This window comes from Mangrovimonas futianensis (assembly GCF_021245805.1).
Classification (GTDB): Bacteria; Bacteroidota; Bacteroidia; order Flavobacteriales; family Flavobacteriaceae; genus Mangrovimonas; species Mangrovimonas futianensis.
Genome location: NZ_JAJJNF010000001.1, coordinates 519043 through 576713 on the forward strand (window position 1 = coordinate 519043; position 57671 = coordinate 576713).

45 protein-coding genes and 1 tRNA gene (2 of these 46 only partly in view) are annotated in these 57671 nt (G+C 36.9%); 12 read left to right on the forward strand and 34 right to left on the reverse strand.

Features of this window, described 5'->3' with window-relative positions; translation table 11 throughout:
• From LOK78_RS02280 to LOK78_RS02385, 22 genes are all read right to left on the reverse strand, one after another.
• Nucleotides 1-495, reverse strand: partial view of an endo-1,4-beta-xylanase gene (locus tag LOK78_RS02280; protein ID WP_232633372.1) — the start only. The gene continues 1263 nt to the left of window position 1, outside the view; 495 of the gene's 1758 nt are visible here — the first part of the coding sequence; it begins with the start codon at nt 493-495; its stop codon lies off the left edge, out of view.
• Between the two features lie 39 nt (nt 496-534).
• Nucleotides 535-1965, reverse strand: coding sequence for a sulfatase-like hydrolase/transferase (locus LOK78_RS02285; RefSeq protein ID WP_232633373.1), 1431 nt, complete (start codon nt 1963-1965; stop codon nt 535-537).
• The gene (locus LOK78_RS02290) at nt 1958-3754 is read right to left on the reverse strand and encodes an alpha-L-fucosidase (protein WP_232633374.1); all 1797 of its coding nucleotides are present in this window, start codon (nt 3752-3754) and stop codon (nt 1958-1960) included. Before LOK78_RS02290 ends, LOK78_RS02285 begins: the two co-directional genes overlap by 8 nt.
• A gap of 31 nt (nt 3755-3785) precedes the next feature.
• Entirely contained in the window at nt 3786-4628 is an 843-nt protein-coding gene (locus LOK78_RS02295; protein WP_232633375.1) for an alpha/beta hydrolase, read from the reverse strand.
• 12 nt (nt 4629-4640) lie between these two features.
• Complete coding sequence (locus LOK78_RS02300; RefSeq protein WP_232633376.1) at nt 4641-6071, reverse strand: sulfatase; 1431 nt, start codon at nt 6069-6071, stop codon at nt 4641-4643.
• A 12-nt stretch (nt 6072-6083) separates the two neighbouring features.
• Nucleotides 6084-7871, reverse strand: a complete 1788-nt coding sequence (locus LOK78_RS02305) for a T9SS type A sorting domain-containing protein (RefSeq protein WP_232633377.1) — start codon at nt 7869-7871, stop codon at nt 6084-6086.
• A gap of 20 nt (nt 7872-7891) precedes the next feature.
• On the reverse strand, nt 7892-9037 hold the full coding sequence (locus LOK78_RS02310) for an endo-1,4-beta-xylanase (RefSeq protein WP_232633378.1): 1146 nt from the start codon (nt 9035-9037) through the stop codon (nt 7892-7894).
• Entirely contained in the window at nt 8977-10350 is a 1374-nt protein-coding gene (locus tag LOK78_RS02315; RefSeq protein WP_232633379.1) for a sulfatase, read from the reverse strand. Before LOK78_RS02315 ends, LOK78_RS02310 begins: the two co-directional genes overlap by 61 nt.
• A 121-nt stretch (nt 10351-10471) precedes the next feature.
• Nucleotides 10472-12058 (reverse strand): sulfatase, encoded by a 1587-nt coding sequence (locus tag LOK78_RS02320; protein WP_232633380.1) that lies wholly within the window; start codon nt 12056-12058, stop codon nt 10472-10474.
• Nucleotides 12059-12071: 13 nt separating this feature from the next.
• Nucleotides 12072-13685, reverse strand: a complete 1614-nt coding sequence (locus LOK78_RS02325) for a sulfatase family protein (RefSeq protein ID WP_232633381.1) — start codon at nt 13683-13685, stop codon at nt 12072-12074.
• 40 nt (nt 13686-13725) lie between these two features.
• Nucleotides 13726-16086, reverse strand: coding sequence for a glycoside hydrolase family 3 N-terminal domain-containing protein (locus tag LOK78_RS02330; protein WP_232633382.1), 2361 nt, complete (start codon nt 16084-16086; stop codon nt 13726-13728).
• Nucleotides 16087-16100: 14 nt separating this feature from the next.
• Nucleotides 16101-17639, reverse strand: coding sequence for a RagB/SusD family nutrient uptake outer membrane protein (locus tag LOK78_RS02335; protein WP_232633383.1), 1539 nt, complete (start codon nt 17637-17639; stop codon nt 16101-16103).
• Between the two features lie 13 nt (nt 17640-17652).
• Nucleotides 17653-20838, reverse strand: coding sequence for a SusC/RagA family TonB-linked outer membrane protein (locus LOK78_RS02340; RefSeq protein ID WP_232633384.1), 3186 nt, complete (start codon nt 20836-20838; stop codon nt 17653-17655).
• 195 nt (nt 20839-21033) lie between these two features.
• Nucleotides 21034-24942, reverse strand: a complete 3909-nt coding sequence (locus LOK78_RS02345) for a hybrid sensor histidine kinase/response regulator transcription factor (protein WP_232633385.1) — start codon at nt 24940-24942, stop codon at nt 21034-21036.
• 474 nt (nt 24943-25416) lie between these two features.
• Nucleotides 25417-25490: transfer RNA gene (locus tag LOK78_RS02350), tRNA-Asp, on the reverse strand.
• A gap of 66 nt (nt 25491-25556) precedes the next feature.
• Nucleotides 25557-26486, reverse strand: a complete 930-nt coding sequence (locus LOK78_RS02355) for a DUF58 domain-containing protein (protein WP_232633386.1) — start codon at nt 26484-26486, stop codon at nt 25557-25559.
• Nucleotides 26487-26490: 4 nt separating this feature from the next.
• On the reverse strand, nt 26491-27033 hold the full coding sequence (locus LOK78_RS02360; RefSeq protein ID WP_232633387.1) for a ClpP family protease: 543 nt from the start codon (nt 27031-27033) through the stop codon (nt 26491-26493).
• A 77-nt stretch (nt 27034-27110) separates the two neighbouring features.
• A complete protein-coding gene (trxA, locus tag LOK78_RS02365) occupies nt 27111-27428 on the reverse strand; it encodes a thioredoxin (RefSeq protein ID WP_053971131.1) in 318 nt (105 codons plus the stop codon).
• A 148-nt stretch (nt 27429-27576) separates the two neighbouring features.
• The gene (locus LOK78_RS02370) at nt 27577-28878 is read right to left on the reverse strand and encodes a DUF2254 domain-containing protein (RefSeq protein WP_232633388.1); all 1302 of its coding nucleotides are present in this window, start codon (nt 28876-28878) and stop codon (nt 27577-27579) included.
• A gap of 18 nt (nt 28879-28896) precedes the next feature.
• On the reverse strand, nt 28897-33273 hold the full coding sequence (gene dnaE, locus LOK78_RS02375) for a DNA polymerase III subunit alpha (RefSeq protein WP_232633389.1): 4377 nt from the start codon (nt 33271-33273) through the stop codon (nt 28897-28899).
• Between the two features lie 160 nt (nt 33274-33433).
• Entirely contained in the window at nt 33434-33883 is a 450-nt protein-coding gene (locus LOK78_RS02380) for a ferritin-like domain-containing protein (RefSeq protein WP_232633390.1), read from the reverse strand.
• A gap of 188 nt (nt 33884-34071) precedes the next feature.
• Entirely contained in the window at nt 34072-35100 is a 1029-nt protein-coding gene (locus tag LOK78_RS02385; protein WP_232633391.1) for a DUF6252 domain-containing protein, read from the reverse strand.
• Between the two features lie 155 nt (nt 35101-35255).
• Between LOK78_RS02385 and LOK78_RS02390 the strand changes: the two genes are divergently transcribed.
• The 7 genes from LOK78_RS02390 (at nt 35256) to LOK78_RS02420 (ending at nt 43786) form a co-directional block, all read left to right on the forward strand.
• The gene (locus tag LOK78_RS02390) at nt 35256-35765 is read left to right on the forward strand and encodes a 30S ribosomal protein S16 (RefSeq protein WP_232633392.1); all 510 of its coding nucleotides are present in this window, start codon (nt 35256-35258) and stop codon (nt 35763-35765) included.
• Nucleotides 35766-35828: 63 nt separating this feature from the next.
• On the forward strand, nt 35829-36356 hold the full coding sequence (rimM, locus tag LOK78_RS02395) for a ribosome maturation factor RimM (protein ID WP_232633393.1): 528 nt from the start codon (nt 35829-35831) through the stop codon (nt 36354-36356).
• On the forward strand, nt 36353-37072 hold the full coding sequence (locus tag LOK78_RS02400; RefSeq protein WP_232633394.1) for a tRNA1(Val) (adenine(37)-N6)-methyltransferase: 720 nt from the start codon (nt 36353-36355) through the stop codon (nt 37070-37072). The genes rimM and LOK78_RS02400 overlap by 4 nt, the downstream gene beginning before the upstream one ends.
• A gap of 61 nt (nt 37073-37133) precedes the next feature.
• Nucleotides 37134-39425, forward strand: a complete 2292-nt coding sequence (locus LOK78_RS02405; protein ID WP_232633395.1) for a GH92 family glycosyl hydrolase — start codon at nt 37134-37136, stop codon at nt 39423-39425.
• A 2-nt stretch (nt 39426-39427) separates the two neighbouring features.
• The gene (locus LOK78_RS02410; RefSeq protein ID WP_232633396.1) at nt 39428-41740 is read left to right on the forward strand and encodes a GH92 family glycosyl hydrolase; all 2313 of its coding nucleotides are present in this window, start codon (nt 39428-39430) and stop codon (nt 41738-41740) included.
• Between the two features lie 76 nt (nt 41741-41816).
• The gene (locus LOK78_RS02415; RefSeq protein ID WP_232633397.1) at nt 41817-42995 is read left to right on the forward strand and encodes an acyl-CoA dehydrogenase family protein; all 1179 of its coding nucleotides are present in this window, start codon (nt 41817-41819) and stop codon (nt 42993-42995) included.
• Nucleotides 42996-43045: 50 nt separating this feature from the next.
• A complete protein-coding gene (locus tag LOK78_RS02420; protein ID WP_232633398.1) occupies nt 43046-43786 on the forward strand; it encodes an SGNH/GDSL hydrolase family protein in 741 nt (246 codons plus the stop codon).
• An 8-nt stretch (nt 43787-43794) separates the two neighbouring features.
• On the opposite strand, the gene LOK78_RS02425 is transcribed toward LOK78_RS02420, so the two are convergent.
• The 7 genes from LOK78_RS02425 to trmB all read right to left on the reverse strand — a co-directional run bounded on the left by LOK78_RS02425 (nt 43795) and on the right by trmB (nt 48462).
• On the reverse strand, nt 43795-44130 hold the full coding sequence (locus tag LOK78_RS02425) for a 2Fe-2S iron-sulfur cluster-binding family protein (RefSeq protein ID WP_166958006.1): 336 nt from the start codon (nt 44128-44130) through the stop codon (nt 43795-43797).
• A 3-nt stretch (nt 44131-44133) separates the two neighbouring features.
• A complete protein-coding gene (locus tag LOK78_RS02430) occupies nt 44134-45201 on the reverse strand; it encodes an NAD(P)/FAD-dependent oxidoreductase (protein ID WP_166958008.1) in 1068 nt (355 codons plus the stop codon).
• Between the two features lie 69 nt (nt 45202-45270).
• Complete coding sequence (locus LOK78_RS02435; protein WP_166958009.1) at nt 45271-45513, reverse strand: NifU family protein; 243 nt, start codon at nt 45511-45513, stop codon at nt 45271-45273.
• A 3-nt stretch (nt 45514-45516) separates the two neighbouring features.
• Nucleotides 45517-46650 (reverse strand): Mrp/NBP35 family ATP-binding protein, encoded by a 1134-nt coding sequence (locus LOK78_RS02440; protein ID WP_053971116.1) that lies wholly within the window; start codon nt 46648-46650, stop codon nt 45517-45519.
• Between the two features lie 173 nt (nt 46651-46823).
• Nucleotides 46824-47156: an MGMT family protein gene (locus LOK78_RS02445; protein WP_232633399.1), complete on the reverse strand. Its 333-nt coding sequence runs from the start codon at nt 47154-47156 to the stop codon at nt 46824-46826.
• The gene (locus LOK78_RS02450) at nt 47156-47731 is read right to left on the reverse strand and encodes a LysE family transporter (RefSeq protein ID WP_232633400.1); all 576 of its coding nucleotides are present in this window, start codon (nt 47729-47731) and stop codon (nt 47156-47158) included. Before LOK78_RS02450 ends, LOK78_RS02445 begins: the two co-directional genes overlap by 1 nt.
• A 56-nt stretch (nt 47732-47787) precedes the next feature.
• The gene (gene trmB / locus LOK78_RS02455; RefSeq protein ID WP_232633401.1) at nt 47788-48462 is read right to left on the reverse strand and encodes a tRNA (guanosine(46)-N7)-methyltransferase TrmB; all 675 of its coding nucleotides are present in this window, start codon (nt 48460-48462) and stop codon (nt 47788-47790) included.
• Between the two features lie 61 nt (nt 48463-48523).
• On the opposite strand from trmB, the gene LOK78_RS02460 reads away from it, so the two are divergent.
• Complete coding sequence (locus tag LOK78_RS02460; RefSeq protein ID WP_232633402.1) at nt 48524-49573, forward strand: glycosyltransferase; 1050 nt, start codon at nt 48524-48526, stop codon at nt 49571-49573.
• Here LOK78_RS02460 and LOK78_RS02465 read toward each other — a convergent pair.
• Together LOK78_RS02465 and LOK78_RS02470 are read right to left on the reverse strand one after the other, a co-directional pair.
• Nucleotides 49556-50593 carry a sensor histidine kinase gene (locus LOK78_RS02465; protein ID WP_232633403.1) on the reverse strand — a complete coding sequence of 346 codons (1038 nt, stop codon included), beginning with the start codon at nt 50591-50593 and terminating at the stop codon, nt 49556-49558. The genes LOK78_RS02460 and LOK78_RS02465 overlap by 18 nt on opposite strands.
• A complete protein-coding gene (locus tag LOK78_RS02470; protein WP_232633404.1) occupies nt 50593-51276 on the reverse strand; it encodes a response regulator transcription factor in 684 nt (227 codons plus the stop codon). The genes LOK78_RS02465 and LOK78_RS02470 overlap by 1 nt, the downstream gene beginning before the upstream one ends.
• A gap of 197 nt (nt 51277-51473) precedes the next feature.
• Here LOK78_RS02470 and LOK78_RS02475 point away from each other — a divergent pair, with 197 nt between their 5' ends.
• The 3 genes from LOK78_RS02475 to LOK78_RS02485 all read left to right on the forward strand — a co-directional run bounded on the left by LOK78_RS02475 (nt 51474) and on the right by LOK78_RS02485 (nt 54632).
• Nucleotides 51474-51809, forward strand: coding sequence for a T9SS type A sorting domain-containing protein (locus LOK78_RS02475; RefSeq protein WP_232633405.1), 336 nt, complete (start codon nt 51474-51476; stop codon nt 51807-51809).
• A 108-nt stretch (nt 51810-51917) separates the two neighbouring features.
• Nucleotides 51918-53582, forward strand: a complete 1665-nt coding sequence (locus LOK78_RS02480) for a T9SS type A sorting domain-containing protein (protein WP_232633406.1) — start codon at nt 51918-51920, stop codon at nt 53580-53582.
• Between the two features lie 72 nt (nt 53583-53654).
• Nucleotides 53655-54632, forward strand: a complete 978-nt coding sequence (locus LOK78_RS02485) for a LuxE/PaaK family acyltransferase (RefSeq protein ID WP_232633407.1) — start codon at nt 53655-53657, stop codon at nt 54630-54632.
• 128 nt (nt 54633-54760) lie between these two features.
• Here the strand turns inward: LOK78_RS02485 and tyrS are convergent, their stop codons facing one another.
• A complete protein-coding gene (tyrS, locus tag LOK78_RS02490) occupies nt 54761-56068 on the reverse strand; it encodes a tyrosine--tRNA ligase (protein ID WP_053971106.1) in 1308 nt (435 codons plus the stop codon).
• On the opposite strand from tyrS, the gene LOK78_RS02495 reads away from it, so the two are divergent.
• Nucleotides 56067-57164, forward strand: coding sequence for an NAD-dependent epimerase/dehydratase family protein (locus LOK78_RS02495; protein ID WP_336246326.1), 1098 nt, complete (start codon nt 56067-56069; stop codon nt 57162-57164). The two genes, tyrS and LOK78_RS02495, sit on opposite strands and share 2 nt — an antisense overlap.
• Here the strand turns inward: LOK78_RS02495 and LOK78_RS02500 are convergent.
• Both LOK78_RS02500 and LOK78_RS02505 read right to left on the reverse strand, forming a co-directional pair.
• Nucleotides 57150-57656 carry a DUF4296 domain-containing protein gene (locus LOK78_RS02500; RefSeq protein ID WP_232633408.1) on the reverse strand — a complete coding sequence of 169 codons (507 nt, stop codon included), beginning with the start codon at nt 57654-57656 and terminating at the stop codon, nt 57150-57152. The genes LOK78_RS02495 and LOK78_RS02500 overlap by 15 nt on opposite strands.
• Nucleotides 57653-57671 carry the end of a dihydroorotase gene (locus LOK78_RS02505; protein ID WP_232394191.1) on the reverse strand. The gene runs 1328 nt beyond the window's last position, so 19 of the gene's 1347 nt are visible here — the last part of the coding sequence; the start codon falls outside the window, past its right edge; the stop codon is at nt 57653-57655. Before LOK78_RS02505 ends, LOK78_RS02500 begins: the two co-directional genes overlap by 4 nt.

A 57671-nucleotide genomic window follows, 5' to 3' on the forward strand; every position in this document is an offset into this window, starting at 1 on the left:
TTGAGGTTTGAACCCATATTGAAGAACCAATCTAAAATCATCTTTTGATATATCCCTTGTCGCCTGAAATGGAATAAAATATTCCTGCCAATCTGAAGAGATACTCAGAGTGCTCGTGAGATTATCTTGATAAGATTCTGATTGTCTAAAGAGCCAAAGCATTTTTGCCTCCCCCGTTTCAAGCGAAGAAAAAACTGTTTTGGCCTGAAATGAAAGCAAGAATACCTGGCCCTTACTGAAATCGGTATGCTTCGTTGGTATTTTATTGGCTAGTTGATAGATAAATTGAGGTTGATCACTGGTTGTAACCGTAAAAATTTGCTCATCATCCACTTGGTTCATCGTTATCTTCCCGCTATCCTTGTCACTGGTTAAAAACCTCATTTTTGATGCATCAATGATATTGTGACCATTTATTATAGTCTGAGCTTTTACAAATCCGGTCATCAAAAAAAACAGGATAAGAAATTGCTTTCCTCTTTTAAAATTTTTCATGTTCAATAAATTTTTTCTCCTAATTGGCGTTTAAATCTCTCAATCCTTTTTTGGACTTAATTTATAATTTGGATTTGGTCTTGGATCTTGATAGCTCGTTTCGTTTTTCCATTGTTCTAATTGTATCTTTAGTTTTTTGGACAATTCAGGAAAATCTTGATAGACATCCTTAGTTTCATATGGGTCCGTTGTTAAATGATACATATAATAAGAATGATTCTCAACCACTTCTGTTAACTTATACCCATCCATTTGAATTACATTCACCCATTGGCTCCTGAATTCACGAGTTTTAGGATTATACCCAGCATAATTGGTATATTCCCAAATTAAGGCCTTCCTTTTTGTCTTGTTTAGAGATCCTAATAGGATAGGGGATAAATCTTCACCATCCAATTGATAGTTTTCTGGTTTTTGAGAGTTAGTTAAACCTAGGATAGTTGGGTAAAGGTCTATATGGATTATTGGCTCTTTGCTTAAAGTATTAAAAGCAATGTGGTTTGGCCATTTGAAAATATACGGAACGCGTATACCTCCTTCAAAAGTTTCTCCTTTCACGCCTTTATATGGCTGATTAAAGATATTGCTTTCGGTTTTGTAATGACCATTGTCACTAGTAAATATAACAATTGTATCATCTTCCAATCCTAATTCATTTAGTTTAGATAATAACTGACCTACACTATCATCTAAGCTCTTTATCATGGCTAAAACTTTAATTTCGTCAGGGCCTACCGAATCATTTCCTTGGAGTTTATTTTTAAAATGGTCAAGGTACTTTTTTTTAGGTTCTAGAGGTTTGTGAACCAAATAGTAGGGAACATATGCAAAGAAAGGATTTTTAGAAGCTTTGGCTTTTTTTATAAAATCAATAGTTTTTTCAGTTATATAATCGGCTGAATATAAAGACGCGTCTATGTTGTTTTGTTTAGGATAGGTTTTAAAGTTATAATGTCCAGTGATTTCAAAACCTTCATCAAAACCTTGATTTTGAATTTGAAGTTCGTTATGACCCAAATGCCATTTCCCATAAGCGGATGTCATGTAGCCATTAGCTTTTAAAGCTTCAGCTATTGTGATCTTATTTAAGGTTAGACCCACCCCAGAACCTTCTAAGTGGTAGTTGTCTGGAGGGAGATATTTCATTCCATTTAGTGTTTTTTCATCTTTTTTAAACCGGTCTGCAACCCGATACACTTGATGTCTCGGAACGTACTGGCCAGACATAATTGAAGCTCTGGAGGGCGCGCAAGTTGGATCGTTAGAATAACCATTAGTAAAATGCATCCCTTCGGAAAACAACTTATCAATATTTGGAGATTCCACAAGATGGTTACCATAACAGTTTAAGGCGTTAATACCTAGGTCATCTGCTAAAATAAATAAGATGTTAGGCTTATTTACAGTCTTGTTCTGAGCTTGCCCAATGTAAAGTATTAGGCAAAAAAGGAGAATTAAAAATTTATTCATAAACATTGAATGCGGTTATTTGAGTTGTATAAACACTTTCTAGAACATTAAATCGAATCGCTGTGATAGGAGCTCCATTCATCTTGACACGTAACCCCTCGCCAATAGTTTGTCCCGTAACTACTTTTTTCCAATAACCATAAATGTCTTTAGTCTCAATGCTGAATTTTCTTAGTGAATGCGAACGCATGTTTTCACTTAACAATATGGTCTTTATATTTTTAGGGGTTTTAAAATCTAATTGTAACCAAGGAGTTTTATCATTTTTTTCAGGTTCCCACCATGATTTCAGGTGAATCCCTTCACTAAACACATTGCCTTTGGTTTCATAAATAACTTCAGGGGTATTTTTTTCTTTAATATAGGAAGATGAAGATACCTCAAACTCCAATTTGCTAACTGGTTTTGCTTTCCAGGTTTCAATTCTCTCAAAGTGTTTAGGATTTTCTTTTAACTCAAGCGCTACAATATTATTTAGATGATTGTTATACTTGTTTTTATCAAATTTAACGATAAGCCTATCGTCTTTAATTTCATAGCCTTCAAAACCATCAGTGATTCCTACAGCAGCAACTATTTCAGTAGGCAACTTGGGCAACTCAAAAATAGCCTGATTGTCATCAGATACTTTTTCTATAAAATGAAGGTATAATATATTGTCTTTTTGTGTTGAGGCTCCCCAGTCGCCTCCCATTAAAAATCCTCTTCGTGTGTTGTAAAGGGTATGACCATATTTTTTTAAAAAGGCTCCTACTCTATAACCTTCCTCTGCTTCTTCTTTAACAAATTCACCTTTTCCATTCGGGCCAAAATTAAGAAGTAAATTACCGCCATTACCTATAACTTGAATTAGCATTCCAATGATGGTTTCAGCAGGTTTTATCGGACCGTTTTTATGATATAGCCATTTATCTGTCATGGTTAAGTTCGCCTCCCAATATCTGGGATGATTGACAGGACCTAGGCTTTGTTCCGGATTATCATAATCCCCTCTTAAGTTATCATCAGGCCACCCAAAACCAACACGAGAATTAGACAACAGTCCCGGTTGTTTTTTTTTCATTTGTTTTAGAACATGATAGGAGTCCCATTGCCAGTACTTAGTTGCCAAATGATCCCAAAACACACCGTCAATTCGACCATAATCAGTGAATAACGTATTGATATGTTCTTTCATATAAGGAAGGTAATTTTCATAGTGATTCTCTCTTAAACAATCGGGGTGATGCCAATCAGGTTGTGAGTAATACCAAAACAATTTAATACCTGTCTTATGAGCTGCATCAGCTAATTGTTTACAGATATCCCTATCATATGGTGTATTCATAATATCGAAGTCGGTATTCTTAGCGTCAAAAAAACAGAACCCGTCATGATGTTTGGCTGTAAATACCAAATAGCTGGCACCAAATTCCTTTACTTGCTGCATCCATTTATCGGCATCAAAATTTACTGGGTTGAATTGTTTGTATAAGGTATCATACACCTCAGGTTTTACACCTTTTAAAGCCGGTTTTCCTGCACCTGGCCTTTCTCCAAATCGCCCCCAACTCAAAACGTCAGTTGCTAAAAGAGCTGGACCCCAATGCACGAAGATTCCTAATTTGGCATCTTTAAACCACTTCATATCCTCTTCGGTGGCAAGTAACTCTTTTTGTTGATCCAAGTTCACTTTCATGGATGTATCTTTTGGTTCAAATTGCCATTTTGCCTTGTAGGACATTTTCTTTTGAGCAAATGAGAATCCTCCACAAAGAATGATTAAGACTAGTGTTAGATTTTTCATCATAAATTTTTTAGGTTTTATTTTCTTAATCCAATTAAATGGTTGGCTCACCATCAAGATATCCCAACGATTTTAAAAAAAGATCTGTTTTCCTCAAGGTATCTATAAAATAATTTCCTTTGTTGAAGAATGAATGTGTTGCACCTTCGTATAAAAATAAATCACACCTACTACCGATGGCTTTCATCTTCTTTTCATATAGTTTAGATGATTCCAATGGTGTAGTCTTGTCTTTAGTTCCAAAAAAGATAATGGTTGGAGGAGCTCCTTTGGTAATATTGTGCAAGGGAGATATTTCTAAATACCTGCCATTCATTCTGTTATACCCAAATCCCTTTTTACTGTTATCGTATACAGGATTAAACAGAACTAAAGCATTAGGTTTTGAACTAATACTTAAATCCTCTTTAGGTCCTTCCAAGCCTTCTATGTTACCACATGCTGCTGCCAAATGACCGCCTGCCGATCCACCACCAGCGGCTATCTTATTAGGGTTTATACATAACTCTTTGGCATGTTTTCTAATATATCTAATGGCTGATTTGGCGTCTTCAACAGCATCAAACGGTGTTGTACCATGTACTGTTTTAATTCTATAATCTACCGAAATGGCAACCATTCCTCTTGATGCTAAATAACTAGACTGTCTTTTAAAGGCTTTATAGTTTCCCGTATTCCAACCTCCCCCATGAAAAAATACAATGCTGTTGTATGCTTTATTTTTATTGAAATTTTGAGGTTTATAAATATGTAAATAGAGTTTAACTGTATCTACCAATTTGTATTGAATGGTTTCGGGTTGTATCTCAGGAATGGAAGACTGCCCCTGAATTGTGTAACCCAAAATATTTAGCCAAATTAGTAAAAATGCTCTCATAACATATGGTTATTAAAACTTGGCTTTCCAATTATTTAATGCAGTTAATAAACTATTTGCGAGTTCAGGCATTTCTTCAGAAAGATTGTGAGACTCTGATGGATCTTCAACTATGTTGTACAATTCTGTTCTTCCTTCTTCATACCAATTAATTAATTTGTAATTTCCCATTCTAATGGCAGAAGATTTTGTGTCTCCAGTATTTACAGGTCTTGCTTTTGAAGAGTGCCAAAAGACCGTTCTATTACTCCACTTTTCTTTATTATGAAGAATGGGCAGAAAACTCTTTCCTTCAGTCTCTAGTGATTTTTTAGTTGTAATATCCAACAAGGTTGGAAAAACATCCATGAGCACCACAAGAGATTCTTCATCTGTCCTAGCAGCAAATTGGCCCTTCCACTTTACAAAAAGAGGCACTTTAATTCCGCCTTCATATAACCAACCTTTTCCAGCCCGGAGCGGAAAATTTGTAGTAGCCAAATCTCTTTCTTTGATTCCGTCATTGGAAAGTCCTCCATGATCTGAGGAAAAAACAACGATGGTGTTGTCTTCAATTTGCAAATCTATAAGCAGTTGCAATAACTTACCCACATTTTCATCCATGGTTTCTACCATGGCCGCATACTTAGGATGATCTTGACGCATTTTGGTGCGCCCTGTTCCTTCTTTGATATATTCAGGTTGATTTCCAAAATCAAAATTTCGGATTTCTTCCTGATTCCTTTCAATATCTTTTTCCTTTGCTTCTAGGGGTTGATGGACTGCATAAAAAGAGAACATGGCCATAAAAGGTTTGTTTTTGTCTCTAGTTTTAATGTATGACATGACATTTTCTGTCATAACATCCATCAAATAGTCTCCATCTTTACTTACTTCATCTACATCTGGAATTGGCGTTTTCTTTGATTTACCATTGCCCCACTTTTGTTGGTTGAACGGATATAAAAAACTGATGGGAGAACCTGCATGACCAGCGGCAAAACTAAATTCATAACCAAATTCTTTTAAGCTCATCTCATCTCCCAAATGCCATTTTCCAAAATAAGCTGTTTGGTATCCTGCTTTTTTAATGTTCTTTACAAAATTTTTATTTTCTGGAACATGGTCCATTTTAAATCCATCATCTGGAACATCCCCATTTTGAATAGGGTAATCTCCAGTCATCATGGCATATCTAGATGGGACACAACGCGGGTAATTGGCATAAGCGTTATTCAATACAACTGACTCTGAAGCCAATTTATCTATATTGGGAGTTTGGTATATTTGGCTTCCATTGCAGCTTAAATCATGAAACCCCAAATCATCCACATGGATAATGAGTATGTTCGGTTTTTTGTCCAGAACTTGTGTTTCCTCCTCTGCGACAGTTGTAGTAGAATTGCATGAATTCAACACCAAACCTATAATCCCTATAAAAATTAAAAACCTATAACCGTTCATACCTCCTATTTCCTATTTCTTTATAATTTTTAAAAATTGTACTCCATTTTCAGTTTCAACTTTTAAAACATACATGCCCTTTAATAGTTGGGATACATTTACCGTGTCTTCAAAAAAATGATCATTGGAATAAATTTTTGCCCCGGTCATGTCGTAAATATGCAAGGACTTAATTGGGTTTGGGCATTTCAAATTCAACTGGTCGTTTACTGGATTTGGATAAACAGACAACTCGGATATCAAGGACTCTTTTACTCCTAAAGTATTTTGAACTTCAATTAAAGAAATAGAAAACTGACCTGCCATAAATGAAGCTCCTACCGTAGAAGTACTAGTCAAAATATTTGAATCCCCATCTGCCACACCCGAAATGTAAGGTTGTAAGGATTGATATTGGGTTAAATTACGCACCCCAGAGTAGGTTAGGAGATTGTCTAAATCAACTTCATCAAAATCGATATTATTGATATTGATAATTAGAAGGGTTTCTTTTTCAGCATTTTTAAATTTTAAGCCAAACAATGATTCAATACCATTTACGGATATAGGATTGGTTTCAAAATTAATTTTTTGCATCTCGTCCATGTCCACCGTGGCATCAGCAATTAGTTTTTGGGCCATTCCTACTGGAGCCAACTTCATGGGTGAGGCAGCGTTAACCACATTATTATCTGAAATATAATGCCAATATAGCTGCTCTACTTTTTCACCCAAATTCAACCAACTGTAAATCAATGCTGCATAACGAACTGCCGAAGCCCATGTTTCTTCAGCTATTTCTTTAACCTCTCCGTATTCTGTATACCAAATCTTATAATTATCTGGCACTAGATTATAATCTGATTGTTTATCAATGGGGTATTGTATACCTTCTGCAATGGCTACTTTGGCACTTGCTACATTGGTCACCTCATCTTGAACCCCATAATTAGCATTTAAATAATGATGTTGGGTTACTGCATCAATTTCTGCAGCCAAGGTCATAAATTCAATATTATTTTCAAGGTTATTGAAAATTGTATTATTCCATCTATCCCTCGCAGGGGTTCCACCTTTGGTAGTTGTCAAGGCTATTTTCATCTCTGGATATTCTGTCTTGATGGCAGTTACAATAGCCTTACAATGTTCCAAATAAAATAAAGCTGAAATTTCCGTTGCATCTGCTTTGGTTGCGGATTCAAAGGGCGTATTTGTTTCAAAATCCCACCCAGAATAAAACTGTCCATTTTCCTGAACTATTTGATAAATGCCACTTTCAATATTTCCAAAGTAATATTCGTTTCCCAACTCAACAGCAAAAGGCAATTTCCCATTGGCTTCAAATTCACTTAAAGCATTAAGCATATCTTCAATTTTCAAAGCTAAAGTCGTGTCACTTTTTAGTATCTGCTCACTGGCATTTACATCGACACCCGTTACAGGTGTGGGTCTTGCCATATTAAGTACATAGATGGCTTTAGTCCTTGTTGGAAGTGCATTTAAAAACGTTGAAATGGTGACAATTTCTTTGTTCCCCCATACCTTATCGGTATTGGGAATAAATTGACCTGTACTCCAATCCCAATAATTGGCTTGTGTACCAGCGGGATATCTAACTACATCGGGATTCATGTCCTCAACAAGGTCCAAAAAGGAATTATCTGTCCACCAGGTTCCATTATCAGATCTTCTATTGAATCCTATATGAAGCTCACTTACGTCTCTAACTTCTGTTTCCAGACTTGTTACCACCTGAGCCTCTATTCCATTGGAAAAACCGACTGCAACTATAAGACAAAGTGAAAAAAATGGTTTTATCATAGCTGGAATTAGACATTAAATTATTTTCGACCTGCTTTAATGGCTTGCTGAACACTATAATAAGCAGGAGTTGGTTTAAAATCCTCATCATAGACAGATTGGAATTCTCCCGTACCTTTCTTCACACGTGTAGCTACATCCCACAAATTCAAAGTCACCTCACCTTGTTTGCTTTTATCAATAAGCACTTGGACTATCCTTTCATAAATTTTCTTTTGAATGTCACGTTCTTCTTTAAGTTTTGATTTATCTTTTACTAGATAGTCTAATTCGGTAACATGAAAAGCAAGGTCATTTTGATGGGCCCAGTCGATAAGATTTTCCAGTTTTTTCATGGTCTCATCCAGATTATCCACAAAATCCTTTCTTTTGGCTCCCATGTTAATATGAGCCTGCCACCCAATTCCATCCACCCGATACCCCTTTGATCTGAGATATAAAACCGTTTCTTTAACACGGTTCCACATGGGAATCTCCATCCCCACATTTTGGTTATATACCAACTCAATATTTGGAGCATAGTTGGTGGCAATCTCAAAGGCCTTTAAAATATAAAGTGGAAAGCCATTTTCATCTAAACCTATTCTTAACCATGGATTTTCCCAACTATCGGTACCTGGTTTTGGCCCGAACCAACTACCATCGGCAAGGATAGTTTCATTAACCACGTCCATGTATTTGACTGTAGGTTCCTTATCAAATCTTTTTGCAAAAGCTGTAGCAAATTCTTCTAAAATCAGACTCAACTCAGCAGGAGTACGATGATCCTCTTTTACCCATTTAGAAGCTTGCGGACTAATAGGACCATGCAATCTTAGAACTAATTGGTGTTTCTTGGCAAAGGTGATAAAGTATTCAATTTCCTGCCAATTCCAAACTCCGGGTTTTGGATGAATTCTGGTCTGTTTAGCTGAATTGGCGGGTGTTAAATAGGTGAAATCCTTTAAAAAGAGTTCTTCTTTAATTGTATTCAATTCGGTATAGTTTAGGGTAGCCCCAACAAGTAAACTTGATTCTTGCATGTTATTTTGAGCTCGACTTACAACTTGGTTTGAAAGAAATAAACCAAAAAGAATCCCTAATTTAAATAGCCTTTTCACCATAATCAATCTTTCTTCTTTTTCCCGACATCCAATCTTTCTGGAACCAACATTTCTTTTTTCCAATCTTTTAATAATTGAAGCATTTGTTGTGTTTTGGCAGGTTCCCTTTTAACGAGGTTCTCAGATTCAGAAATATCAGTTTTTAGATTATAGAGCTCCAATTCTTTAGTTTCTAGAAATTGAATTAACTTATAATCACCAGACCGAACAACAATTGCTTTACTATCTCCAGTACTATGTGGTCTGGCTTTTTTTGAAATCCAATAAACAGTTCTATCGTTCCAAGAAGTTTTTTCTTGTAAAACCGAAGCATAACTTTCACCGTCAATTCCATTTATTTTTTTATTCAAAGCCAAATCCGTTAAGGTTGGAAACACATCCATACCTAAAACAATGGATTTATTATCGGTATGAGGCTTCAATTCATTTTTCCATTTCACTAAGAGCGGCACTCTAATTCCTCCTTCATATAGATGGCCTTTTCCTGCACGTAACGGATTATTTGTAGTTGCTAGATGTCTTTGACCTTTATTGCCATCATTGGATAGACCTCCATGATCTGATGAAAACACAATAATAGTATTGTCTTCAATTTTTAAATCTTTTAGAAGTTTCAATAAGCGCCCCACATTTTCATCAACATTTTCAACCATTCCAGCATAAGCTGGATCGTCTTGCCGCATTTTTCGTCTTCCTTCTCCTTCCTTGATATATTCTGGAGTGTCACCAAAATCAATTGATTTAAGTTGCTCTTTGTTTCTGGCTTCGTCTTCTGTCTTAGCTTCTATTGGGGTATGCACTGCATAGTATGCTAAAACCGCCAAAAAGGGCTGGTCCTTTGGGTTGTTTTTGATAAAGTTTATGGTGGCATCTGTCAACATATCTGAAGCATAATCACCTTCCTTACCATCCTGTTCTAAATCTTCAACTGGTTCTTTAGCTGACTTTCCATTTTTTTGCTTGTTAAACGGGTAAAATCTTGAACCTAAGCCACCCGATCTTCCAGCCGCATAGGTATGATTGAATCCAAAATTTTCTGGGCTACTTTTTCCTTCTCCTAAATGCCACTTACCTACATAAGAGGTATTGTAACCAGCTTTTACAAATTGTTTTATAAAGTTCTTCTCTTCTGGAATACCTCCCAAATTTCCTTTATTTTCATTAACGGGATAGGTTCCAGTCATCATCCCATATCTAGACGGGGTACATCGTGGATAACTACTATAAGCGTTTGTGAAATTGACACTTTCATTACCCAATTGGTCAATATTTGGAGTATTATATAAAACCGATCCCGTCATACCCAAATCATGATAACCTAGATCATCTGTATGAATTATAAGGATATTCGGATTCTTTTGTGCCAGTGTAGTCATTCCCATTATTAAGAGCAGAATGAAAAACAGACCCTTATTTAAAAATTGGTTATTCATATAGAAATGGATAATAAATGATTTGGAAATGGTCAAAAGCCATTTCCAAATCACTCCTTATTGATTATAATCTTGATTCTAAATGCTTTTTGAGTTTAGCCTTTAAATCAGCAATTTCAGAAGCATAAGCCTTATCATTTACATGATTTTTGGTTTCCAAAGGATCTCTTTGATAATCATACAATTCTCTTCCTACAATATTGCTATCCTTATATGGCAAATAGCTTCTATAGTCATTATCATGCCATTCGGTATATCTAAACCTCTCAGTTCTTATGGAATAGCCCATTCGCTTACCTCGTGCATATTGATGGAAGGCCCCATCGATTGACATATTAGTTGTTGGATCGCCATCCATTAAGGCTACGAGAGATTTACCTTCTGTTTGACCCGATTTTTTCACACCGGCCAATTCAAATACTGTCGGAAATAAATCTACCAATTCCACAGGAGTTCCGTCTACTTGTCCTTTTTCAACTCCCGGACCAGCAAACATAAATGGAATTCTAGTTGCTTGTTCAAAGTTGGAGTGTTTGCACCATTCTGTATGGTCTCCCAGGTGAAATCCATGATCACCCCATAAGACAATTACGGTATTCTCTAACGCTCCTTTTTCTTCAAGAAAATCCAATAATATACCTATTTGTGCATCGATAAAAGATACACATGCCATATAGCCATGAATCAATTCTTTTTGCTTTTCTACAGGCAGTGGCTCACCTACATCTTGGTTATTGGGTATATCTGAATATGATCGTAATTCTCCAAAATTATGGAAGGCTAATCTAGGAGTCCCTTCACTCAATTCTTGAAACTCTGCAATTTTAATTTCTTCTCTTTTATACAAATCCCAATATTTTTTAGGGGCATTGAAAGGTAAATGTGGACGTTGAAAGCCAACAGCTTCAAACCAAGGTTTTCCAGAAGCCATTAAGCTTTCTAATTGCTGAATTGCCGTTTTAGTATAGACGCCATCCTGATAATAGGTATCTGGAACGTCAGGTCCCTCACTACTTGGTTTTATTTTATTGAAAACATATTTACTGATCTGACCATACTTTTTCTTTCCTTTATCAATAGCTTCCTTTTTAATGCGATTCATTTCTGCCTTAGTTCTAGGATCTTGATACGTATTAAAAGCTGGATCTCCCTCAGGGTCTGGTAACTGATGTGGTAAACTCCAACTTTTTCCATCATGGCCAGGTGAAGAGGACCCCTTATGATAAATTTTTCCAACACCTGTTGTTTCGTAGCCTTGAGAAATAAGATATTCTGGCATTGACATTAAATCTGGTGCTACTTCTCTAAAATCGGTATGCAAATCCCAAACCTTAGTCCTATCAGGATAAGTCCCGGTCATAACACTTGCTCTAGAAGGCCCACAAACGGCATATTGTACATGAGCATTTGTGAAAGTTATACCCATATCTGCCAACCGGTCAAAATTTGGAGTAACCATTTCTTCTTGACCATAATTGGATAGAAGCGGTTTTAAATCATCGACTGCAATAAATAGAATATTCTTTTGATTCTTGGCAGACGCCATTTGAACCTGATCATTTTTAGCCTCACTTTGTTTTGGCCCCTTTTGAGCATGACACGCAAAAAGGGTCATGGCCATCATGATAACTGATATTTTTATGTGTTTCATTATCGCTTAGTAATTATTTATTTAAAATATCTCTCACTGAAGTTTCATCATCTTCTTTATCAACAATAAGACCGAAATCTTTATCGGTAATCTCTCGAAGCTCCTCAAGAGACTTCTCATTTCCATATTTTTTCTTTAGACCATTCAATTGACCCTTCAAATCTGTAATGACACTAGCATATTGCGGATCATTATAAACATTGTTTAATTGTTCTGGATCCTTTTCCAAATCGTAAAGTTCCCATACGTCAATATTGTAATAGAAATGTGCCAAAGTAAATCTTTGGGTTCTGATTCCATAATGCGGCTGAACATGGTGCCAATAAGGAAATTCGTAATAATGATAATACATGGCTTGCTGCCAATCATCAGGCGTAGTTCCATCTAATAAAGGTTTAAAACTAGTCCCTTGTGTCTTATGATTCGATTGAATATTGGCAATATCCAAAAAGGTCGAAGCAAAATCAATATTTGTGATGATGTCTTTATTTTGAGATCCTGATTTTATCATTCCAGGATACTTCATGATAAATGGCATGCGTAAGGATTCTTCATAGATGAACCTTTTATCAAAAAAGCCATGATCTCCCAAATAAAACCCCTGATCTGATGTAAGTACAATAACAGTGTTCTCTGTTAAATTATTATCATCTAAATACTTCAACACTCTTCCTATATTATCATCTACCGATTTTACGCAAGCCAGATAGTCTTTGATATAGGTCTGGTAACGCCATTTACGTCCATCTTCTTCAGACATTCCCTCAGGTTGAACAACCTCACCCGGACTTGCTCCATAAAATGCCCATTCCAGTTTTTCTTTTCTATCCAAACCTTCAGGTTCCTCCAACTTCATATCTCTTCGGGAAAAATAATCCATAGTCATTTCGGTATCTCCTGCTGTTAATTCCCTACCCTTATAATCATCGTTAAAAGTCGATGGATAGGGCATTTCTATATCATCCCAGAGATCTTTATACTTGGTATCTGGTTCCCATGGTCTGTGTGGAGCTTTATACTGAAGTATCATCATAAAGGGTTCTTCTTGTTTACGCCCTTTTTGCAACCAATCAAGTGCAAAATCGGTACTTAGATTGGTAGAATATCCTTTTTCCTTGACATCCTTTCCGTTTTCATTATAAATAGGATCCCAATAATGTCCTTGTTGTCCCGCCGAATTATGGTATTTAAAAACATCAAAACCCTGTGGGTCACTCCCTAAGTGCCACTTTCCGAATAGGCTGGTTTGATACCCATTTTTTTGAAATTCTTGTGGAAAAGTCCATTTGGTTTCATCAAATTTACCTCCACTTTCATTTTTGTAATAACCATTAAGATTGCTATAATCTCCCGTTAAAATGGCAGCCCTACTGGGGCCACAGATAGCATTGGTACACATTACGTTTTGGAACAACATCCCTTCATTCGCTAGTCTATCTATATTTGGGGTTGGAGCTATTTCACTGTAGATTCCCCCATAAGCACTGATAGCTTGGGTTGTCAAATCATCGGCCATGATATAAATGATATTTGGCCTTTCCTTGGTCATTCCCAAATCCTCAGCTTTGGCTGTTTCATTAGTTCCTTTATCCTTGCACCCCAGAAACAAAACTATTAGGGTCGACATTAAAAGGAATCTTGAAGAATTCATTTTCAACATAATTAATTTAATCTAAAATTATTTTATCCGGTGCATTAATGGTTATAGACTTTAAGTCTTTGTCTGCAGAAGAATTACCTGTCATAATGGTAAATTCTCCAGGTTCCACAACAAAATGGAAGTCTGCATCATAAAAAGCTAAACTTTCAGCTTTAATTTCCAATGAAACTGTTTTGGTTTCACCAGGTTCAAGACTTACTCGCTTATACCCTTTTAATTCCTTTATTGGTCGCGTGTAAGAACTTATATTATCCCTTATATACATTTGAACTACTTCTTCCCCTTCCATTTCTCCAGTATTAGTAACATTTACACTTACAAGGATTTTATCATCGATACTATTGAAAGATGTTTTTGAAACTTGAGGCTCTGAAAATTGAAATGAAGTATAGCTTAGCCCAAAGCCAAAAGGATGTAATGGCACTTTCTTTTCGGTATTGTATTTATGGATATATGCCGTTGGCTTGTGATTATAAACCATTTGCAACTGCCCAACGGATCTTGGTACGGTAAGAGGCAATTTTCCACTTGGGTTGACTTCTCCCATTAATATTTCTGCCACAGCCTGACCTCCAAATGCTCCTGGCTCCCATGCATTCACCACAGCTTTAACATTACTCTCAAGCCATGGTTCAGCAATTGGACTACCACTAACATACACAACTACAATGGGCTTTCCAGTTTCAATGATTGCTTTAGCAAGATTCAGTTGATTCCCCGAAAGTGCCAAAGTAGCCCGATCAATATTTTCACCTGTTGTTTTATTTGGCCAATCATGTCGATAAGAATTTTCACCCAAAACCAGTACAACCAAATCTGACTGTGCTGCCTTTGATTTTGCTATATTTATGTTCTCATCGGTTATCCATTTAGACCTTTGGCCACAATCATAATATTCTGAATTGAATTTATATTTCTTTGCAAATTGATCTATTCCTTCTTTTATGGTCACATAATTTTCATCGGGTTGAGGCGAAGTCCAATCTCCCAAAATAGTCATGTTATCGGCATTGGGACCCGTTATAAAAATTCTTTTACCATCTAAATTTCTTAAAGGAAGTATCCCATCATTTTTTTGAAGTACGATACCTTCTCTAGCTTGTTGTAAAGCAGCTTCTTGATGCTCTGGTGTAAAAATGGTTGTCTTTACTTTCTTCAGATCAACATAGGGATTTTCAAACAACCCTAATTTGAATTTGGCTTCCAATATTTTATAAACGGCATCGTTAACCCGCTCCACACCCAATTTACCTTCATTTACCAACTCCACTACATAATCTTGAAAAAATGGTCCGTGCATGTTCATATCCATTCCCGCACTTAAAGAAAACAATACCGACTCCTTAAAATCCTTGGCTACATGATGCCATTTGGCGATTCTTGAAATATCATTCCAATCACTCACATAAAAACCTTTGAATCCCCAACGATTACGCATTAAATCGGTCATCATAAATTTGTCCATATGACCTGGCATACCGTTTACTTCATTATGAGCAGCCATAATTGAAAATACGTTGGCTTCCTGAACCGCTCTACGATATGGAGGTAAAAAGATTTCAAATAGCGTTCTTTTGGACACATCTGTTGGAGAGGCATTTAAACCATTTATGGATTGACTTCCAGCAATCAGGTGTTTTGCACAAGCGATCACGTGGTTAGTTGAGGAAAAATCTTCACCCTGTAGACCTTCAATAGCTGCTACCCCCATATTTCCCACTAAAAAAGGATCTTCCCCAAAGGTTTCACCTGTTCTTCCCCATCTTGGGTCTCTCAACACATCGATATTTGGTGTGAAGGTCCATTGTGTTCCAGTAGCCCTCATTTCTGTGGCGGTTTGAGCGCTAACCTTCCTCATCAAGTCATCATTAAACGTAGCGGCCTGAGTAATAGGAGTAGGATATACTGTGGCACCTCCTTGATAATAAGCATTTCCATGGATGGCATCAATTCCTATTAACAAGGGAATTTTTAATGGAGATTTTTGTGCCAAGGCTTGAAGTTCATTGGCTTCTTCTGCCGTTAACACATGTAAAAATGAGCCTATTTTGCCCTCCTCTGTTAATCTGGCAATGTCTGTTGTTTTGAAACCCGGATAAAACCCTTGCGCATCATTTTTGTCTAAATCATCTTCAGATAAATCACCTAAGGCCTTTCGCATATGCTCTAAACCCACATACTGACTCATTTGTGCAGCTTTGTCCTCTAATGTCATTCGAGACATAAGATCCTGTATTCTGGCATCCACATTAGCAGATGGATTTAGATAAATTGGTGTATCAGACTTAGATGTTTTCTTTTGGGCTTGACAACCAAAAAATAGGCTTATCGCAAGGAGGAAAGAAAACGAAACTTTTGTTAATCTCATTATTATATAATTAATTAATATCCAGGATTTTGATCAGCATCAGAAATAGCCTGATTTGAATTGGTTTCTGTTGAAGGGATAGGCATCAGCATGTTTTTAATTGAAATTGGATAAATAACATCCACATTGCCAAGATTTGGGAAATTATTATGAGTTTCAATAACCTCATCCAAAAACCATTCATAGCCCCTTCTTCTTGTATCAAACCACACATGACCTTCGCCAAGTAATTCATATTGTCTCTCTCTCATAATGCGGTGTCTGAACTCCTCTTGAGACATGGCACTCCAGTCGGCTGGCTCAGCTGCCTGAGTTCCATCAGCCATGGTTCTGGCTCTTGCCAAAACTTCGTTTACATAGGAATAAGCATTTCCAGGACCATTCAGTTCATTTTCTATTTCAGCCAACATTAAAAGAACATCGGCATATCTTAGCTTAAAATAATTTCGCTTTGTAGTTGTTCCGTTATAGCTTGGGTCGGTGAACTTTTTAATGGCAGCGAATCCATTATTCCCATTCACGGTTGTTGGGTAAATATTTTGATTAACCAAAACCCCTTGGTTATTGTATCTCATATAAGACCCATAATAAAAAGTCGTTTCTAAGCGTGGGTCTCCAGGATATTGATTGGCATGTTGATCAAACACCTCCTTATTTGGTCTAATTCTTCCAAAAGTGTTTAAGTTTTGAAAGATACCGTTCGGATTATAAAGTCGAATCAAATCTGAACTTCTTCGTCCCCCTTCAAGGGTATACTGAAGCTCAAACATAGCTTCAGAAGTATTTTCATTATCAATATCAAATAGATCCTCATAATTGGAAACCAAGGCATATTGACCATAGACTTGTATCGCTTCATCATAGGCATTTTGCCAGTAAGCTTGGTTTCCCTCGTCTTCTCCAGCTAGCTGCATGTACACCTTAGCTAAGTAAGCATTTGCAACATATTTTGCTGGACGGGAGGCATTGTATTGACCAATGTCTGGCAATAGACCTTTTGCCAAAGTTAAATCTGAAATTACCACTTCATATACCTCTTCCTTAGACGCTCTAGGCGTATGGAGATTATCTGCTGTGGCAGGTGAAGTTTTAATAGGAACACCTCCAAAAAGTCTAACCAAATCAAAATAAGTAATTCCCCTTAGCAGATAGGCCTGTCCTAAAGCGGTATTCCTATTTGATAATGGACTATCTTGCATGTTATCAATAACCACATTACAGGTATTAATGGTAGCATACATGCCTTGCCAAAGTCGGGTTAAGTTAATATTGGATGGCGTACAATTTAGACTGGTTGCATCAACATTGGCATTTTGTGTGGAATAAAATTTGCCAGACATCGGCATCATAATGTTATGCCAGTTTGCACCGTGATACTCGTATCCTGCAAATTGAATGTACATCCCCGTAACTGCAGACTCAACAGCATCTTCCGTTGAAAAAATTTGTTCGGTATAAAAATCGGTTATGGGTTCTTCCGTTAAATAATCTTCACAACTTTGTGTAAAAATCACAACTCCTAATAATAATATTTGAAATACAATTTTCTTCATGATTCTTCTCTTTTTAGAATGTGATATTTAATGAAACGGAATATGATTTTTGATTAGGAAACGAGTTCCAGTCAACACCTATTCTGGTTGGGTCATATGAAAAACTATTCACTTCGGGATCGTAACCACTATAATCTGTTAGTAACCAAAGATTTTGCCCAGACACTGAAACGTATGCACTATCCAAGAAATCAATTCCTTCTACTGGAAGGTCATAACCTAGGGTGACATAGTTCAATCTAAGGAAGCTTCCATCTTCTACAATTCTGTCTGTAAATCCTGAAGTAGTTTCAAGATCGTATCCCACTCTTGGATAAGTACCTGTTGGGTTTGTTTCACTCCAAGCATTAAAATAGGCTTCAGACCTTATATTGTCTGAGTTACGGCCACTTGCGTATGCTTCTCTTAAAAGGTTTCCATTTGCAATATCATTCCCATAAACTCCATTAAAGAAAAAGCCCAGTGAAATTCCTTTATATTCAAATCTAGACCCCAAACCAAAACTAAAATCAGGGTTTGGGTCACCAATAATGGTTCTATCAGCATCGGTAATATTTCCATCCCCATTTTGATCTACCAATCTTACATCTCCTAATTGAGGTGCAATTCCTTGAAACGAAGGTGAATTTTCTAAATCTTGTTCGTTTGAAATAATACCATTTGTTTCAAATCCGTAGAATAATCCTGGAGCTTGACCTTCAATGAAAATATTTGCAGGAACCTTAAAATGATTACCGCCTGAGATTTGCCCGCCTAAATACGCACTGTATGTTTCGGTTCCCCAAGCATCTGGCGGAATTCCTAAGTCATCAATTTTATTTCTAATTATGGAAGTATTCCCATAAAGATTCCAAGTAAAATTCTGATTCCTTATAATATCTGCCGAGAAACTAATCTCTACACCTTTATTAATTAAAGTCCCTTGATTTACATAATAATCATTAAACCCATTTGAAGGCCCTATTTGGGTATTCAATAACAAATCGTTTACTTCTTTATAAAAGACATCTCCCGTCAAAGTCAATCTATTATCCCAAAGACCTAGATCAAAACCAGCATTATATTGGCTTGAAGTTTCCCAAGTAAGTTCTGGATTCGCCAAAAACGCTGGCAGGACTCCATTCACTGATCCTCCACCTATATCTCCATAGGGAGGAACATTGGATCCTGTCATTAACGTATAGAACTGATAATTTGGAATAGCTTGATTTCCTGTTAAACCCCAACCAACTCTTAATTTTAATTCATCAATGCTTTCGGATTTTTTCAGAAAAGATTCCTGATTTACCTTCCACGCTAAAGCAAGTGCTGGAAAGTGCCCCCACTTATTTCCTTTAGCAAAACGGCTACTACCATCTGCTCTATAAGTAGCGGTAAATAAATACCTATTCTTAAAGGTATAGTTGAATCGACCTAGAAAGGATAGGAGAGATTCATTTTCCCTATACAATACTGTTGGCTGAGTTACTTCAGCATTTGAAATTCCATCTGCCCTTAAATCTTTTATAGCAAAACCATATCCTGTATTTGCAATTTGCTGTAAAAATCTTTGATCAATAACAGTTCCAACAGTCCCATTAATTCTATGGTTTTTATTAAATCGCTTTTTAAACCTTAGGGTATTATCAATATTATACCTGAATCGATTAAGGGTAGCGATACCTGCCTCTCCATTTACATTGGCTCCCCTAAAAATAGCTGTACCATACCAAACCTTTCTTTCTTTAGTTCTGTAATCTGCCCCTACGGTAAGGTTGTAATCAAAGGTTTCTGATAATTTATAATTTAAAACTGTTGATCCTAGTAACCTAACTTCCTTGGACAAATCATCATAGTCGGTAATCCATGCTCTCGGCCCATCTAAATTTTCGGTGATATCTCCTGTTCCATAATAATTATCACCTAAGCTCAAAAATGGAGCTGAAGTAATAATTTGTCTTACCATATTATTATTGTTTCCTCCTAAGTCCTCCGTTCCCTTAGATGCCGAATAATCCCCATAAAAAGCAGAAATCTTAGTTCTCATGTCTAACCTTTCTGATAACTCATTGTTAAGTTTCATGGAAAAGTCTATACTCTTGGCAAAAGCATTAGGAACTACCCCTTCATTTTTATTATAACCTAATCCAAAATAGTAATCTCCCTTTTCACCTCCTCCTGAAGCAGTAACTCTATGAGAAGTGGAAACCGATGTTTTATAGATGTCATCTGCCCAATCAACACCCTCCAGTCTTGCAATTGTAGCTGAATTCTCAAGCATATACGCATCACTGGTTTGCCAGGATGCAATACTACCGTCTGGGTAAACATAGAATTTTGGGTTGTTGCCATTGACCGCTTGGACTTCGTTGAAATAGTTGACATAATCTCCTGATTCCAATACGTCAATATTTTTACTTACACTTCCTATTCTAGTCGTTACTGCATAATTAAATTTTGCTTCTCCCTTAATTCCCTTCTTTGTAGTAATAATGATAACTCCATTAGCCCCTCTTGACCCATAAATGGCAGTTGCTGAAGCATCTTTAAGAACCTCAATACTTTCTATATCCCTTGGATTAACACCTGTTATCCCGTTTTGAGCGGAAAGAGAACTATTTCCCCCTTGTAACGGGTCAATCACATCCTCAGTAGCAGAATCCATTATAATTCCATCAATGACATATAAGGGTTCTGTATTTCCAGTTAAGCTATTGGTTCCTCTAATTTTCACACTTGTAGTAGCTCCAGGCTCACTGCTATTGGCGCTTACTAAAACTCCTGCTGCCCTACCTTGCAATAAATCTTCTACATTTCTGGATTGAGCCACAGCATTTTCAATGGGTTTCACAGAGGTAATCGACCCTGTTAAATCCTTTTTATCTACTTGCCCATAACCAATAATGACAACCTCATCCAATTGCTCACTACTTTCTTCCAATTTTACAGTGATCTCTGTTTGAGAAGTAATAGTAACTTCCTGAGCTATGTACCCAAGGTAGCTAACCACCAAGGTTGCTGGGGTTTCATCAAGTGTGATAGAAAATTTCCCGTCAAAATCTGTAATTTCTCCTTTGGTTGTTCCCTTTACCAATACCGAAGCTCCAGGCAAGGGAAAATTTGTTTTATCTGTGACCGTTCCCTTCACTATTTGTTGAGACACCATTATAATTGGCGACAACAGAAAAAGAATAATTAGAAATTGTTTAAGGTGTTTCATAGTTGTGTGATATTCATTTCTGTAAAACTAGGACTTTAACATCTCTTTAGGGTTTTAAAATCTATCACAAATGGTTCAATAATTGTCAAATTTTGAATATTTGACAATAATCAAACCTAGAATATGAGTAACCAGCAATTTTAACTCAAAATAATTGAGCAATTGAAAATGAAAAACTTAACAAGTAACTTCTATTTATTTTTGAAGACTTTCTATAAATCCACTAGGAGTTTGTCCGTAGAACTTCTTAAAGGATGTACTAAAATATTTGGGATTAGAAAACCCAGAGCAATAAGCAACCTCTTTTATGGTCTTTTGTCCCTCAACCAATAATTTTTTGGCATACTTCAACTTGGTATGGATAATAAAGTCTTGCGGCGATAGATCAACTAGGTTTTTAAGTTTCAGATAGAGGGAGGTTCTGCTCATTCCAAATTGTTTGGACAAGTCATGAACAGAGAAATCGTTGTTTTCAATATTATCCAAAATGGCTTTCTCCAATCCTCCGAGAAATTCTTGATCACTCTTGCTTCGGAATAAAGCCGCATTACCGGCATCTTCTTCCTGAACAAAACGTTGCCTTAAGGTTTTTTGCCATTTAAAGGTATTGATGATTTTGGCCAATAAGTATTTGACATTGACAGGCTTTTCTATATACTCTGAAATACCGCTTTCAATACTTTCAATCTGCTGAACTGAGTTTTGAAGAACTGTAAGCATGAAAATGGGAATGTGATTTAAATTGATGTCCTCTTTCAGCTTCTTAGACATTTCCATACCATCCATTTCAGGCATTATCAAATCTGTAAGAATTAAATCTGGGAATTGTTGTAAAGCCACTTCTAGACCTTCTGAACCATTACTAGCTTCAAAAATTTGAAAATGCTTTCCTAGGGTTTCAACGAGGATACTTCTCAATTCATCATTATCCTCAACTATCAAAATTTTATTATCACTAAAATCATCCAGTTCTGAAGGGTCATCCAAATCACTGGGAGATACAGGAACTACGGTTTTCTCTTTAACCAATTCTTGCTCCCTGAATTTAGATTTCAAGTTAGGTAATTCAACAAAAAATGAGGTTCCTTTATTTTCTTCACTCTCAAAGGTAATAGACCCACCAACCTTTTCAATCAGTTTTTTAACCATGACCAAGCCCAAGCCCGTCCCCGGTCTTTGACTATTAATGACATTACGTGCTCGATAGTACCTTTTTAAAATATACTTTTGCTGCTCCTTTGGTATTCCAAGTCCATGATCTTCAATTTCAATTCGCAAATCACCAAATCTAGTTGTACTCGTGTATAAATTAATGTTACCATCATCAAAGGAATATTTAATTGCATTTGACAACAGGTTTAAAACAATTTTATCAAAGATATCTCTATCAAAAAAGAAAACTTCTTTATCCCATTTATGGGTTATTTCAAGATTTAAATTTCTTTCACTCGTCAAAGGTTTAAAATCGTCTATTATACCTTTTAAATGGGACTCAACTTTTATAGGCATAATATTTTGAACTTCCAGATCACCACTTGTCACTTTGTGAAAGTTCAGCATTTGCTCAAACAAAGAGTTAATTCGTTTTACGGTACGTTTAATTTTAACCTTTGATTCTTCATTAGATTTTACATTTTCTGTCATACCATCCAATGAGGACAATAATATTGCTAATGGCGTCTTGATCTCATGTGTAATGTTATTAAAGAAATCAATTTGTTCATCTGCATGACGTTTATGAACTACAACACTCGTAAAGTGAATTATCAATAGAATAACACCTATTATTAAAAAGGTATAGATAAAAAATGCCTTATTTGTTGCCCACCAAGGGGACGAAATCTCAACATTTAGGCTTCTCTCATCCCCAAAATTTCCATATTTATCAATAGCCCTTACTCTAAATACATATTTACCAGAGTTCAAATTGGTATAGGTAGCAAAACCATTGGGACTTGGCTCAGACCAATCTTCTTCAAACCCCTCCAAAAAATAAGAATAAGTCACCTTTGAAGGCGTACCATGTGAAACACCTGTAAATTCAATTTCCAAAGAATTCTCATCACTCTCCAAAACAATTTCATCAGTTTCATTAATATGTTTTTCAAGGACATGAGATTCACCTGGCTTAATTTGTTGATTGAACAATTTAAAACCATCAAAAACAATGGATGGGCTATGGCTTTGACCTTTGATTTTATCAGGGTTAAAAATGGTAACCCCATCGACACCTCCAAAAGCAATTAATCCATCTTTCAACCTGGTATAACTCCCATAATTGAACTCTGTTCCAGCCATACCATCTCTTTTGTCATACACCCTAATAATGGTATCTTTTTCTGAGGTCATAATATGAGCCAATCCTTTGGTGGTACTGGCCCAGACATCATCAACATCCATAGCTATTACCCCTTGTACAATATCTGACGGCATTCCAGACTTGACTGTCAATTTTTTAACATCTCTAGAATTTGAATTGAAATAAACCAAACCCGCACCATTGGTTGCAACAATGATCTCTCCGTTCGATGTTAGATCGATAGCACTAATAGTAGAGTATGCTAAGTTATTGGATTGTGGGCTTAACTCTTCTATTAATTTAAATTCACGTTTTTGGTCATTTATTCTATAAATTCCATTTCTTCCAGAGGCCAAAATATCACCATCGGGGGCTAATTGTAAAGATTTAATCGTCTGAATAGGGTATGTTTCAACCCGATTGTCTGGTCTTAAAACTGTAAGATCCTCTTCAATACCTGCAAACCATAAGTTACCTACTAAATCCTTGCATATGGCATATATTTTCTTGAGCTTGATATTGGCATCTCTAGTTTCATTGAAGGGAACAATTTGAAAATTAGAAATATGGATTCTAAAAAGTCCGTTATTATAGGTGCCAGCCCACATATATTCTCCATCGGCTTCCAAGGATAAGACGATATCCTCTGCTTTTTGTGGGTTAGGGCTTAGATATTTGAAATTCTTCCAACTATTTTTTGCTACATTCCAAACGCTCAGTCCCTTTTTGGTTCCAAACCAAACATTTCCATTAGAATCTTGAGCTATGGCCCGAGTAAAATCAGTAATCAGCGTATGCTCATTATTTAATTCATGTTGTATTTTAATAAAAGGTAGTTTATTGGAATTATAATAATTGACTCCCCCCCCATAGGTTGCAATCCACAGAATTCCCTCATTACCCATTTCTATATCATAAATACCATTACTATTGAGAGAATTTTGATCATCTGGGTCATCTATAAAGTGGTCTACAACATTGAAATTCTTGTTCAGCAGATACAGACCATCCCCGTCGGTTGCCAAAAACAAATTCCCCTTTTTATCTGAAGAGAAATCGGTAATAGGAAATAACCCTAGAAAATCAACATCAACACGTTCAAGCTCCTCCTTTTCAACATTTAAGGTAAATAGCTCTCCATTTTTTGAACCAACTAGAATTTCATTATTTATTTTATGAATCACATTGATACTAGAAACAGTACCTTTAATAAAATGTGACTTTTGATTATTTATTTGATAGGCATATAAGCCCTTCCCAGTTCCTAAATAGAGTGTATTCCCTTCTTGATAGATATTTTGAACTACAAGATTTCCAATAATTCTTTCTAAACCATTAGAATGTTTTTCTGGTTGAAACTTCCATAAACCATTAAAAGCTCCAATCCAAATATTTCCATTTCCGTCTTCCGTTATTTTATTTACTAATGACGGATTGATATCATCTGCACTCCCAATAAGATCAAACTTATCAAAGTTTTTATTATACAAGCAAATCCCATTCTCCATACCAACCCAGACCCTTTGTTTGGAGTCAATAAAAACTTCAGTAGTCCTATTACTTATATTCTCAGGAAGCCCATCATAGGTGTCATAAATTTTAAAAAACCTTGAGTTATGTTTTAGGACACCCTCTTCTGACGCTATCCACACATTACCGATGCTATCCTGTTCTATGTCATAGGTAATACTTTGTGTGGAAACGTTATCCCCTGTTAGCTGTTTGAATTCAATTGAAGACTGTGCATAGATCCCAATAAAATTGAATAACAGAACGATTGTAAAAAAACGTTTATATAAAGACATGAACAAAACTAGTAGCGCTATTAATAGCTATTTATTTATAATTAAAATTTAATTGAGGTAAATATGTGCTCATCAACTAACATCTTAAAAGATGGTATTCTGTTTTTAATAAACTATTTATAATCTCAATTTTAATATCTTCTTCCTATGATGAACTAAAAATAACTAAAATTCATTCAAAATTCATGACAATATAACAAATCCATATTTCCAATTGAGGACTTCTCAATTCCTTTTCAATTAACCTGCAATTGATACCAGATCCATAATTCATATAATTTCAAGCAACAACAATTATAGAATTGAATATTCCAATAACTATTAAGAAATTATATGATCAAAGATTTTTTAACGTCGGATACCTCAATAAATTAACGGGCACCCATAGGCGCACCAAATAAGGAAGAAAAAGCTACCTTTCAGTAAATTAAAACACAAAAAAAGCCCCAATTTCTTGGAGCTTTGTGCATTTTGCGGTCTGGACGGGACTCGAACCCGCGACCCCCTGCGTGACAGGCAGATATTCTAACCAACTGAACTACCAGACCGTTGCTTTAATGCGGATGCAAATATACGTGCCTTTTTTAATAAGTCAAATATTTTTTCAGGTTTTTTTAAATAAATTTTTGCCGCTCTACCATGTAGGTCGTCAAGATATGGTCAAAGGCGTCATTTATATTGGCCTCAACGTACTTTATCTGGTATTGCCCACACTTCAATTTAACAGCCTGAAAGTACTCTTTTACAGCTTTTTGGTAGCTTTCCTGAATATTCTCCGCATATAAATTGATGTGTTCTCCAGTCTCAACGTCTACAAATCGTCGGGGAGCGTTGTCAAAATCAAAATCCAATTCTTTTTCCTTGTCAAAAACATGAAACAACACGACTTCGTGCTTATTATACTTCAAATGCCTTAAGGCTTCAAATAATTTAGTCTGATCTGTTTCGGTTTGAAACATGTCTGTAAAGAAGAAAATCAAGGACCTCCTATGAACTTTTTCAGCAATCTGATGTAGATAGGTGAAAGTTTCCGTTTTCTTATTCTCTGGCTTGTTTAACACCATTTGAGTCAATTGATGCAACAACATATGATGGTGTCTATCACTTCCCTTTTCCGGCGCATAATAATCATAGGCATCACTATAGACACTCAATCCTACAGCATCTCTCTGTTTTTTTAAAATATGCATTAGACTCGCAGCGGCCAAAGCAGAAAAGCCAATTTTATTCAGCCTATCAATGGAGAAGGAACTCATGTTTGGATAATGCATGGAACTGCTGTTATCGATAATCAAATGACAGCGTAAATTGGTTTCCTCGTCATAGCGCTTAGTGTACAATTTATCCGTTTTGGCATAGAGCTTCCAATCGATATGTTTGGTACTCTCACCACTGTTATAAATTTTGTGCTCTGCAAATTCTGCCGAAAAACCATGAAACGGGCTCTTATGCATCCCAGCAATAAACCCTTCCACCACCTGTTTTGCCAACAGCTCTAAATTGGTAAATCCACTTGTTTTATTAAGCTCCTTGGTTAAATCCACGTGATTAAATTACCGCATCCACAATTCCGTATGCCACAGATTCTTCAGCATCCATCCAATGGTCTCTATTAAAATCCTTTAAGACCTTTTTATAATCCTGTCCACAGTTATCTGCCAAAATCTTCGCACTTAATTCTTTCGTTTTTAGAATTTCTTGTGCCGTAATTTCAATGTCACTGGCTGGTCCTCTAGCCCCTCCACTAGGTTGATGGATCATCACTTTGGCATGTGGCTGGATAAATCGTTTCCCTTTGCCCCCCACAGACAATAGTATAGATCCCATTGAAGCTGCCAATCCTGTACAAATTGTAGACACATCACTTTTCAAAGATTGAATGCAATCGTACATAGCAAATCCCGAAGTCACATAGCCTCCCGGACTGTTAATATAGAGGTGGATGTCTTTGGTTTCCAAGGCATCCAAATATAGCAATCTATCAATGACATGTTTGGCCGAATCATCGTCCACTTGTCCCCAAAGAAACACTTTGCGTTCCTCTAGTAATTTATGGTCTAATAGGTCTTGGACCTTAGTTGTTTTGCTCATATGAAATAATTTTACCTAAAAATAAAAAAAGGTTTGCAGTAACTGCAAACCTTTTATCAATACTTTATGTTTTTATCTTACAAAAGCGAATCGATAGCTTCACTGTAGGTTCCTTTAGGAGCTACACCAACCTGACGTCCTACCACTTCACCGTTTTGGAATACCAATACGGTTGGAATGTTTCTCACACCGTATTTTGCAGCAAACTCTTGATTGGCATCAACATCTACTTTTCCAATTACTGCTTTTCCTTCATATTCCTTACTTAATTCATCTATGATAGGAGCTACCATTCTACAAGGTCCGCACCATGCAGCCCAGAAGTCAACCATTACTGGTTTGTCGCTTTTTAATACCGTTTCTTCAAACGTTGCATCTGTGATTTCTAATGCCATAATATATAATTTAATATGTTCTACTTAACTCATCTATTAATAATGCAAACTTAGTCAAAAATTCTGCCAAACCTTACAGCCTGACAATTTGTTTTTTTTATGCCGACATTGTTGCAGATTATGCGGTAATCTTTTAAAAAACTAATATTTAGTCAAAGGACACCTTATTCGCCAACTGTCTTAAAAGATCCAGATCTTGTGCGTTTTTAATATGACCCGCTACATCATACATCAACTTATCCAATTCTTCTTTTATGGCGTCCTTATGGATTTTAGTTGCGTTTGGATTTGCAACTAGTGTAGCCATCATCATAACCAATTTTTGACTACATGTCATGTCCTCCTTACAGTAAGTTCTATAACTCATCATGATTTGAGACAACAAATCTGAAAAAGACAAGGTTCTTAATTTCACACAGGGATTACCTTCCTCTTTAAAGATAAAATCACAATCTGCCTCCAGTAATTTTAATGCAAAAAGTTCGGTTAAATAATCTATGGTATTTACTGCTGTTCCGGGATCATTAACTCCTGGCGACATAGCTCTCACTCCAATCTCAGCAATTTGTTTAAATCCCAACACATAATTCTCGCTGACATTTTCAGTGGATCTATTAAGAAGAATAAAATCAAAGACACTATTTAATTCGTCATCAGATAAGGGCTTACTCGATTTAAAAAGCGGCATTCCTTCTCCGACAAAAAAACCCTGATATTGCAACAACTCAAGTTTAAAATTTTCCTTTTCACAGATATCCAAAAGTCCTTCCTGATTTAATCCTCTAAAGTACCCAAACGTCTTTGCGGAATATGATGTCCAGTTTTCCGAATCCGGAAAAGAAACAGCATCCTTTTGGTTGTCAATGATAAACTGAAGCCGCTTACTAGCTTTATTGAAAATACTATCCAAAATACTTTCAACCTGTATGGATTTTGAAATCGAATCAATAAAATAAATGAAAAAAAACAGACAGATGATGGTTAAGATAATCCCAATAAGAATGGAAAAACCAGGCAATTGGTATTGATCTTTTGTTGGCTCAATACCCACCATCACAAAGGTATTATAAAGTAACGTTCCTAAATAAAGACCTAAGATATACTGATGCTTTCGTACCGAAATCAATCCAGGCAAAACGCGTGGGGAAAAATTACTGGAAGCCTGATTAAGCAATAACATCACCATGGAAAAACTAAACACCATGATGGAAATTATTCCAGCAGACAAATAACTCAACAGTGTTGCCGCTGTTTCGTAATTATTGATTATTAAAAAAGGGGCCTTTTCGATTAAATAGGGAGTAATACCCCATTTTTCAGAAAGACCTGCAAGAACACCTAACAGAAATCCGGCAACTCCCAAGACTCCGGGAATGAAGGCAATGTTATTTGCAATGGTTTTAAAAAAGGTCTTTATTTTCCAAAAACTTGAAAAATAGGAATTATCCATAGTTGGTTATTTGACAAATCAATTCAATTTATAAAATAACTCTTGTTCCGTCAACTGATTTAACAATTCTTGGGAAATTTTCACCTTCTGTCTTCTACTTGGCATCGTTAATTTTAATTGGTCCTCATTATCATAAATGATAAAAGTCAACGCCTTGTCACCTTCATGCTCTTTAAACAAATTCTGTAAGGTTTTAATTCGATCATCCTTTAAGTCCAAAATATTCAATTGCACAGATAATTTTCTGGCATAGGTATCCATCACATCATGCAACAATTGAAAACTATTGAATTGCAATCGAGGCTCACCTTTAACACCCGTATTCTTATTGACCCAACCTTCTCTTACAAAGGCTTTCACAAACACAAAGGAATTTTTAACCAAAAAGTGCCTAAATTTTAAATATTCTTCACCAAAAATCCGAAACTCAAAACTATCATCATAATCTTCAATGATAAACAAGGCCCATCCTTTTCCTTGTTTGCTGGTACGGTGTTGGATATCGGTAACCACGCCTCCAAAAACCATTTCTCGATTAACAAAAGGCTCTAAGTTTTTAAAATTGGACACCACAGCATTACAAAAGGTTTTCATCTCTATTTTGAAATCATCCAATGGATGTCCAGAAATATAAATACCCACTACCTCCTTTTCTTGCGCCAACTTTTCCATGGTACCCCACTCTTCACATGGCGGCACTTTAGGCTCTTCAATTTGCACTTCACTAGCATCCCCAAACAAACTTACCTGTGCCGAATTCTCGTTCTCTTGATGTTTGGCGCCATACTTCATGGCCTTTTCCAAAAAGGTAATGCCATCACCTTCGTCTTTAAAGTATTGGGCTCTATGCGTATCGTCAAAACAATCAAACCCACCAGCATAGGCCAAGTTCTCGAATGCACGCTTATTGGCTGCTCTTAAGTCTATACGTTTTGCCAAATCAAAGATGGATTTATAGGGCCCATTCTCCTTTCTATTCTCCACAATAGTCTTTACGGCTCCATGACCTACACCCTTAATAGCTCCCATTCCAAACCTAACTGCGTTATCTTTGTTTACAGAGAACTTGTAGAACGATTCATTTACATCAGGCCCCAACACGTTTAATTTCATACGCTTACACTCTTCCATGAAAAAGGTCACCTGCTTGATATCATTCATGTTGTTTGAAAGTACCGCCGCCATATATTCGGCTGGGTAATGAGCTTTTAAATAGGCTGTTTGATAAGCAATCCAAGCATAACAAGTAGAGTGCGATTTGTTAAATGCATAACTGGCGAAAGCTTCCCAATCCTTCCAAATTTTCTCCAGCACCTCTCTCGGATGTCCGTTAGCCTCTCCGCCATCCAAAAACTGAGGCTTCAGTTTCTCCAATAAAGCAAATATCTTTTTACCCATCGCCTTACGGAGCATATCGGCATCACCCTTGGAGAAGTTGGCCAATTTTTGCGATAGCAACATTACCTGTTCTTGATATACCGTAATCCCATAGGTTTCCTTTAGATATTCCTCCATGGCAGGTAAATCGTAAACAATTTCCTGGTCTCCATGTTTACGCGCAATAAAGTCTGGAATGTATTCCATTGGCCCCGGACGGTACAGGGCATTCATTGCAATAAGGTCATCAAACACAGTGGGCTTTAAGGACTGCATGTGTTTTTGCATCCCAGGAGATTCGTATTGGAAAACCCCAACTGTTTCACCACGTTGGAACAACTCATAGGTCTTTTGATCGTCCAGAGGAAAATTCTCTGGGTCCAATTCAATACCATGTTTGGCTTTGACGATTTTGACCGTGTCCTTTATCAATGTAAGGGTCTTCAAACCCAAGAAGTCCATTTTTAACAACCCAGCACTTTCTACTACCGAGTTATCAAATTGGGTAACGTATAAATCAGAATCTTTAGCTGTAGAAACCGGAACAAAGTTGGTAATATCATCAGGGGTAATAATCACGCCACAGGCATGGATACCAGTATTTCTTACAGACCCTTCCAAAACCCTTGCTTGGTTTACCGTTTCAGCCTCCAAATCACTTCCGTCAGCTATATTCAATAACTGATTGATGTTTTCAACCTCTTCTGAACGGAATTTGCTTTTCAAGGTCTTTTCATCCATACCAAATATCTTGGCCAATTTGGTATTCGGAATCAACTTGGCAATTCTATCGGCATCAAATAATGGCAAATCCAAAACCCTAGCTGTATCCCGAATGGATGATTTGGCAGCCATGGTACCATAAGTAATAATCTGTGCCACCTGGTTCGCCCCATATTTATTGATTACATAATCCATAACACGTCCCCGACCTTCATCATCAAAGTCAATATCAATATCGGGCATACTGACACGGTCTGGATTCAAGAATCTCTCAAAAAGTAAGTCGTACTTGATAGGATCAATATTGGTAATCCCAAGACAATAAGCCACCGCCGAACCTGCAGCAGAACCACGTCCGGGGCCTACCGAAACCCCCATATTTCTGGCCTCACGAATAAAGTCCTCAACAATCAAGAAATAACCTGGGTATCCTGTATTTTCAATAACAGACAATTCAAAGTCAAGTCGTTCTTTGATGGATTCGGTAATCTCTTCATAACGCCTTTTAGCTCCCTCATAAGTAAGATGCCTTAAGAATTTATTCTCACCTCGCTTTCCTCCATCAACCTGATCTTCCTCTACTTGAAACTCCACAGGAATATTAAACTTCGGAAGCAAGACGTCCCGAGCCAATTCAAAAGGCTCAATTTTATCTACAATTTCTTGAATATTGGTAATGGCCTCAGGCAAATCCTTAAAGAGCTCTTTCATTTCATCAGAAGACTTAAAGTAATACTCCTGATTAGGTAAGCCATAACGGTATCCTCGTCCACGCCCTATAGGTGTAGCCTGTTTCTCACCGTCCTTAACACACAATAAAATATCATGGGCATTGGCATCCTCCTGTTCTGCATAATAGGTATTATTTGAAGCCACCAGTTTCACCTCATGTTTTTGAGCAAACTCAACCAAAACTTTGTTTACCCTATTTTCATCCTCTTGATTGTGACGCATTAACTCAATGTACAAGTCGTCACCAAAGGTTTCTTTCCACCATACCAAAGCCTCTTCAGCTTGCTTTTCACCTACATTAAGCACCTTACTAGGCACCTCTCCATATAGATTTCCTGTAAGCACAATAACATCTTCTTTGTATTTCTCTATTAAGTTTTTATCGATTCTGGGCACATAATAAAACCCCTCTGTATATGCTATAGAAGAAAGTTTTGCCAAATTGTGATAGCCCCTTTTATTTTTTGCCAAAAGAACAATTTGATAACCATTGTCCTTGACATTTTTATTGGTATGATCTTCACAAACAAAGAATTCACATCCTACAATCCCCTTAATAGGCTTAACATCAGCTTGTTCTCCATTTGCTTCTGCGGCTTCAATTTTATCCTTTATCGATCGATTGTAATTCCCAATTTCCTTCACAAAATGAAAGGCTCCCATCATATTAGCATGATCTGTCAAGGCTACAGCAGGCATATTATGTTTGGCGGCAGAGGCCACCAAATCTGGAATGCTAATCGTTGATTGTAAAATGGAGAATTGTGAGTGGTTATGCAAATGCACAAAATCAACATCGGCCAGCTCCTGAATGTTTTGTTTGATTTCAGCCGACGATATCGAATCTTCCTGTTTTTTTAATCGCTCATAGATTTTGGCACTCTCCTTTTTTAAATTGATGTGCTTTAAACCTATGAGTTGAATTTCCTTAGGGTTAGCTTGTGAAAAATTCTCAAAATAATCAGATTCTACATCCAATTCTTTTTTGTCAAATTCCTCTCTTCTTACCAACTCAAAGAAACATCTTGTTGTAGCCTCAACGTCGGCAGTGGCGTTGTGGGCCTCAGCAAAGGGCTCGTTGAATAAAAACTCATGAAGTTCCGTCAAGGTAGGCAGTTTAAATCTCCCTCCACGTCCTCCAGGGATTTGACACAGCTCTGCCGTTTTCTCTGTACAGGTATCTAAAATAGGTAGTTCCTGTAATTGATTTTCAAAATCCTTACGAAAAAATTCACATCCCATCACCTTGACATCAAACTCCACATTCTGCCCAACCACAAATTTGGCTTTCTGCAGTACGGCATGAAATTTATGTAATACTTCAGTCAAAGGCACACCTTGTTCAGCCAATGCTGTTGAAATTCCGTGGACTTTTTCTGCATCATAAGGGATATTGAACCCCTCTGGCTGTATCAAAAAATCTTCATGCTCTATGACATTCCCCATAGCATCATGAAGCTGCCAAGCTATCTGGATGGCCCTTGGCCAATTATCCGTATCGCTTATTGGCGCTTGAAAACTTCTTGGTAAACCTGTGGTTTCTGTATCAAAAATGAGGTACATAGAACAATCGATTTTTTTAAAGTGACTCTTAAATTTGGAATAAGAAAAGTGATTAAAAATAAAGAGTTTTGTCGGAAAAAATCAAAGAACTTTTCAATAGTTTTAAACAAAAAAGCGCCGCATAAACAGCGACGCTTTTTTGTTATTTTGTTTCAATAAATTAAGAAATACTTTCTTCATGCACCTTTTCGGTATTGATGGCCGATTGAATGGCATTCTTATGTTTATTTAGTAAGGCATCTATACTTGGCGGTAAGTTCCTGTCTTTTAAAATAGCATTATATTCTTCCAGACTGGCCTCCTCTCCTCTGATAGCTTCTTCCAAAACAGCCTCCTCACTATTCTGAGAAAACGTATTTTTCAAATTCATCCAATTTCTATGCAATGCCCCTTGAAACGTACCGGATTTTTCTGGCGTCTCACCGTATTGAAGAATTTCAGTCCTTAACTCCTTAGCAAACATGCTTCTTTCAGATGCTCGACGTTTAAAAAACATTTTTAAACGATCATTTTCCACTTGTTCCATGGCATTTAAATAACCTTTCTCGGCGTCATAATTCTTTTCTAGTAACTCATTCAACTTATTCGACATATCTTTTGCAAATTCCATGATATTTTGATTTTTAAGTTTTTCAATGACCTTTTTTAAAGATGTGCATTGTTCAACATCTCTAAATCAAGATACCATGTAATGGCTGTGAAAGCAACTAGTTTAACAACTTTACCAATTTGTTATGTTTAATTAACAAAAAACGCAGCCCTAAAGCTGCGTTTCTGTTAAAGTATTTTAAGATATTATTAGTTGGCATCCAAATAATCTGGAATACCATCACTGTCTGCATCTTGAGCATCATCTGGGTTTCCATCCCCGTTTGGATCTGGATTTTCATCGATAGTCAATATCGTATCATTGTCATCATCATTATCCAAATAATCCAAAATACCATCCGAATCAGAATCTAAAGGATTGCCTAAAGCATCTTCTATTTCATACATGGTTAAAATGGAATCCCCATCATCATCTGTATCTAAATAATCTGGTGTACCGTCACCATCTGTATCGTCATTTGTCAAATCACCATCACCATTGGTATCCTCATCAACATCTGCAATACCATCTCCATCTTGGTCAGAAGCCTCACAATTCAATCCATCAATAATTCCTTGCAAAACGCCAGTGGCATCACCACAAGCAACCTGCTGATCCATTAAAGCTTCCTTATAATTGTTACATACTACAACATAATTAGCATCTGTTGGACTTGCTGCTTGATAAGCCTGAAGCGCAGTAGCTGCTGCAGAAACTGCCTCATCACAAGACATAATATCATCCCCGCCACCCACATAAGGCATAACTATATCAAAAAACACCCCTTCACTGAAATTAACTGTTTCATCTCCAGTTTCATTGTAAGCATTAAACCAAAATTCCCCAGAAATTTCACGTAAATCTGGATTCCATCTTGTAATGGTCACTTCCCCATCTGGAGGATACATAAAGTTCTCACCATCGTTTAGATAGTTGGTTGAATATAGGTCTCCATTAGATAACTCTAATGCCGCCATTCGAGAGTTTGTACCAGACTCACCCCCTAATTGGTAAGTTTGTCCTTGGCTAGGGGCATTCACTCTAATAGTCAAGGTTTCATATCTACTTCTTGCAGTAATCACAACACGACCAGCTTCATCATAATCTCCAGACATGGAAACAGCTTTCCAATAGTCTCCATTAAATCTTCCTTGAACAGCAGGCGAATTGAATTCTACTTCATCTTGACAGCCTACCAAAGAAAGGACTGCCAACAGTAATACATAAATTTTTTTCATAGTCGATTTTAATAGTAAGGGTACAAATATGCCCAAAAATAGAATAAAATAATTAATTCATATCGCAGAGAAATAAAAAGTTGAAAATTAAAAAATTGTGGTATATTTGCACCCTCATTAATAACCGAGGTCGCGAACCTCAAAATTTAATTATTATGCCTGTAAAAATTAGATTACAAAGACATGGTAAAAAGGGGAAACCTTTTTACTGGATCGTAGCCGCTGATTCGCGTGCTAAAAGAGATGGTAAATACCTTGAAAAAATTGGTGCTTACAATCCAAACACTAACCCTGCAACAATTGACCTTGACGTTGATGGTGCTGTAAAATGGTTACAAAATGGAGCGCAACCTACAGATACAGCGAGAGCTATTTTATCTTACAAAGGTGCTTTATTGAAAAACCACTTAGCTGGAGGTGTTAAAAAAGGAGCTTTAACTGAAGAGCAAGCTGAACAAAAGTTCACTGCTTGGTTAGATGAAAAAGCAAACAAAGTACAAGCAAAAGCTGATGGTTTAGCCCAAGCTGATGCTGATGCCAAGGCTGCTGCCTTAGAAGCTGAAAAAGCAGTAAATGCTGCTAGAATCGCTGCTAATACTTCTGAAGAAGAAGTAGCAGAAGAAGCTCCTGAAGTAGAAGCTGAAGCTTCTAACGAAGAGGAATAAAAAATTTATTTTTTATACTTTTAACCCCGACAAGTTTTGTCGGGGTTTTTTATTGCCAAGACTATGAAAAAGGAAGAATGTTTCTACTTAGGTAAAATTGTAAAAAAATACAGTTTCAAGGGTGAATTACTCGCCAAATTGGATACCGATGAACCAGAACTCTATGAAAATTTAGATTCTGTTTTTATCGAATTAAGAGGCCAGCTGATTCCCTTCTTTATTGAGTCCTCCCAATTCCACAAATCGGAATTATTGAGAATCAAATTTGAGGATGTTGAAAACGAAGCCGATGCGGACTCCCTGTTAAAACATGATCTTTACCTGCCATTAGCTTTTTTGCCTAAACTGGAAAATGATAAATTCTACTACCATGAAATTATAGGTTTTGATATCGAGGATATTAACTTCGGAAAAGTTGGTATTATTAAAGGTGTGAATGATTCGACGGCTCAAGCTCTTTTTGAAATTGACCGAGACGGAACCGAGATTTTAATTCCGATGAATGATGAATTTATCACAAAAATAGATAAAGAAAATAGAACTATTTTTGTTGAAACTCCCGAAGGTTTAATTGACCTTTACCTATCATGAAACCCTTCCAATTCAAACAGTTTTCCATAAATCAAGACCAATGTGCCATGAAAATTGGAACCGATGGCGTTCTACTTGGAGCCTGGTCTAAAATTGATAATCATCCACGAAATATCCTAGACATTGGAGCGGGAACGGGAGTTATTTCCCTTATGCTTGCCCAAAGAAGCGACGCTCCCGCAATTGATGCCCTAGAAATTGATCCCGATGCATACGAGCAATCTGTAGAGAATTTTGAAAACTCTCCTTGGGACGACCGCTTATTTTGTTATCATGCCGAATTCACAGAATTTGTTGCCGAGATGTTTGAGGAAGAAGAAACCTATGACATCATTGTGTCCAACCCCCCTTTTTATACCGAAGAAGTTTCTTCTGGAAATTCAAAAAGAGATCAAGCAAGAATGTCCTCATCCTTACCTTTTGAGGATTTGATAGAAGGGACCTCCCTTATTCTTTCAGAGAACGGAATTTTTAATGTGGTTATCCCAAACAAGGAAGAAACCGCTTTTATCCAATTAGCCAGTCAATTTGGATTGTTCCCTTTTGAAATCATGCGAGTCAAAGGAACAGGCACATCAGAAATCAAACGAAGCCTACTAGCATTTAGCTTTGAACAAAAGGATCCTATATTTTCAGAATTAATCATAGAAACCGAAAGACATCAATATACAGATGCTTATAAGGAATTAGTAAAAGACTTTTATTTAAAAATGTAGCTAGGGCTTAAGACGCATATAATAGGTATCTTTAAGGCTAAAATGATTCTTACAACCTATTATGAAACACACCCTTTTTGCTCTCCTTATCCTTTTCTGCTGGATATCCCATTCACAGGAGGCACTTGTTAACCAAATCAATAGTCCTGTAGATTATGTGAACCCTTTAATGGGAACAGATTCCAAACCGAGCCTCTCCAATGGTAATACTTATCCAGTTATCGCCTTACCCTGGGGAATGAATTTTTGGACACCCCAAACCGGACCAATGGGCCATGGTTGGGCCTACACTTATGATGCCGACAAAATAAGAGGCTTTAAGCAAACACACCAACCCTCTCCTTGGATGAATGATTATGGGCAATTCTCTATCATGCCTATTACCGGAAAGTTGCGATTCACGGAAAACGAACGAGCCAGCTGGTTCTCACATAAAGCAGAAAAAGCAACACCATATTACTATCAAGTTTATTTGGCAGATCATGATGTGACTACAGAATTTACTCCTACAGAGAGAGCTGTCATGTTTCGTTTTACATTTCCAAAAACAGATAGCTCATTTGTTGTTATTGATGCCTTTGACAAAGGTTCTTACATAAAAATAGATCCTAATCACAAAAGAATTACTGGATATACCACCAAGAATAGCGGTGGTGTCCCAGAGAATTTCAAAAATTATTTTGTGATTGAATTTGACAAACCTTTCACCTTCAACCAGACCTTCTCTGGTGAAACACTTATGAATTCTTTGGAAAATACAGATGACCATGTTGGCGCTGTCATTGGGTTTATAACTGAAAAAGGAGAACAGGTTCACGCCAGGATAGCTTCCTCGTTTATCAGTAAGGAACAGGCCCTCCAAAATCTGAAGGAGATTGGACCAAACAATTTTGATACTTTAAAGGAAAAAGGCAAAACCATTTGGAATAAAGAGTTGAACCGAATTAAAGTTACGGGAGGTACTGTCGAACAAACCAAAACATTTTACTCTTGTCTCTATCGCACCTTACTATTCCCGAGAAAGTTCTACGAAATGGATGCGACAGGAAACATAGTTCATTACAGTCCTTACAATAGTGAAATTCTTCCAGGGTATATGTTCACGGACACCGGCTTTTGGGACACGTTCCGGTCTCTATTTCCATTCCTTAATTTTATGTACCCACAACTCAATGTACACATGCAAGAGGGATTGGCCAACGCCTATAAAGAAAGTGGATGGTTACCAGAATGGGCTAGTCCGGGTCTAAGAAATATTATGGTTGGAAACAATTCAGCTTCGGTAGTAGCTGATGCCTATCTTAAAAACAAAGAGCAATTTCCCTATGACATTGAAACCTTATATGAAGCAGTAATTCATGGCGCCAATAATGAGGGACCTATGGAAGCCGTTGGAAGAGCGGGAGCTGAAGCATACAAATCGCTTGGATATGTTCCATATGATATCGGCATAAATGAAAATGCCGCAAGGACCTTAGAATATGCTTATGACGATTTTGCCATTTACCAACTTGCCAAGGCACTCAATAAGCCCAAGGAAGAAATTGAAGTTTACAAAAAGAGAAGTCTTAACTACAAAAATCTGTATGATCCTAAAACGGGTTTGATTAGAGGGAAAAATAAAAATGGCCAATTTATGGCTCCCTTTAATCCTTTTAAATGGGGAGATGCTTTTACTGAAGGTAACAGCTGGCACTACACCTGGTCTGTTTTTCATGATATTGAAGGTTTAATTGGGCTCATGGGAGGCAAAGAGAAATTTGTCCAAAAACTGGATAGTGTCTTTACCATGAAACCTATTTTTGATGATTCCTATTACGGTGGAACCATCCATGAAATAAGGGAAATGCAAATTGCTAACATGGGGCAATATGCCCATGGAAACCAACCCATACAGCATATGATTTACCTTTATAATTATGCTGGAACACCTTGGAAAGCTCAATATTGGATAAGAGAAACCATGAACAGGCTCTATCTTCCTACTCCAGATGGTTATTGTGGTGATGAGGACAATGGACAAACATCAGCATGGTATGTGTTTTCTTCCCTTGGATTTTACCCAGTTTGTCCAGCTACAGACCAATATATTTTAGGCGCTCCTCTATTTAAAAAAGCTGAGATTAGTCTCGAAAATGGAAACACCATAACTATAGAAGCCAAGGAAAACAACTCGGAAAACCGATACATTCAAAGCATGACATATAATGGTAAGTCATACACTAAAAATTGGCTATCACATTCAGAACTGATGAAAGGTGCCACTATTGAAGTTAAGATGGGTCCTCAACCTAATAAAGAAAGAGGCACCACAGTAAATGATGTTCCATATTCATTATCAAATCAAAAATAATTATGAATAAACTCTCATTATATCGTATTTGTATAATTACACTACTATTTCTCCCGTTAAACATATTTTCTCAGCAAAACAAACTCTTACAATTTGCAAATCCTATGATTGGAACTGCCAAAATGGGGCATACCTATCCTGGCGCGTCATCCCCTTTTGGTAGTGTTCAATTAAGTCCAGACACCGACACCATCCCCTTTGCTGTCAATGGCAGATACAATCCTGACGTTTATAAATATTGCGCGGGTTATCAATATGAGGATACAACAATCGTTGGTTTTAGCCATACGCATTTTAGTGGTACTGGCCATTCTGATTTAGGTGATCTTCTCATTATGCCTACTACTGGAAAACTTCAACTAAATCCAGGAACAGAGGAGCACCCTGAGAATGGTTATCGGTCTGTTTTTTCTCATGATACCGAGATTGCCCAACCTGGTTACTACAGTGTCCTACTGGAAGATCACAACATAAAAGCCGAACTAACAGCAACTACCAGAACGGGTATGCATCAATATACTTTCCCAAAGTCGGAAGACGCACACATCATCCTAGACTTAACTTCAGGCATCTATAATTATGACGATAAAAATGTTTGGACGTTCCTTCGAGTTGAAAACGACACCCTTATTACGGGATATCGACAAACAAATGGATGGGCGAGAACCCGAACGGTATATTTTGCTATGGCCTTTAGCAAACCTTTTAAAAATTATGGCTATCAGAAACTGGAGAAAAGCACCTATCAAGGCTTTTGGAGAAAGTTTGACCAACTGCATCAGTTTCCAGAAATAGCAGGCAAACAAATAAAAGCCTATTTCGATTTTGACACTCAAGATCAAGAATCCATTCAAATCAAAGTAGCCCTATCACCCGTAAGTACAGAAGGTGCTTTAAAAAACATGCAAACTGAAATTCCAAATTGGGATTTTGAAGGCACCAAAAAGAAGGTTCAGGGTAATTGGGAAAAGGAACTTCAAAAAATAGAAATCACTTCATTAAATGATAGTGACAAAACCAATTTTTATACGGCTATGTATCATGCCTTTTTAGGCCCAACCGTTTACATGGATGTGGATGGAAACTATAAGGGACTGGACATGAACACCCATAAAGCTAACGGCTTCACAAATTATACGAGCTTTTCACTTTGGGACACCTACCGAGCACTTCATCCTTTTTTCAATTTGATCCAACCCAAAAGAAATGGAGATATGATACAATCCATGATGGCACATCAAGAACAAAGTGTCCATCACATGCTTCCTATTTGGTCCCATTATGCCAATGAAAACTGGTGTATGATTGGATATCACAGCGCTTCGGTGATTGCCGATGCCATTGTCAAAGGAAACTCTAACTTTGACACCAATCAAGCGCTACAAGCATGTGTTGCTACAGCCAATGTCCCTTATTTTGACGGTTTAGATTATTACATCAAACAAGGATTTGTTCCAGAAGACAAAAATGGAGCATCTGTATCTAAGACTCTAGAATATGCCTATGATGATTGGGCGATTGCTCAAGCCGCCAAAACTTTAGGAGAACAAACTATATATTCAGAATTTATAAATCGTTCCAAAAACTATCAAAACGTATTTGATGCCAAAACTGGGTTTATGCGACCTAAATTGTCCAACGGCACCTTTAAAAAGGAGTTTGACCCCTTGGATACCCATGGCCAAGGTTTTATTGAAGGAAACTCTTGGAATTATAGTCTGTATGTCCCTCATGATCCCGAAAACATGGTAACCATGATGGGTGGAAAAGAACAATTCTCCCGACATCTAGATTCATTGTTCTCAATGGAATTACCAGATAAGTACTTTGAGAAAACCGAGGACATTTCAAGAGATGGCATTATTGGGAATTATGTTCATGGCAACGAACCATCACATCATGTGGTCTATTTGTACAACTGGACAAAAGATCCTTGGAAGTCCCATGATAAAATCAAAATGATCTTAAGAACCATGTATAAACCAACTGTAGATGGTCTAGGCGGTAATGATGATTTTGGTCAAATGAGCGCCTGGTATATTTTTAGCAGTCTTGGTTTCTACCCTGTTGCTCCTGGCAGTGAGGACTACGCTTTAGGTAGCCCACTGGTAAAGGATGCGGTACTTCACTTGGAAAATGGCAAGATCTTTCGCGTGGAATCGAAAAAACTTTCAGAGAAAAACAAATATGTTCAAAGCGTTCTTTGGAATGGAAAAGAACTGTCTCTACCTATTATAAAACACAGCCAAATAATGCAAGGAGGTGTTTTAACCTTTGAAATGGGCAGCAAACCAAATAAAAAATTATACCAGTAATTTATGTCAAAACCAGGCAATTTATTATGCCTTTGAAAACGATTTCGTTAATTTTGTGACAAACTAAAAACAACTCATGAAACCAGACTTATTTGAAGCTCCAGATTACTATCAATTAGACGAGTTACTTTCAGAAGAACATAAATTAGTACGTGATGCTGCCCGCGAATGGGTAAAGCGTAATGTATCTCCCATTATAGAAGAATACGCTCAAAAAGCAGAATTTCCAAATCAAATCATTAATGGTTTGGCTGAAATAGGAGCCTTTGGGCCTTACATTCCTGAGGAATACGGCGGTGCAGGTCTAGATCAAATTTCCTACGGATTGATTATGCAAGAAATAGAAAGGGGCGACTCTGGAGTAAGAAGTACAGCTTCTGTACAATCAAGTTTGGTGATGTACCCTATTTGGAAATACGGTTCAGAGGAACAGTGCCAAAAATACCTTCCAAAGCTAGCCTCTGGAGAAATGATGGGCTGTTTTGGATTGACTGAGCCAGATCATGGAAGTAATCCAGGAGGTATGGTGACCAATTTCAAAGATATGGGCGATCATTACTTATTGAATGGAGCCAAAATGTGGATTAGTAACGCCCCCTTTGCGGAGATCGCAGTTGTTTGGGCCAAGGATGAAGAAGGCCGTATCCACGGATTGATTGTAGAACGTGGCATGGAAGGTTTTTCTACCCCTGAAACCCATAACAAATGGTCTTTACGAGCTTCGGCTACCGGAGAGTTGATCTTTGACAATGTTAAGGTTCCTAAAGAAAATTTATTACCTAAAAAATCTGGGTTAGGAGCGCCACTTGGATGTTTAGATTCTGCCAGATATGGAATTGCATGGGGAGCTATAGGAGCTGCCATGGACTGTTATGATACCGCTTTGAGATATAGCAAAGAAAGAACTCAATTCGGAAAACCAATTGGGCAATTTCAGCTGCAACAAAAGAAATTGGCCGAAATGATTACCGAAATTACCAAGGCTCAATTATTAACTTGGAGACTTGGCGTTTTAAGAAATGAAGGGAAAGCCACTTCAGCACAAATATCCATGGCAAAAAGAAATAATGTAGATATGGCCATTAATATTGCTAGAGAAGCACGTCAAATGTTAGGCGGTATGGGAATCACAGGGGAATATTCCATCATGCGTCATTCCATGAATTTGGAAAGTGTGATTACTTATGAAGGCACCCATGATATTCACCTGCTTATTACTGGCTTGGATATCACAGGGCTTAATGCCTTCAAATAATAAAACTGAATGAGCTTTCTTTTCGTAAATTGTATAAATATATGTTCGCAATGAAAGCTCATTTTTTAATTTTTATCGTTTTACTATTCGGATGCTCTTCCGGTAATAATTCTTCCAACAATTCGAATAATCCTGTTGATTATTCTGAAGAAACCACTTCTGAAAATAATTCGAATACCACCCCAGAATATAAACTCTTGTTTCTTGGAGATAGTTACACGGTGGGACAAAGTGTATGTGGTACCTGTAACTTTCCTGCCCAACTTATTAGTCGTTTAGAAAATTCTGAAATTAGTGGTGATTATAACAAAGAAGTAATTGCCCAAACGGGTTGGACCACCACCAATTTACTAGGTGCTATTAGCGCTCAAAACCCTTCTAATGATCATGATTTAGTCACTCTTTTAATAGGGGTTAATAATCAATACCAACATAAGCCGTTTAGCATTTATGAAGAAGAATTCCCAGAACTATTAGATTTAGCTAAAGGTTTTGCAGGTGGAGACGCCAATAAGGTCATTGTTATTTCTATCCCTGACTATGCATACACTCCATATGGTGAGAACAATCCGGACTTTGAATTGATTTCACAACAGATTGATCAATACAATGACTTTGCCCAATCGATTGCAGAAACCAACAATGTCACCTTCCTATATATTACCGACATAACAAGGTTAGGACTTGAAAATCCCAGTTTGGTAGCTTCTGATGGATTGCATCCGTCAGGAGAAGCATACTCCCAGTTTGTGGATAGGTTAATGCCCTTGGCTATAGAAAAAATTCCATAGGAGAGGAATTAGCTTTCCGGAGCCAGTTCTACTTTTAAACCATCCAATTCAGGCGTAATATGAATTTGACAACCCAAGCGACTGTTATCTTTGACATAAAAAGCTTCACTTAACATGGCTTCTTCGTCATCCTGTATCTCCGGAAGTTCGGTATCACTCAAAACATAACATTGGCAAGAGGCACACATGGCCATACCACCACAAACGCCAATAGTTCCTTCTGGAGCCAATTCATAACTGCGAACCACCTCCATTAAATTCATGGCCATATCTGTAGGAGCATCCACTTCATGGGTTACTCCATCTCTATCTATAATCGTGATTTTTATATCTTGTTCTTCCATGAATTAATTAATTGCTTTAACTACAGCTTTCGGGGCTTCTTTTCTCGTTCCATCAAACCCATCAACACCGCTAACCGTAGTATATTTTAAAACATAGCGCTTGCCAGGGTTAATGATTTGGTATGCTGCTTGACACATCAATGTGGCTTCATGAAAACCACATAAAATGAGCTTTAATTTCCCTGGATAGGTATTCACATCTCCAATGGCAAAAATACCAGGAATATTGGTTTGATAATCTAAAGCATTATTAACCACTATGGCATTCTTCTCAATCTCTAACCCCCAATTTGCAATGGGCCCTAATTTTGGGGACAACCCAAACAATGGGATAAAATGGTCACACTCAATTTCAAATTCCTTTTCAATATGATCAGCTTGAGACACTACCACCCCTTTCAAATGATCCATAGGATCACCTAAAATCCCAGTCACTTCACCAGGCGTAATCAAATTGATTTTACCTTGATTTTTTAAATCTTGAACTTTCTCAACAGAATCCAAAGCTCCTCTGAACTCATTTCTTCTATGGATCAATGTGACTTCCTTGGCTACATCACTTAGGAAAATACTCCAGTCCAAAGCTGAATCTCCTCCACCAGCTATAACAACGCGCTTGTCTCTATAAACTTCTGGATCTTTAATCATATACTCCACACCTTTATCTTCAAAGTCTGAAATGTTATGAATTAAAGGTTTCCTGGGTTCAAAACTCCCCAAACCTCCAGCAATAGCAACTACAGGAGCCTGATGTTTAGTTCCTTTATTGGTTGTCACTATAAAGCTGCCATCTTCTAGTTTTTCAATGGTTTCGGCTCTTTCCCCCAATGTGAAACCAGGTTCAAATTGCTTCCCTTGCTCCAAAAGTTTTTCAGTAAGATCACCTGCTAAAATTTCTGGATAGGCAGGAATATCATAAATAGGTTTTTTAGGATATATTTCCGAGCATTGCCCCCCTGCTTGTGGTAAGGCATCTATTAGGTGACATTTTAATTTCAACAAACCTGCTTCAAAAACTGTAAATAGCCCTGTTGGTCCAGCGCCAATTATTAAAATATCTGTTTTAATCATGAATTTGTTTTTTGTTGTAAAGGAACGTTAGAAGAGACTTGTTCCAATACCATTAGAAATTCCGTTAGGTTAAATCTCTATGTTTATGACTTTTTCAATTTGAGGAACATATTTTTTAATAGTCATTTCCACCCCTGATTTTAAGGTCATTTGGTTGACACTACAATTAATACATGCACCTTCCAATTGCACTTTAACTAGCTTATCATCTTCAATAGAAATTAAGGAAATATTCCCTCCATCACTCTGAAGAAATGGACGAATCTCGTCCAAAGCCTTTTCAACATTCAATTTTATTTCTTCTGTTGTCATCACTTATTTCTTAACGGCTGAGCAACCAGCCATAGTTGTAATTTTAATTGCTTCGGTTGGCGGCAATTGGTCGTTTCTTTTAACAACTTCTTGCACCACATTTTGGGTGATTTTCTCAAAGGATTGCTCTAATGGCGTAGCCGTTTGGAGTGCTGCAGGTCTTCCCACATCACCAGCTTCCCTAATGCTTTGCACCAAAGGAATTTCTCCTAAAAATGGCACTTCCAAATTCTCTGAAAGATTCCTAGCTCCTTCCTTTCCAAAAATATAGTATTTATTATCTGGAAGCTCTTCAGGAGTGAAATAGGCCATATTCTCAATGATACCCAATACTGGCACATTGATACTTTCCTGTTGGAACATTGCAACTCCTTTTCTGGCATCTGCCAAGGCCACTTGTTGTGGTGTACTTACTACTACCGCTCCAGTAATAGGCAAAGATTGCATAATACTTAAATGAATATCTCCAGTTCCCGGAGGTAAATCGATCAATAAGAAATCTAGGGTTCCCCAAGCCGCATCAAAAATCATCTGATTTAATGCTTTGGCAGCCATAGGCCCTCGCCAAATTACAGCCTGATCAGGCTTTGTAAAAAAGCCAATAGATAAAATTTTAACCCCATAACTCTCTATTGGTTTCATTTTGGACTTTCCATCTACTTGCACAGATAATGGTTTTTCAAATTCCACATCATACATAATGGGAATGGATGGACCGTAAATATCTGCATCTAGAATTCCAACTTGGAATCCCATTTTAGCCAGGGTTGCTGCCAAATTGGCTGTCACTGTAGACTTTCCTACCCCTCCCTTTCCAGAAGCCACAGCAATGATGTTCTGAATCCCGGGAATCGCCTTTCCTTTAATTTCGTTCTTAGGTTTTTCTGGGGCATCTACTTTGACATTCACCTTTATTTTTGCCTTTTCATATACTTTCTCATGAATAACCTTCATGATTTCAACCTCGGTCTTTTTCTTGGCTTGAAGACTCGGATTTTTAATAGTTACATCTACTATGACTTCATCTCCAAAGGTCACTACATTACCAACCGCACCACTTTCTATCAAATTCTGACCCTCCCCTGGGGCTGATATAGTTTCTAAAGCTGCAAGAATATCTTGTTTATTCAATTTCATTTTTTAATCAATACGTAAAGTTACTAGCTGAGCTAAACAACTCATGTAACGTAAGTTACAAACTTATTATTCAGAATAATTCTAAACTCCAAATATACTGCGAAATGTTTAGAAAGGGAAGCGGTTTTATTGAAATGATTTATGGTTTGATTAATCAAAATGATTGGTAGGTTCTATTTCAATTCCTTGGATGGATCCCAAAACACCGAATCAAAATCTTGAACCTGATTATCAACTACTTGAACACCCTCAGCTTCCAGAAGTTGCTGCATGAGATTGGTTCCTTCAAAATGATGCTTTCCAGTCAACAAACCTACTCTATTGACAACTCGGTGCGCAGGCACATTCTTTTCACCCGACACATTCATGGCATAACCAACCATCCTAGAACTTCTAGGAGCACCCAAATAGGAAGCAATGGCGCCATAACTGGTAACCCTTCCGTAAGGAATTAACCTAGCCACTTCATACACCTTTTCAAAAAAACTAAGTGTTTCTGGTTTCATTAAAGTTCCTGAATGATTCTGATTAAAGTAATCAAAGAAATAATAGCCGTAATGGTTCCAATAATACGGTTCATATTTCGTTGGTTATTGAATTTTTTACTCCTAATTTTTTCGAAGAAAAACAAATAGATATATAACCCTACAAAGGCACCTGAAGTCGACCCTGCGACATAAGACAAAATACTTATCTTATCAAAATGCAACCAACCAAAATCAGAATAGGAAATGGTTACATAGGCCTGAAATGGAATGGGAAACACATTGATAACCGACAAAAACATTCCCTGAAAAAACCGACTGGTTTTACTTCTACTGTCAAGATCTGCCTTGGGTCTTTCATGTTTATTTGCAATAAAAAAGAAGTAAATACTCACCAAAATAAATATCACCAAAGCGACTCTTTGAAGAATATCGACGACATCTGGATGGTTGCTTAAATACCGAGCAAATATGGTTGCCAGAAGCACTTGAAATACTATGACCAAGCATGCCCCCAATGCAAACATGACACTTCGAACATGACCTTCTCGCATGCTGATTTTAGCAGCAGTCATATTAAGTAATCCTGGTGGCATTGTGGTTAAAAAAGTTACCACAAAACCCAGGAAAAAGACAAAAGTTAAATTCAATTCTATCTCAATTTAAACCTAATATACGTAATTGGTTTGTTTTGTTCCAAATACTGACTTTCGTAGAAGGTTTGGATTCCAGTCACTTCCTCAGGGCTTCCCTGCTGTCTATATACATCATGATTGGCATAAATAATTTCATGGCCTTCGCCATGAAGCAAACCAAGCGTATATCCGTGCATAAACTCAGAATCTGTTTTTAAGTTAAGAACACCATCGGGCTTTAAAACCTTCCTGTATTTTTCTAAAAAATGGGTATTGGTCATTCTATGCTTCGTGCGCTTGTATTTGATTTGAGGATCTGGGAAAGTAATCCAGATTTCGTCAACTTCATTCTCTGCAAAAGCATATTCAATCAATTCTATTTGAATCCTCAAAAAGCCGACATTCGATATCCCGTCTTCAATAGCCGTCTTAGCTCCTCGCCAAAATCTAGCCCCCTTAATATCGATCCCTATAAAATTTCTATCTGGAAATTTCTTTGCTAAACCTACAGAGTATTCACCTTTACCACAACCCAATTCCAAAACTAAAGGCTGGTCGTTTTTGAAAAACGTTTTATTCCATTGCCCTTTTAATTGAAAATCACCATTCACCAATTCCTCCCTACTCGGTTGGATAACGTTATCAAAAGATTCATTCTCTTTAAATCTTTTTAGTTTATTTTTACTTCCCACGGATAAATTTAAAGTTTAGGCAAAATTAAGGAAACATAGCCGCTTTACATTTGCTTTTTTTATGAAATTGAGAAAACGCATATTAGTAGCCCCTCTTAATTGGGGTTTAGGTCATTCCACACGTTGTATTCCGATAATTCAAGCTTTAATTGACCAAGGGTTTGACCCAGTCATTGCTAGTGATGGAGTCGCATTAGAATTGCTTAAAAAAGAATTCCCCAGCTTAATCCATGAAGAATTACCCTCCTATAACATTACCTATTCCAAAAAAGGGATATTTTTTAAATATAAGATTTTAAAAGACGCTCCAAGAATATTGAGGACCCAAAAGGAAGAGCTTCAAAAAGTCAAAGAATTGGTTAAAACTTATGATATTGTTGGAATCATTTCAGATAACCGATTTGGAGTAAGGCATAAAAACATTCCTTCCATATTTATCACACATCAATTACAAGTCTTAAGTGGTACTACCACTTGGTTTAGCACAAGATTTCACCATAACGTCATTAAAAAATTTGATGAATGTTGGGTACCAGATGCTCAAGGAAAAGTGAATTTAAGTGGTAAGCTGGGGCATTTAGACACCCCCATTATTCCTACTAAATATTTGGGTCCTATTAGCCGGTTTAACAAGCAAGACTTGGAAATAATTTATGACTTGATGGTGCTTCTATCTGGTCCAGAACCTCAACGCACAATGCTTCAAGAAAAGCTACTAACCGAACTTTCAAATTACAATGGAAAAGTCCTTTTTGTGAGGGGTGTCATTGAATCAGAGCAATTGGTTGAAAAAAAAGAAAATATTACCATTTACAATTTCATGACCAGTAACGAATTGGAAACCGCACTGAACCAAAGTGCCATAGTAATTTCTAGGTCTGGATATACCACTGTATTGGATTTAGCTAAACTAGGCAAAAAAGCATTTTTCATTCCCACACCTGGGCAAACGGAACAAGAATATTTAGCTATAGAATTACAAAAACAAGGATTGGTTCCTACATGCAAACAAAGTCAATTCAAAATTAAAGACCTAGAGCGCGTTAAGGATTTTAAAGGGCTCTCATTTGAGACAGAAACAAACTTTGAAAGTCTATTCAGCCTTTTCTAAACTAAAAGAAAATTCACTCCCTACCCCCAACTCACTTTCAATGTAAATTTTCTCTTCGTGCGCTTCAATGATGTGCTTAACTATGGAAAGTCCAAGACCAGAACCGCCCTCTTTTCTTGACCCGCTTTTATCAACCCTGTAGAATCGTTCAAAAATTCTGGAGATATGTTCTTCACCAATACCTTCTCCATTGTCAGTTACCCTGATAATAATTTTATTTTTAATCAGGTTCTCTATACTCACCTCTGTAGTACCCTTTTCCCTTCCGTATTTAATGGAGTTCACCATAAGGTTGGTCACCACCTGTTGAATTCGTTCTTTATCTGCTTTTACCAAAACCGGCTCATCATAATTCAAGTCAAACATTAAGGTTATCTCTTTTTTGGCCGCCTTCATCTCCAGCATATCAAAAACGTTTTGGATGACCTCCACAATGTTAAACACCTCCATATTAAGTCGCAAATCACCTGCCTCTAATTTGGTAATCATATCAAGGTCCTTTACTATATATATAAGTCTTTCTACCCCCTTATTCGCTCTTGACAAATATTTTTTAAGGATTTTCTTATCCTTCATGGCGCCATCGAGAAGGGTTAAAATATAGCCTTGGACAGTAAATAAAGGGGTCTTTAACTCATGAGAAACATTTCCTAGAAACTCCTTTCGATATTCCTCCCTAACCTTTAAAGTTTCAATTTCCAACTTTTTATCCTTGGCATATTTGTCTATTTCCTTGGTCAGAGTAGCCATATCCGTAGTAATGGGTTGTTTAGTCAAGGACGTAGATTCCAAAAGGGTCAAATCATCATAAATTTTCTTAACCCTTCTGTATATGAAACGTTCCACGCGGTATTGAATAATTGCAAAACAAACCAAATAAGAAAGAAGTGCAAAAGGAATCACAAACCAACCTAAGGCACCTACCACATATAAAAAAACACTCAAAAGGAGTGTTAGTATTATGGTGATAAACAGCGATGTTCTAATCGCAAATTTATATGTTTTCTTGAGTTTCTGCATCAATCGACAAACTTGTACCCAACGCCTTTTACGGTTTTAAAGCTTTTGTCTCCAATTTTTTCACGAAGCTTTCTGATGTGTACATCAATTGTACGTCCACCAACAACAACTTCATTACCCCAAACTTTATCCAAAATTTCCTCTCGCTTGAAAACTTTACCTGGTTTTGATGCCAACAAAGATAGTAATTCAAATTCTTTTCTAGGAAGTATAATTTCTTCATTCTTAAGGGTGATTTTATACTCGTCCCTATTGATTACCAAGCTTCCAATTTTCACTGTAGACTCTTGGGTTTCATCTTCTTTAATTCGTCTTAACAAAGCCTTCACCTTACTTACCAGCACTTTTGGCTTAATCGGCTTGGTAATGTAATCATCAGCACCTGCATCAAAACCAGCAACTTGTGAATAATCTTCACCTCTAGCTGTTAAAAAAGTAACAATAGTATCCTGTAATTCTGGCACTTTCCTGATTTGCTCACAAGCCTCAATTCCATCCATTTCAGGCATCATAACATCTAATATAATTAAATGCGGCTTCTCCTTTTTAGCTTTTTTCAAAGCTTCAACTCCATTCTCGGCTGTAATTACTTGATAACCTTCACTTGTCAAGTTATAACCTATGATTTCCAAAATATCTGGTTCATCATCTACAAGGAGGATTTTGATGTCCTTTTTTTTCATTTTTAAAGGTTTCGTTTAGTTTGAAAAGTAAAGATAGTATTAATCAAAATAATTTAATATCATTTGATTACAAATAACAATTAGGTAACAAATACCTTACAACAAGTTAAAGAAAAAGGGCGTTTTAACGAATGTTATGATAATTTTGGTCTGATTTTTGAATTATTTTATTACATTTAATTGAATAATTTTTCCCAATGAAGCAGTTTTACCTAATAATATTCTTTTGTGTGGTCTTTTCTCTAAGTGGTTTCTCCCAAACTACTGAGAAGTATATGGCGGCCAAACAAGATATGGAACTAGCAGAAAATTTAACGCTATATCCCAATCCTGCTAGTCATGGAAAAGTTTATATCTCATCTAAAAACAACAAGGTTAAAAAAATTGAAATTTTCAATGTTTTAGGAAAATTGATTTTATCCACCACCCAATTAGGTAACGAACTCAATATTTCCAAGTTAAAGGCAGGTGCCTATATTGTGAAAATTTCTGAAGAAAGCCTAACAGTGACTAGGAAACTTATAGTTCGCTAAAACCCTTATGTTATATTAACGTAAAAACTGACATAAACCTACTCCTCAGGTAGATTTTACTCATAATAATCTTTATATTTGTTTTTCAACATATTAAATCAATAATCTATGAGAAAAATTTACTTATTATTAATTCTACTTATTACCACTACGGTTTCTTTTGGACAAGAAATCCTTATAAATGGTGATTTCGAATCTTGGGATGATGTTAATACCCCTACAGCATTTACACATATTGAAAGTACGGAACAAGAATCTAGCGAAGTCCATTCAGGCACCTATTCAGCCAAAGTGACAGGTGGAACAAGTGATTTAGGTCAAACCATTACTGGAATCACACCCGGAATCAACTATACAGTTTCATTATGGTACAAAGTTGAAGAAGGAACAGGCGATGGGTCCGATGCCAGAATTTGGTCTTACTGGAGAAGCGAAGGAAGCAACCTAACAGATAATGCAGACGAATTAAGAGGGCCTAACAATTCTTATTTTGATACTAATGGAAATGTATGGACAGAATACAGTGTAACTGTTACAGCCCCAGCAACTGCCGATGAATTCTACTTTGAGGTAAGAACATACTCTGGAGCGGTAGTTTATTGGGACGATTTCTCCTTCTTTCAAGAAGCTGAAGGTTCTCCTTCTTTAAGCATTACATCTCCTACTAACGGCGCGTCAGTTGTTGGTCCTGATGTAGACGTTGAATTATCAATTTTAAATTTTGAGGTTGGAGCAACTGATGCTGGATTGGATGGACACATTCATTATTCTTTAGATGCTGGTGGTACGGTTATGGTATATGATACAGATCCTATTGCATTAACTGGACTTGCTGATGGTGAGCATACAGTAGATGTTTGGTTAGTGGACAATACACATACTCCTTTAGACCCACCAGTTGAGGCTTCTGTTACTTTTACTGTGACTTCAATTACTGAGGTAGCTGACCTTGCTACCTTAAGAGCTTCTGCCGAAGGTGGAATCTATGAAGTGACTGGTGAAGTTATTGTTAGTTTTGTAACCGGAAACAACAGAAATCAAATTTTCATCCAAGATGCGACTGCTGGAATGTTAATTGATGATAACGCCGGAACAATTACTACTGCCTATATGGATGGAGATGGTATAACAGGCCTTACAGGGCAATTGGGTAGCTATGCAGACATGCTTCAATTTGTACCCACTGAAGATCCTGGTGCCGCAACTTCTTCTGCTAACAGTATCTCTCCTCAAATGGTAACATTGACTGATTTGGAAAATAATTTGGATATGTACGAATCAGAATTAGTTATGATTAATGGTGTTACTTTTGCAGATGGCGATGGCACAACTACTTTTTCTTCGAATACCAATTATGATATCTCTGATAGTACTTCTTCTGCCTTTGTGTTTAGAACCAATTATCCAAATGACAATTTGGAGGGAGAACTAATTCCTAATACTCCTGTAAATATCATGACTCTTGCAGGTGAATTCAATGGAACTCCTCAGGTATATCCGACGGGAGCAGATTATTTATTATCAGTAAACGAAATCAATTCTCTAAGTACTCTAAGTATGTATCCTAATCCAGTTTTAGGAAACCAGGTAACCATTCAAACTCAAGGTAATGGTACTATTTCTGTTTCAGTATTTGACGTATTAGGGAAAAATGTATTGAACAAAGAAATTTCTAATAACACATTAAATGTTTCAAGCTTAAAGTCTGGAATTTATTTGGTTAGAATTTCTCAAAACGGGTTTAACACAACTAAGAAATTAGTAGTTAAATAAAAGAAACACAACCTAATTTTTATAAGCACTGTCTATTGGCAGTGCTTTTTTATTTTCAATACTTTTGTGAACATGGATCCCGCTACTATTTTTAATATTAATTCCCCTACCCATTTTGAGCAAAAGGCTCTGGAAGTTTTTAAATATCAATTTCAAAACAATAAAGTTTATAGGTCCTTTTGCGACCTACTCTATAAAAACCCAGCGGATGTGAACTGCATAGAGGACATTCCTTTTCTACCCATATCCTTCTTTAAAACCAAAGAAATTACTACCACACCGGGAGTCAAAGACATTATCTTTACAAGCTCCGGCACTACAGGCTCTTCTACCAGCAAGCATTATGTTTCTGATATTTCATGGTACATTGAAAGTTTTAGAAAAGGATTTCAGCATTTCTATGGGAATATTGAAGATTATACTATTCTTGCCCTCTTACCTTCCTATTTAGAACGAGAAGGCTCCTCACTCATATACATGGTTGAAGACCTTATTAAAAACTCCAAAAAGGAGAATAGTGGGTTCTATTTGAATGATTTAAAAAAATTAGCACACACTTTAAACCAATTGGATGCCCAAGGAGAAAAAACATTGTTAATAGGTGTCTCTTTTGCACTGTTAGATTTGGTTGAAAAGTACTCCTTCAATCTTCAAAACACCATTATCATGGAAACAGGGGGAATGAAAGGACGTCGTAAAGAATTGATTCGTGAGGAATTACATGGCATCTTGGAAAAAGGATTTGGCGTTAAAAAAATTCATAGTGAATATGGCATGACCGAATTATTAAGCCAAGGATATTCTAAAGGGAATGGAATTTTTAATTGCCCCCCTTGGATGAAAGTTCTAACCAGAGATCCAGAAGACGCTCTTACCATTCAAAACCATGGCAAAACTGGAGGTATCAATGTGATTGATCTTGCTAATTATCACTCTTGCTCCTTTATTGCCACCCAAGATTTAGGAAAAACACATAAAGATGGAAGTTTTGAAGTTATAGGCCGATTTGATCATTCAGACATTAGGGGATGTAACCTTCTAATCTTGTAAGGAATTAATTTTCCAATCGACTAATAACATGCTTTCATGGAAAAGAAATTGATTTTTAAGTTGGTTAGAAAGCAAAGCGCCTGAAGATTTATATCTCAGGCGCTTTTATAGTTATTGATACGGCTTAATTAAACCGCCTTTATTATATAAGTATTTTTCTTCCCTTTATTTATAATAACGTACCTATCATTGATCAAGTCATCACGTGTCAACAGATAGTCTTCCTTAACCTTCTCTTTATTGACAGCAATAGCATTTTCTTTCAAGGATCTTCTAGCTTCACCATTAGAGGCCAAAAACTCCGTTTTTGCGGCCAATGCACCAATCATATCAACCCCTTCATCAAAATCTGAAATCGGTAATTCAGCTTGGGGCACACCTTCAAACACGTCTAAGAAAGTCTTTTCATCCAAAGTTTGGATATCCTGCTTAAAGGATTTACTAAACAAAATATTTGAAGCCTTTTCAGCTGTTTCAAAGGCTTCTTTAGAATGCACAAAAGTAGTCACTTCCTCTGCCAATCTTTTTTGTAAGATTCTATAATGAGGAGCTTCCTGATGGGCTTCAACCAATCCTGCAATAGTAGCTCTATCCAAAAAGGTGAAAATCTTGATATACTTTTCAGCATCTTCATCAGAAGTATTTAACCAAAATTGATAAAACTTATAGACGGATGTTTTTTCAGGATCTAACCATACGTTCCCCCCTTCACTCTTTCCAAATTTAGAGCCATCTGCTTTAGTTATCAACGGACAGGTCATCGCAAATGCCTTTGTTTCTTCTCCCACATTCATTCTTCTCACCAACTCGGTACCGGTAGTTATATTTCCCCATTGATCACTTCCTCCCATTTGAAGCAAGCAATTGAAGTTTTGGTGCAAATAATAAAAGTCGTAACCCTGTATTAGCTGATAAGTGAATTCCGTAAAAGACATACCTACACTACCCTCTTCCCCCGATAAACGTTTTTTAACAGAATCCTTAGCCATCATATAATTAACCGTGATTCGTTTTCCTACATCCCGAGCAAAATCTATAAATGAGAAGTCCTTCATCCAATCGTAGTTATTGACTAAAACAGGAGCATTTTCATCCTTAGAATCAAAATCCAAAAACCTAGAGAGCACACCTTTAATACCTTCAACATTATGGTTTAAGGTAGCCTCATCCAATAAATTTCTTTCATCACTCTTCCCAGATGGGTCACCAATCATCCCAGTAGCGCCTCCTACCAAGGCAATAGGTCTATGTCCAAAATTCTTAAGGTGCACCAACAAAATAATAGGCACCAAACTACCAATATGTAAAGAATCTGAGGTTGGATCAAAGCCGATATAAGCTGTTGTCATTTCCTTATTAAGTTGCTCCTCCGTCCCAGGCATGATATCATGAACCATTCCTCGCCAACGTAATTCTTCTACGATTGAATTTGACATGTATAAAATTTTAAAATTTAATTGGAGCAAAGATAAAAATACAACAAGAATTACTGAGCCTTTCAATAGAATTCTTTACTTTAGTTTCATGATTTTGGTAACCGGCGGAACAGGGTTAGTAGGCGCTCATCTACTTTACCATCTAGTAAAAAAGGGGGAACGTGTAAGAGCTATTTTCAGAAGTGAGAACAAGCTCTCTGTTACCAAAAAAGTGTTCTCTTACTACGAATCCAACTTCGAACTTTTATGGAACCAAATAGATTGGGTTCATGCCGACCTATTGGATATTCCAAAACTTTCTGAGGCATTCAAAAACGTTGAATATGTTTACCACTGTGCAGCCATGGTCTCCTTTGACCCTGATTGTTATCACCAACTCCGGAAAACCAATATAGAAGGTACTGCCAACATTGTCAACCTCTGTATTGCAAATAACATAAAAAAAATATGCTATGTGAGCTCTGTTGCCACCTTAGGTAAAACTCCAAATAACACTCCAATAACTGAAGAAACTGCTTGGAATCCAGAGGCAGATAACAATGTTTATGCTATAACCAAGTATGGTGCAGAAATAGAAGTATGGCGCGGGACCCAAGAAGGTTTAAATGCAGTTATTGTAAATCCAGGAGTCATTCTTGGTGGCGGAAATTGGGATCAAGGAAGTGGTATCATTTTCAAAAAAGCCTTTGAAGGAAATAAATATTACACCAAAGGAGGCACTGGTTATGTAGACGTTCAGGATGTAGTTAACATTATGATGCTATTGATGTCGAGCAACATACAAAATGAGTCTTATATTTTAGTCGCGCACCATTTGTCCTCTCATGACATTTTATCCAAAATTTCAATCTATTTAAAAATACCAAAACCAACTAAAGAGGTATCCCAATGGATGTTGGAGATTGGCTGGCGAATGGATTGGTTAAAAACGAAATTAACAGGAAAAGAACGCCTACTTACCAAGCAACTGGCCAAAACTTTAAATACGCCAAGCTTCTACAGTAATTCTAAAATAGTCCAGGAATTGAATTATGAATTCACCCCCATTGAACAGACCATTCAACGGGTATGCAATGAGTTTTTAATCGACAATTAGAGAGTCCACTCTTTCTAGCCCCTTATTTTCAACTCTATCATTTATTCCACGAAGCTGATTTAAAGAATCATTTGTGACTGGTTTAATTCTTTTTGCTCCAGTTACACTATCTGATTTACCAATCCCTCGCATACTTTCTTCCTCCTTCTTCATATCTTCACTCAGCCCCTTCCTGATGACATCCAAACTATCCATTACCTTTTGGATTATTTCATCATAGTCATCTACTCGATAAGCATAGTAATTATTATTTTCTACAAATTGCAGGCTATCTATTTGGTATTTTTTGTAAATGTATTGATCAGGGACTATCCCATTGTTTTCCAACATTTTTTTATTAACTCCTTTGGCAGAATTTACAAGGGCTAAATCTAAAAGTATATGCACCATTTGATCCTTTGACAGTAAGTTTTCCGGTTCTTCAGGCATTTTAACATCATGACAACCCAAAAAAACTGCTAATACCAAGAATAAGAGCACCCCTTTTTTCATCTATTGAATGTTAAT

Bases quoted from the DNA above. Each gene is read 5' to 3' on its own strand.
- LOK78_RS02285 (WP_232633373.1), bottom strand. From the start codon at position 1,965: ATGAATAAATTTTTAATTCTCCTTTTTTGCCTAATACTTTACATTGGG.
- LOK78_RS02290 (WP_232633374.1), bottom strand. From the start codon at position 3,754: ATGATGAAAAATCTAACACTAGTCTTAATCATTCTTTGTGGAGGATTC.
- LOK78_RS02295 (WP_232633375.1), bottom strand. From the start codon at position 4,628: ATGAGAGCATTTTTACTAATTTGGCTAAATATTTTGGGTTACACAATT.
- LOK78_RS02300 (WP_232633376.1), bottom strand. From the start codon at position 6,071: ATGAACGGTTATAGGTTTTTAATTTTTATAGGGATTATAGGTTTGGTG.
- LOK78_RS02305 (WP_232633377.1), bottom strand. From the start codon at position 7,871: ATGATAAAACCATTTTTTTCACTTTGTCTTATAGTTGCAGTCGGTTTT.
- LOK78_RS02315 (WP_232633379.1), bottom strand. From the start codon at position 10,350: ATGACTACACTGGCACAAAAGAATCCGAATATCCTTATAATTCATACA.
- LOK78_RS02320 (WP_232633380.1), bottom strand. From the start codon at position 12,058: ATGAAACACATAAAAATATCAGTTATCATGATGGCCATGACCCTTTTT.
- LOK78_RS02325 (WP_232633381.1), bottom strand. From the start codon at position 13,685: ATGTCGACCCTAATAGTTTTGTTTCTGGGGTGCAAGGATAAAGGAACT.
- LOK78_RS02330 (WP_232633382.1), bottom strand. From the start codon at position 16,086: ATGAGATTAACAAAAGTTTCGTTTTCTTTCCTCCTTGCGATAAGCCTA.
- LOK78_RS02335 (WP_232633383.1), bottom strand. From the start codon at position 17,639: ATGAAGAAAATTGTATTTCAAATATTATTATTAGGAGTTGTGATTTTT.
- LOK78_RS02340 (WP_232633384.1), bottom strand. From the start codon at position 20,838: ATGAAACACCTTAAACAATTTCTAATTATTCTTTTTCTGTTGTCGCCA.
- LOK78_RS02345 (WP_232633385.1), bottom strand. From the start codon at position 24,942: ATGTCTTTATATAAACGTTTTTTTACAATCGTTCTGTTATTCAATTTT.
- LOK78_RS02360 (WP_232633387.1), bottom strand. From the start codon at position 27,033: ATGAGCAAAACAACTAAGGTCCAAGACCTATTAGACCATAAATTACTA.
- trxA (WP_053971131.1), bottom strand. From the start codon at position 27,428: ATGGCATTAGAAATCACAGATGCAACGTTTGAAGAAACGGTATTAAAA.
- LOK78_RS02370 (WP_232633388.1), bottom strand. From the start codon at position 28,878: ATGGATAATTCCTATTTTTCAAGTTTTTGGAAAATAAAGACCTTTTTT.
- dnaE (WP_232633389.1), bottom strand. From the start codon at position 33,273: ATGTACCTCATTTTTGATACAGAAACCACAGGTTTACCAAGAAGTTTT.
- LOK78_RS02380 (WP_232633390.1), bottom strand. From the start codon at position 33,883: ATGGAATTTGCAAAAGATATGTCGAATAAGTTGAATGAGTTACTAGAA.
- LOK78_RS02385 (WP_232633391.1), bottom strand. From the start codon at position 35,100: ATGAAAAAAATTTATGTATTACTGTTGGCAGTCCTTTCTTTGGTAGGC.
- LOK78_RS02390 (WP_232633392.1), top strand. From the start codon at position 35,256: ATGCCTGTAAAAATTAGATTACAAAGACATGGTAAAAAGGGGAAACCT.
- rimM (WP_232633393.1), top strand. From the start codon at position 35,829: ATGAAAAAGGAAGAATGTTTCTACTTAGGTAAAATTGTAAAAAAATAC.
- LOK78_RS02400 (WP_232633394.1), top strand. From the start codon at position 36,353: ATGAAACCCTTCCAATTCAAACAGTTTTCCATAAATCAAGACCAATGT.
- LOK78_RS02405 (WP_232633395.1), top strand. From the start codon at position 37,134: ATGAAACACACCCTTTTTGCTCTCCTTATCCTTTTCTGCTGGATATCC.
- LOK78_RS02410 (WP_232633396.1), top strand. From the start codon at position 39,428: ATGAATAAACTCTCATTATATCGTATTTGTATAATTACACTACTATTT.
- LOK78_RS02415 (WP_232633397.1), top strand. From the start codon at position 41,817: ATGAAACCAGACTTATTTGAAGCTCCAGATTACTATCAATTAGACGAG.
- LOK78_RS02420 (WP_232633398.1), top strand. From the start codon at position 43,046: ATGAAAGCTCATTTTTTAATTTTTATCGTTTTACTATTCGGATGCTCT.
- LOK78_RS02425 (WP_166958006.1), bottom strand. From the start codon at position 44,130: ATGGAAGAACAAGATATAAAAATCACGATTATAGATAGAGATGGAGTA.
- LOK78_RS02430 (WP_166958008.1), bottom strand. From the start codon at position 45,201: ATGATTAAAACAGATATTTTAATAATTGGCGCTGGACCAACAGGGCTA.
- LOK78_RS02435 (WP_166958009.1), bottom strand. From the start codon at position 45,513: ATGACAACAGAAGAAATAAAATTGAATGTTGAAAAGGCTTTGGACGAG.
- LOK78_RS02440 (WP_053971116.1), bottom strand. From the start codon at position 46,650: ATGAAATTGAATAAACAAGATATTCTTGCAGCTTTAGAAACTATATCA.
- LOK78_RS02445 (WP_232633399.1), bottom strand. From the start codon at position 47,156: ATGAAACCAGAAACACTTAGTTTTTTTGAAAAGGTGTATGAAGTGGCT.
- LOK78_RS02450 (WP_232633400.1), bottom strand. From the start codon at position 47,731: ATGCCACCAGGATTACTTAATATGACTGCTGCTAAAATCAGCATGCGA.
- LOK78_RS02460 (WP_232633402.1), top strand. From the start codon at position 48,524: ATGAAATTGAGAAAACGCATATTAGTAGCCCCTCTTAATTGGGGTTTA.
- LOK78_RS02465 (WP_232633403.1), bottom strand. From the start codon at position 50,593: ATGCAGAAACTCAAGAAAACATATAAATTTGCGATTAGAACATCGCTG.
- LOK78_RS02470 (WP_232633404.1), bottom strand. From the start codon at position 51,276: ATGAAAAAAAAGGACATCAAAATCCTCCTTGTAGATGATGAACCAGAT.
- LOK78_RS02475 (WP_232633405.1), top strand. From the start codon at position 51,474: ATGAAGCAGTTTTACCTAATAATATTCTTTTGTGTGGTCTTTTCTCTA.
- LOK78_RS02480 (WP_232633406.1), top strand. From the start codon at position 51,918: ATGAGAAAAATTTACTTATTATTAATTCTACTTATTACCACTACGGTT.
- LOK78_RS02485 (WP_232633407.1), top strand. From the start codon at position 53,655: ATGGATCCCGCTACTATTTTTAATATTAATTCCCCTACCCATTTTGAG.
- LOK78_RS02495 (WP_336246326.1), top strand. From the start codon at position 56,067: ATGTATAAAATTTTAAAATTTAATTGGAGCAAAGATAAAAATACAACA.
- tyrS (WP_053971106.1), bottom strand. From the start codon at position 56,068: ATGTCAAATTCAATCGTAGAAGAATTACGTTGGCGAGGAATGGTTCAT.
- LOK78_RS02500 (WP_232633408.1), bottom strand. From the start codon at position 57,656: ATGAAAAAAGGGGTGCTCTTATTCTTGGTATTAGCAGTTTTTTTGGGT.